Raw genomic sequence first — 55,338 nt, forward strand, 5'->3', positions numbered from 1 at the left:
TCCTGCGCGACCGCTTCAATTGCCAATATTGCGGCTCGCCCGAAGACCTGACGTTCGATCACATCGTCCCGCGTAGCAAGGGCGGCCAGACCACTTGGGAGAACGTCGTCGCGGCCTGCTCGCCCTGCAATCTGCGCAAGGGCAATCTGTCGCCGCAGCAGGCAAAGATGTTCCCGCGGCAGACGCCGTTCGCGCCCACGGTGCATCAGCTCCACCGCAACGGCCGCCTGTTCCCGCCGAACTATCTGCACGATAGCTGGCTCGACTATCTCTACTGGGATACGGAGCTGGATCCGTAGGGCCATCGATCCACGAGATCGCACGACCTTCGCCGAAAGACGCAGGAGCGCGGCGCGGATTTCTGCGTCTACGGACACGGACCATGGTTGGGCGGACACTTGCGAAGCGCGAGATCTCGATATCGGGATGGCGTCATTCCCCGCCGCTTCAAGAAGTTCCTGTTGAAGTTGGACAGATTGTCATACCCCACCTCGTAACAGATCGCTGAAACCGGCTGTTGCGTTTCGGCGAGAAGCCGGCAGGCGCGACCGATGCGCAACTCCGCCAAATAGTCCGTGAAGCTTCGACCCGAGTTCTTCTGAAAGAACCGGCTGAAGGTGCTTTCGGTCATGCCAGCCACTTTGGCTACATCGGGAAGCGACAAATCGGAAGCCATGTGGTCGCAAATGTAGCTGGTGCAACGCTGCATGATGTTGAGGGCCGACGAGTTCAGATCGGGGAAAAAGCCAGGAGACGAAAGAACCCGGTAGCTGTCGGATGCCGCCATTAATTCGAGCAGATGAAGGAACTGGTTCAATCGATCGAGCCCTCTCGCCTCCCCCATCGCCTCAAGCGCATTTGCGCCGATTCGGGCCGTGTCTCCGAAAAACAGGATTCCTCGCAGCGCGAGCTCGAGAAAGTTCTCCAGCGCGCCAATCTCGGGCAGGTAGGCGCCTGCCTTCCGCAGCTTCTCGGGATCGAACTGTACGACGAGGTCCCGGGCGTTGATGGTCTCCCCGGCGCTGACGTGAGAAACCCAATTGTGGGGAAGGTTGCTTCCGACGATCGTCAGATGACCCGGCGCGAATTCGCCAATGTAGTCCCCGATGAATACCGTGCCGGTTGACTTGCGGATAAGGTGGATCTCGAACTCCGGGTGGAAGTTCCACACAGCTCGTTCCCAGGGGTAATCGTCGATCCGCCAGAGGAACGTCTCGTTCTCCGCCGTCAGCACCTGCTCAAACCGGGGCCGAGCCTCTCTCGCCCTACGCTCAATCGTGGCTCTATCGTCGGTTCTAGCCATCGCCGCGAAGCTTTCCAGCTTTAGGCAGTCGGTTCACGCGAGGATGCGTTCAGGATGGGCGTCTAAAGACAGGGTATCCTTCGAGATCGTCGCTTGTCGAGAGAACACACCCTCTTCAGCTCATCCACTGCCCGCCATCGACATTGTAGGTTTGCGACACGACATAGTCGCTTTCCGAGCTCGCCAGGAAGATGGCGCAACCAACCAGATCCTCCGGCTTCGCCATTCGACCGAAGGGCACGCCCTCGCCAACACGACGCTTCTTCTCGCCTCTTGGGAGGCCTTCATATTGCGAAAAAAGAGCATCGACGTGGTCCCAATGCTCACCATCGACGACACCTGGAGCAATGGCATTCACATTGATCCCGTGCTTGATGAGGTTCAGGCCCGCCGATTGCGTGAGACTTATGACGGCCGCCTTGGTAGCGCAGTACACTGCAACCAACGCCTCACCGCGCCGACCCGCCTGGCTCGCCAGATTGATGATCTTGCCGCCCTTGCCGGCCGCGATCATGTGCCGGGCGACAGCCTGCATGGTGAAGAGCACACCGCGCACATTGACGCTGAAGAGCCTGTCGTAGCTTTCCGGCGTGATGTCCACGATCGGGGCAAGATCGAACAGGGCGGCGTTGTTGATCAAGATATCGATCCTGCCGGTCTTGTCGACGACCCGATCGACGCAAGCCTGGATCGAGCCGACATCGGCCACGTTCATGTACATCGCTGAGCAAGCCGGCCCAATGTCCGCAGCGGCGCGTTCGGCGGCGCTCAGGTCGATATCCCCGATGACGACAGAGGCACCTTCCCGGACATAGGCTGCCGCGAATGCCCGCCCGATGCCACGCGCCCCGCCCGTGATGAGTGCAACCTTATCCTTCAGTCTCATTTGCTAGACTCTTCTTATTTGCCGCAAGCGCGGATTTCAGTTTGCTCCTAGAGGAGGCTGCCCGGCGCGCCGGACAGCCCAAGTTTGTGAACGCCGGAGCGTCCGGGGAGACTCAAATCACTTGATGTATCCGGCCTTGGTCATGTCGCGCGTCGCGATGGTCTGGGCAGACGCGAGCGCGTCGTCGACAGAGCTGCTGCCGGCGAGAGCGCCCGAGAACTGCTGCCCGACTGCGGTCCCTATGGCCTGGAATTCCGGGATGGCGACGAACTGGATGCCGACATAGGGGACAGGCTTCACGGTGGGATGAGCCGGGTCGGCCGAGTTGATCGAGTCCAGGGTCAGCTTGGCGAACGGCGCGGCCTTCTGGTATTCGGGATTGGCGTAGAGCGACTTGCGCGTGCCCGGAGGCACATTGGCCCAGCCTTCCTTGGCAGCCACGAGTTCGAGGTAATGCTTGCTCGTCGCCCAGGCGACGAACTTCTTCGCCGCCGCGACCTTCTGCGAGCCGCCCGGCACGGCGAGCGACCAGGCCCAGAGCCAGTTGGCGTTCTTGCCGAGCCCTGTGTTCGGGGCCAGGGCGAAGCCGACCTTGTCAGCGACCTTCGAATCCTTGGGATTGGTGACGAAGGAGGCCGCGACGGTCGCGTCGATCCACATGCCGCACTTGCCGGCGTTGAAGAGCGCGAGATTTTCGTTGAATCCGTTCGACGAGGCGCCCGGAGGACCGGCATCCCGCATGAGCTTGATGTAGAAGCTCAACGCGTTCTTCCACTCCGGCTGATCGAATTGAGGCCTCCACTTCTCATCGAACCATCGTGCGCCAAAGGAGTTTGCCGTCGCCGAAAGAAAGGCCATGTTCTCGCCCCAGCCTGCCTTGCCGCGCAGGCAGATGCCGTAGGTCTCGGAAGACGTGATCTTGCGCGCAGCGTCGGCGACGAAGTCCCATGTCGGGCTCTCCGGCATCTTGATGCCGGCTTTGTCGAACAGGTCCTTGCGATACATGATCATCGAGGATTCGCCGTAGAACGGCGCGGCGTAGAGCTTGCCATCCAGGGACAGGCCGGTGCGGATCGCGGGCAGGAGATCGTCGATGTCGTAGCCGGCGCCGAGATCGTCGAGCGGCACCAGCCAGCCCTTCTTGGCCCAGATCGGAACCTCATAGGTGCCGATCGTCAGCACGTCGTACTGGCCGGATTTGGTGGCGATGTCGGTCGTCACCTTCTGGCGCAGCACATTCTCTTCGAGCGTGACCCAGTTCAGCACGATGTCCGGGTTCGCCTTGGTGAAATCATCCGTCAGCTTCTGCATGCGGATCATGTCGCCGTTGTTGACCGTCGCGATCGTCAGTCTGGTCTCGGCCAAAGCGCCTGACATCATGGCGCCGGACATCAAAGCGACGGCTGCGAATGCGCCGAGCGAGCTTGTTGCGAGCAACTTCATGCATTTCCTCCGAAGGTCTTTTGAATTTTTAAAGACAATGGGGAGACGTATTCCGACGAGCTATGATCGTCAGGATATGCCGAGCCCAGCCTCAGGTTCGGACCGGGCAGCCAGCGCGGCTAGAGCGCTGTGTGCAAAAGCTGATACTTTTATGCAGGCGCTCGCTGAAGCAGGCTGAGCGCCGCCCCTCATCCGCCGTACAGATAGTTGGGCAGCCACAGCGTCAGGCCGGGCCAGATGTACATGAACACCATGCAGACGATCACGATCAGCATGTAGGGCATCATGCCCGAAAATATCTGGTTCAGCGTGACGTGCTTTGGCGCGACGCCCTTCAGGTAGAAGGCCGACATCGCCACCGGCGGCGACAGGAACGCGGCCTGCAGGTTCACGAACACCAGCACGCCCCACAGCACCGGATCGATGTTGAAGTGTTTCAGCATCGGCAAAAAGATCGGCACGAAGATCACAATGATCTCGGTCCATTCCAGCGGCCATCCCAAGAGGAAGATGATCGCCTGCGACAGGATCATGAACTGCACCGGCGTCATGTTGAGCGACAGCACCCAGCTCTCGAGCAGTGCCTGGCCGCCAAGGATGGCGAACACCGCCGAGAACAGCGCCGAGCCCACGAACAGCCAGCACACCATCGAGGTGGTCTTGGCGGTCAGGAACACCGCTTCCTTGGTACGCTTCCAGTCCAGCGTGCGGGCCTGGAACGCCAGCAGGAAGGCGCCGGCGGCGCCGACCGCGGCGGATTCCGTCGCGGTCGTGATGCCGAACAGGATCACGGCGAGCACCACCACCGTGAGGATGCCGAGCGGCATCACCGAGATGACGAGCAGCCGCAGCACCTCGAACTGCTCGGCCTCCATGGTCCAGTAGTAATAGAGGAGCAGCAGCGCGCAGAAGGCGGCGACGAACGCAAAGTAAGTGTAGAACTCCGGCGGCGGCCCGGAATCGACGGGGGCCGCCGCAGCCTTGCCGCGCAGCTCGGCGCTGCCCATCTGCTGCAGGGCTTCCGGCTCACTCTTCGCGGGCTTGTCCGATCGGCTGGCCGCGCCGCCAAGTTCTTCGAGCTTCTCTTCCTGTTCGACCGGTTGCGCGCCGGCGCCGAGCGGCTGCAGCGTCTCCTCAGCGCGTTGCTGCTGCTGTGTTGCGGCTGCGACCGGTGAGGGAAGATCCGGCTGCTGGTGGATCACCACGTACCACCAGGTGGCCCACAGCGTCGCCAGCGTCAGCACCATCGGCACCAGCGCGTAGCCGAGGTTTTGCATCAGCGTCAGATAGCCGATGCGGATGCCATCGACGCTCAGGTTCATGGCTCTGGCGGGCGCAAGCACGGCCGCAAGGAGCGCCGGCAGCATTTTTCGCGAATAGGCGCGCTGAAGATCGGAGATCCACGGCCGCACCGGGACCTTGATTTCGCTTTCGGAAAGTTTTGGCGCGATTTTCGGGTTCAGCAGCGCCCAGCCGACGATGTAAACGAGATAGAGGAAGGCCAGGAAGAAGCCGGGAAACATCGCGGCTGCGTAGAGCTTCACCACAGATTGGCCGGCCACCGCCGCGTAGACGATGATCATTACCGAGGGCGGGATCAAGATGCCGAGCGTGCCGCCGGCGGTGATCACACCCGAGGCGAGCTTGACGTCGTAGCCGGCTTTCAGCATCGGATTGAAGGCGATGACGCCCATCAGCACCACGACCGCGCCGACGAGGCCGGAGGCGATGCCCCAGAAGGTGCAGACGATCAGCGTCGCCACCGCGAGCGAGGCGGGCACGCGGCGGAACGCAAGCTGGATCGAATAGAACATCTTGTCGACCAGGGCGCCGCGCTCCATCACGTAGCCCATCAGCACAAACAGCGGTATCGAGATCAGGACGTCGTTCGTCATCGCGCCATAGGTGCGCTGGACCATCAGGTCGAAGATGTGATTGTCGCCCCAGGCTTCGCCGCCCCGGTGATAGGCGAAGAAGCCGAAGAACATGCCGAGACCCATCAGGGTGAAGGCGGTGGGGAAGCCCATCATGATGACGACCACGATGAGGCCCAGCATCAAAAGCCCGAGTGCCGGATCGCTCATCGCTGCACATCTCCGCCCATGCCGCGCTGCCGTGCGGCCTCCTCGATATCCTGCGCACGCGCGATCGCGGCCTTGCGCGCGTCCTCGTCGACATGTTCGCTGTGCGCGAGCTGCTCCTCGATGACGTCGATCTCGGAGACGTCGGCAAGCCGGCTCGGCCAGACGCCGGTCTTCAGACAAATGACGCAGCGCGCGATCTCGGCCGCGCCCTGCAGCAGCACCAGCACGCCCGCGAGCGGGATCATGAACTTGAACTGGTAGACCGGCGGGCCCTCGGCGGTCACGTTGGAATGCTCGTTGATGCGCCAGGAGTCCATCGCATAGTCCCAGCCGGCATAGACCAGCGCAGCGATGCCGGGCAGGAAGAACAGGAAGTACAGCCCGAGATCCAGCGTGGCCTGGGTACGGGGCTTCATCGACGAGTAGAGGAAGTCGCCGCGGACATGGGCGTTCTGCGCCAGCGTGTAGGCGCCGGCAATCATGAACAGCGTGCCGTAGAGCATGTTCGAGGCGTCGAAGATCCACGCCGTCGGCATGTTGAGGATATAGCGCTTGAACACCTCGGCGCAGACGAGGCCCATCAGGCCCACGACCAGCCAGGCCGCCGTCTTGCCGGTCCAGGTGCTGACGGCGTCAATGGTATAAAGAAAACGCTGCGCGTTCATAGGGCCCGCGATTCCGCAAGATCATCAAACATCGAAACAAGACAAGCGTCACCCGGGATTGTCGTCCCGGATGACGCTTCCAACAACCCTAAAAACCGGTCAGGTCTTCTTCTTCGCGTTCGGCCCGAAATAGTGATTATAGGCCATGCGCCGGTTCACCACCGTGTCCTGCTCCCACTGCGTCGCACGCTTGGCGAAAGCCAGTTGCGACTCCACGATCTCCTTGAACAGGGGATTTTCGCCCGCCTTCTTCTCCGCCACCTGGTCGAACACGTCGAGCTGCTTCTGCAGGATCGAGTCCGGCGTCTTGTAGAACTTGACCTTGTCCTTGGTCTGGAGCTCCTCATAGTCCTTCGAGTAGCGGTCGATCGCCTTCCAGGCCATGTCCTGGCTCGCCGCTTCGACGGCGTTGGCGATGATGGCCTTCATCTTGTCCGGCAGTGCGTCGAACTTGCCCTTGTTGAACAGGATCTCGAGCTGCTCGGCATTCTGGTGATAGCTCTGCAGCATGCAGACCTTGGAGACGTCCGCGAAGCCGAGCACGCGATCGGAGGTCGCATTGTTGAACTCGGCCGCATCCAGCAGGCCCCGATCCATCGCCGAGACGATTTCACCGCCCGGCAGCGCGTTGACCGCGGCGCCGAGACCGGTGAACACGTCGATGGAGATGCCGACGGTGCGGAATTTCAATCCCTGAAAGTCCTCCGCCTTGGTCATCGGCTTCTTGTACCAGCCGAGCGGCTGGGTCGGCATCGGCCCGTAGGGGAACGAGACCACGTTGGCGCCGATCGAGGCGTAGAGCTTTTCCAAGAGCTCCTTGCCGCCGCCGTATTTGTGCCAGGCGAGCAGCATGTTTGCGTCCATGGCGTAGCCCGGCCCCGAGCCCCAGAGCGCGAGCGCGTTCTGCTTGCCATAGTGATAGGCAAGCACGCCGTGGCCACCGTCGAGTGTGCCCTTGGAGACGGCATCGAGCAGGCCGAAGGCCGGCACCACGGCGCCGGCGGGCAGCACCTCGATCTTGAGATCGCCGCCGGTCATGTCGTTGACCTTCTTGGCGAAGTCGAGCGCGTATTCGTGGAAAATGTCCTTGGCCGGCCAGGTGCTCTGCCAGCGCATGCTGGTCACGCCCTGCGCACTGACGATGGCCGGGGCGGCGACCGTCGCGGCGGCCCCGGCCGCGGCAGTCTTGAGGAAACGGCGACGTGTGGACGCGCCGTGCTTGTTTGTCTTGGTCATGATGTCCTCCCGTTTTTCAGAGCGATCCGTCGCGGATCAGCTCCATTTTTGTGTGGAGAAGACAAAGACTTGCGCCGGGCTTTGGCAAGGAGGTTCCAGCCGATGCGACGCTTGGACGCGGATCGCGTGCAGAGGGATGAAAACTCGCCTTTCGATTTATTCCCCCACCTCCAAGACAAATCGAACCGGCGGAGGGGAAACCCGAACGGCCGGCACGGGGGTACCGGCCCAGGTGCAACCTTTCAGCCTCTGGAACGTTGTCAGGCAATGACAAATGAAACCTTGGCACATTCCCCCCGTCTGCTCACCCCCGACCAACGCAAGGCCCGTGACCAGGCGCGCCGCGCCGACGCAGAGCAGGCCATGCGCGAGCATGAGGCCGCCCAGAAGGCGTTCTATGCCAACAAGGAGCGGCTAAAGGCCGAGCGGCTGGCGCGCGAGGCGCAGGCCCGGGGCCGTCAGCGCGCCTAAATCCTTAATGTTCGTTACCGTCCCTTAAGCCCTGCGCGGGCAATCTCGGCGCTGACGGGCGGTCCAGCTTTCGGCCGCGCCCCCTTTGGCCCGAGGTCGTCCACCCATGCTCGCCGAAACGCTGGAGCAGCTTCAATTCGCGCCGCACAAGCGCACGCTCTATGTGCGCTTCGTGCTCGCGGCGCTGGGCGCGGTCGTCCTCGTCAAAACCTTCTGGTTCGCGCGCTGGGGCGCCTGGCAGGGTCGTGAGCTCGCCGACTTCGACGCCTTTCACATCATCGCACAGCGGGTCTGGCTCGGCGATCTCGACCAGGTCTACCGCTTCGAGACCTTCGTGAAGATGCAGGCGGAGGCCGCCGGCGGCACGACCAGCTTCATGCCCTGGACCTATCCGCCGCAGTTCGACCTTCTGTTGGCGCCTCTCGCGTTCCTGCCGGTGGGTGTGGCTTACCTTGTATTCACCGCGGTGACGCTTGCGCTTTATCTGGCGACACTGCGCCGGATCGCGGGCGATAATTTTGCCCAGGCCCTCGTCATCGTCTTTCCGGCGCTCGCCATCACCATCGGCTGCGGCCAGAACGGTTTTCTCACGGGTGCGCTGATTGGGCTGGTCTGCCTCAACATCGAACGGCGCCAGGTGCTGGCGGGCCTTGCGCTCGGCGCCATGGTGATCAAGCCGCACCTCGCGATCGCGGCCGGCCTCTATTTGCTGATCACGCGCCGCTGGATTGCGATCGCGACCGCGGCCATGATGGTGCTGGCGAGCTCGCTTCTCTGCACATTGCTGTTCGGGCTGCAGATCTGGAGCGCACTGCTGGGCTCGATCAGGGAATCCGCTGGCTATCTCGAGCAGGGCTTTTATCCGCTGTTTCGCATGATCTCGAGCTATGCCGCGCTGTACATGGCGGGCGTGCCGGCCGCCGGCGCGTTCTGGGGCCAGGCGATCGTTGCGGCGCTGGCGCTTTGCGCCGTCGCGCTTGGTGTTGCGCGCGCGGTCTCGCCCGCCTTCGCGCTCGGCGTCACCGCAACGGTGTCGGTCATGATCAGCCCCTACGCCTATGACTACGACCTGCCGATGGTGGGGATCGGTCTTGCCCTGATGTTTCCCGATCTCGCAAAAGTAGCGAGCGCGCGTGAGCGCAGCGTCATCTATGGACTGGTCCTGCTCGCCGGCGCCTACGGGCTGCTGCAATCCGCGCGCCTTGCGGCGCAGTACGGCCAGAAGGTGGATCTGGACCAGCATTTTGCGCCGGCGATTGCCGGCCTTGCGCTGATGGTCCTGCTGGCGATGCTGCTGCGCATGCTCTGCCGCAAGACTCGGTCTGCGGACGCGATGTCGCCCGCACTCCCGTAAGGCCGCACACGTCCTCGGCCAGGCACCGCTTTTGGACGCGGCGCAAAAAAAACGATAAGCTCGCTCCGGGTCGGCAAGATTGCCCGATGGGGGACGATGACATGACGGCCGTGTGGCGCATTGCGCTCGCAATCAGCCTTCTCCTCTCCGCAGCTTCGGCCAGTGCTCAAGGGCTGATCGAGGCCGCCACCCAGGCCAAAGATCTCACATTTCCCGCAGCCCCATCCACGGGTCCCGTGGATGGTTCGCGAATGGTCCTGCTGAAACCCGATGGACCGGGGCCGTTTCCGGCCATCGTCCTGCAGCACCAATGCGGCGGCCTCCGCTCGAAACGTGGCCCGAACCGCTCCATGGGTACCTGGGCAAAAACCGCAGTCGAGCACGGATTTGTCGTCCTGCTCATCGATTCTCTCGGCCCACGCGACGTTGATCAGGTCTGCCTGGGCCCAAAGAACGGGGTCAATTTTCCGCGCGGCGTGCGCGATGCCTTGCAGGCCGCCGACCACCTACGGACGCTATCCTTTGTCGATAAGCGCCGGATTGCTCATGTGGGTTTTTCCTGGGGCGCAATGGTCGTGCTGCTTGCCGGCAATGCCAGCTGGCGTTTGGTCCTGCCCGGCGGCGAGGGATTTGGTGCGGCCGTCGCCATCTATCCCGGCTGCTTCGAGATCAGGCCAAAATCAGGTTCGCCCTATGAGATCGTTGACGGCCGGATCGACCGTCCCGTCCTGGTGCTGATGGGCGAGAAGGATACCGAAACGCCGCCGAATGAATGCGTGCCAAAGCTTCAGGCAGCAAAGGACAGGGGCGCCCCGCTTGAGTGGTACATCTTTCGAAACGCGACGCATTGCTGGGATTGCCAGCAGCTGGATGGATTTTCCAAGACGGATTTTCGCGGCACCAGCGTAACCTATCGTTACGATTCCACCGCAACGTCGGACGCAAGACGCCGGATCTTCGACTTCCTCGATAGGACCTGGACGACCGGGCGGAAGGTGGGCGGCGAGTAGAGAGGCAACATCATCGATGGTGCGCCCCAGCTTCACGCCTTCTGAAGCGCCAGCGTGACGCCGCCGAGCGTCAGCACCATGGCCGCGATCTCGCGCAAGCCCAAGGGTTCGCCAAGGATGATCGCTGCCGAGACCACGCCGATCACGGGGACCAGCAGCATGCCGGTCGAGGCCGATGTCGGCGGCAGGCGGCGCAGCGTCTCGAACCAGGTGACGTAGCAGACGCCCATCGGGATCAGCGTCATGTAGACGAAGCAGGCGATGCCGAGCGGCGTGATCGCGCCATAATTCGGCTGCTCGAACAGCACGCCGAGGATCAGCATCGCCAGGCAACCGAGCCCGACCTGCCAAGCGACGACGACGAGCGGCGGCATCGGCAGTTGCTTGCGGTTGAGCACGTTGCCGAGCGCGAACAGGATGGCGCAGGACAGCGCCAGCGCGATGCCGAGGAGTTTTCCGGTGCCGAACGCAAACCCGTTACCGCTGAGCAGCAGCGCCACGCCGGCGACACCGAGCACCAGCGCGACAATGTCCCGGACCGTCGGCCGGACATGCAGCACCGGCCAGGCGAACAGCATGGCCCAGATCGGCATGGTGTAGGCGATCAGCGCGCCCTCCCCCACCGTGACGAACTTCATCGCCATGGTGCCAAACCCCATCCAGGCGAACACATTGGTGAAGGTGGCAAACAGCAGCCTCGGCACCGCTTCGCGGGGAACGGCGAGCGATTCGCCCCGGCTCCGTGCCAGCGCGACAAGGATGAGCGCGGCGCAGACGCCGGCAAGGCCCCGGGCAAATAGTGGCGGCCATTGCTGCAGCAACAGCTTCATCAGCGGCCAGTTCAGCGCCCAGCCGAGTGCCGTCACGCCCAAGCAGATGAAGCCGATCGATCTGTCGCGCCCGGTCGCGTCCATGGGGAGCGCTTAGCAGGCCAGGGGCGCTCGCTCCACCTTTCGCGATGCATGCGGCTCAAGCAAATGCGCCGCGAGGAACCCGAAGGGCGTGACGTTCGTTCAGACCGCAGGCGTGCGCAGTGGACTTGAGCTCCGGAGCGGAGCGATAATCCGGCCCGCGCTACTCACCTGCAACGGAGGTCCGCCATGCCTGCGCCGTCCGAGAAGGATCACGTCTACAAGATCCTCGAACTCGTCGGGTCGTCAGAGAAATCGATCGAGGATGCGATCCAGAACGCGGTCAGCCGCGCCGCAAAAACCATTCGCGAGATGAAATGGTTCGAGGTCGTCCAGACGCGCGGCCATATCGAGAATGGCACCGTCCGCCACTATCAGGTCGCGCTGCGCGTCGGCTTCACGCTGGAAGGGTGATTCCAGGAGGTCGACGCAAAGGCTCCATACCAAGGCTTGCAGACGCGAACGGCACGTGACCGCCGCCGACGCAATACTCTTGTCCGCAATCAGAGACGGCGGCGGTCATCCGTGTCAGCGCCGCCGTGGTTAACAACGTGCTTCAAGAGCCGCTCGAACTATCCACAAGCCTCTCCGGCTAAAGACCTCCCCACAATCAGTGCGGAAATTGCAACATGCCGTTAAGTCGGAAGTGAGAGGTTTGCCCCATATCGGAGCAAATCCAGATGGTCATGAGCCGGAGCGAACTCGGCAAGACCCGCCTTCCCCTGTGGGCGGCGGGATTCGTGGCGTTGACCTGCGTGGCCATCCTGGCGTTGAGCGCCTGGCGCGAGTGGGAGACGCGGGCGGCCGAGTTGAGGAACGCCGAGGTGGACGTGACCAATCTCGCGCGGTCGCTGACGCAGCACGCGGACGACACGTTCGAAATCGCCGATACCATTCTCACCGGGCTGGTCCATCGGCTGGAGCATGGAACGGGCCCCGATACAATCACCAAGCTCCAGGTCTATCTGCCGACGCGCAGATCATCGGACCGCATCCGCGGCATTTTCATCTATGACGAAACCGGCCGGTGGCTCGCCACGACCGAACAGATCGACTTCGCCAAGCTCAACAACAGCGACCGCGAATATTTCCAGCATCATCGCGCCTCGACAGACCGCGCGACCCTGATCGGGAGACCGGTCAGGAGTCGCTCAGGCGGCCAGTGGATCATCACGGCGTCGCGTCGCATCAATCATCCCGACGGCAGTTTCGCCGGAGTCGCCCTGATCACGATCGACGTCGCCTATTTCGTCAAATTCTACGAGCGGTTCGACCTCGGGCCGAATGGCTCGGCGTCGCTGGTCAACAACAATGGCATCATGCTGGCGCGCAGCCGCGACGACAGCGGGACCTATGTCGGCCTTGATTTGTCCAATAGGCCATTGTTCAGGGAGTGGAACAGCCGCCCCGCCGCTGCAGTCTACTATTTCACCTCGCCGCTCGATGGCGTGCGCCGATTGAGCTACTACCAGCGAAGCAGCCGATATCCCCTGATGGTGCTGGCGACCATGGCGCAGGATGACGTCCTTGCGCCCTGGCGCAGAGAGGCCCTCACCCGCATGACGTTCGTCGTCGGCCTGACCTTGCTGATAGCGGTGATCGGCCTCTATTTGGTGCGGCAATTGCTGCAGCGACAGCACATGGCGGCGGCCATGGTCGCCAACGAAGCCCAGTTTCGCCTTCTGGCCGAGCAGTCCAGCGATATGGTGACGCGCATCGGGCTCGATGACCGGCTTCTCTACGTTTCTCCGTCCTGCGCCCGTATCATCGGCTGGAATTCGGACGAACTCTTGGGCACGTCAGCCGTGGCTGGCGTCCATGCCGAGGACCGGGAGCGGGTCGAGCAAGCCATGGCTGCACTGAAGAATGACGAGGCCGAAGAGGCCCGGCTCATCTACCGCCAACGCCATCGCGAGAAGGGCGAGATCTGGGTCGAGTCGGCGCTGCACGTCACACGCGCCTCCGAGACCGGGCAGATCGACGGAATCGTGGCCATCATGCGCGACATGACCGAGCAGAAGGATTTGCAGGACAAGCTCGCGTCGCTCGCCACCACCGACGGGCTGACGGGGCTCGCCAACCGGCGACACTTTGATGATTGCCTTGCAGAAGAATGGTCGCGCGCAAAGCGCGATGAAACATCGCTTTCACTCCTTCTGATCGATGTCGATCACTTCAAGGCATACAACGACCACTACGGTCACCAGGCGGGCGACGGCTGCCTGCGCGCACTGGGTCGGATACTCGTCACGCAGATCAAGCGCCCTGCCGATCTGGCGGCGCGATACGGCGGCGAGGAATTCGCCCTGCTGTTGCCGAACACCGATGCAGCAGGTTGCGCGCAGGTCGGAGAGCGGGTTCGCGAGGCGCTGCATGAACTCGCGATCCTGCATGCCCAGAACCCGCCGTCCCGGGTCGTGACGGTGAGCGCGGGCGGTGCCACGATTGCTCCATCCCAGACCATGACCGAAAGCAGCGCATTGCTGACGGCCGCCGATCGGGCGCTCTATGCCGCCAAGGACGGCGGACGCGATCGACTGGTGATGTCGGGACAGGTCGTCCCCTGGCCCGCAAAGAGTGCGTGACCCGCTGCACACTTTTTCGGATCGCGCTCTAGCGGCGCGCCATCACACCAGATGACAGGCCACGAAGTGGCCGCCCGCGTGCTCCTTCAGCTCCGGCGCGCTTTCGGAGCAGCGGGGCTGCGCGATCGGGCAGCGGGTGTGGAAATGACACCCCTTCGGCGGCTTCATCGGGCTCGGCACGTCGCCCTTCAGGCGGATGCGCTCGCGCTTGAATTTCGGATCTGGCACCGGCACCGCCGACAGCAACGCCTTGGTGTAGGGATGCTGCGGATTGCGGTAGAGGTCGCTCGCCTTGGCGAGCTCGACGATACGGCCGAGATACATCACCGCGACACGGTCGGAGATGTGCTCGACCACCGAGAGGTCGTGGGCGACGAACAGATAGGTCAGGTTCAGCTCGGCCTGCAGGTCCTCCAAGAGGTTGATGACCTGCGCCTGGATCGAGACGTCGAGCGCGGAGACCGGCTCGTCGCAGACGATCAGTTTCGGCTCGACCGCGAGCGCGCGGGCGATCACGATGCGCTGGCGCTGGCCGCCGGAGAATTCGTGCGGATAGCGACGCATATGCTCCGCCTTCAGCCCGACCTTGACGAGGAGGCTCGCCACCCGCCCCTCGCGCTCGGCGGCCGACTGCGCGAGCTTGTGGATGGTGAAGGCCTCGCCGAGGATCGCGCCGACCGTCATGCGCGGATTGAGGGAGGCGAACGGATCCTGAAACACGATCTGCATCTGGCGCCGCAGCGCGCGCAGATCGTTGCCGCCGAGGCTCCGTACATCCTGCCCGTCGAAGACCACCTCGCCTTCGGTCGGCTCGATCAGGCGCAGCACGCAGCGGCCCGTGGTGGACTTGCCGCAGCCGGATTCGCCGACCAGCCCGAGCGTCTCGCCGCGATTGACCGAGAACGACACGCCGTCCACGGCATAGACGCTGCCGACCTGGCGCGACAGGAGGCCGCCGAGCACGGGAAAATGCTTCTTCAGGCCGGAGACGCGCAGCAGGGGTTCGCTCATGACGCAACTCCTGTCGTCGCAACGTCTCCGAGATGGCAGGCCATGCGGTGGCCCGGCTTGACCTCGCGCAGCAGCGGCTCCTTTTCGGTGCAGACGCTCATGGCGAACTTGCAGCGCGGCGCAAACCGGCAGCCGACCGGCGGATTGATCAGGATCGGCACCGAGCCGCCGATCGCCTCGAGCCGCGTCTTGTGCTTGCTGTCGAGGTCGATGCGCGGGATCGAGCGGATCAGCCCTTGCGTGTAGGGATGGCGGGGATCGCCGAAGAGATCGTCGACGGCCGCCTCCTCCACCACCTTGCCGGCATACATCACCACGACGCGCTGTGCAGTCTCGGCGACGACGCCCATGGCATGGGTGATCAGCATCACCGCCATGCCGAAGCGATCCTTCATGTCCTGGAGCAGATCGAGGATCTGCGCCTGGATGGTGACGTCGAGCGCGGTGGTCGGCTCGTCGGCGATGATGAGCTTCGGCTTGCACGCAAGTGCCATTGCGATCATGACGCGCTGGCGCATGCCGCCGGAGAACTGATGCGGATAATTGTGCACGCGGCCTTCCGCGTTGGGAATCTGCACCAGTTTCAGCATGTCGATCGTCCGGGCGATCGCGTCCTTCTGCGACAGGCCCTCATGGCGGCGCAGGCTCTCGGCGATCTGCTCGCCGACCGTCAGCACCGGATTGAGCGAGGTCATCGGCTCCTGGAAGATGAAGCCGATTTCCTTGGCCCTGACATCGTCGAGCTGGTTGCTCGAGAGCGGCACGAGGTCGCGGCCCTCGAACTTGATCTCGCCCGCCACGATGCGGCCGGGCGGCATCGCGATCAGCTTCAGGATCGACATCGCAGTGACGGTCTTGCCGCAGCCGGATTCGCCGACGACGCAGAGCGTCTCGCCCTTGTTGATGGAGATATCGACGCCGTCGACGGCCTGGAGGATGCCGTCGTCGGTGGTGAAGTGGGTCTTGAGGCCCTTGATCTCGAGCAGCGGGGCCATCAGATCACCCGTCGCGCATCGAGCGCATCGCGCAGGCCGTCGCCGATGAAGTTGATGGCGACCACAGCGATGAAGATCGCACCGCCCGGAAACAGCGCCCAGTGCGGACCGATGTCGAGAAAATCCTTGGCGTCGAACAAGAGCCGCCCCCAGGTCGGGGTATCCGGCGGGAAGCCGAGGCCGAGGAAGGATAGCGTCGATTCCGCGATGATCGCGGCCGCAACGTCGATGGTGCCGGCGATGATCACCGGTCCGACCGCATTGGGCAGGATGTGCCGCACCACCTGGCGCAGCGGACTGGCGCCGAGCGCGCGCGCGGCTTCGACAAACTCCTTTTCGCGCAGCGACAGGAATTGTGCGCGCACGAGACGGGCGACCGGCATCCAGCGCAAGCCCCCGATGACAAGCACGATCAGGATGAAGATGCCGCCCTCGGGGCCGAACGTCGCCTTCAGGCCGTCGCGGAAGAGATAGATTAGCAACAGCAGCAGCGGCAATTGCGGCAGCGACAGGAACAGGTCCGTCATCCACATCAGGCCGTGGCCGAGCGCGCCGCGCGACATGCCGGCGAGCGCGCCGATCAGCACGCCGACGAACACGGAAACCAGCATCGCGGCAAGGCCCACCGCCAGCGAGATGCGCCCGCCATAGATCATGCGTGCCAGAATATCCTGGCCGAGATCGTCGGTGCCGAAGGGATGGGCAAGCGACGGCCCCTGCAGGCCGGCGACGATGTCGATGTCGTTGATCTTGACGCGCCAGACGAAGGGACCGACGACCACCGCCAGGATCAGCACCAGCAACAGGAACGCACTGACGACGGCGAGCTTGTGGCGGCGATAGCGCCGCCACATCTCGCGCCAGGGCGAGTAGACGCCCCGCTCAGCGGAGCGAGATGCGAGGGTCAAGCCAGCCATACAGGACGTCCGCGATGAGGTTGAAGAGCACCACCAGACACGCGAAGACGAAGGTGACGGCCATCACCACCGGCGTGTCGTTGGAAAGGATGGAGGAGATCAGCAGCGAGCCGATCCCGGGGATGCGAAAGATCTGCTCGGTGACGATAGCGCCGCCGAACACCGCCGGCATCTGCAATGCGATCAGCGTGACCACCGGGATCATGGCGTTGCGCATCACGTGCTTGACGATCACCTTGGCCTGGCCGAGGCCCTTGGCCCGCGCTGTCGTGACGTAGTCGAGCCTAATGACGTCGAGCATGGCCGAGCGCACGAAGCGCGTCATGGACGCAGCCTGGAACAGGCCGAGCACCATCACCGGCATGATCGCCTGCCGGATCATCTCGAGCACCCAGCGAAAGCCTGACGCCTTGATGTCGGTCGAGTAGACGAAGGGCAACCAGTCCAGCGTGACCGAGAAGATCAGGATGAACAGGATACCGGTGAAGAAGGTCGGCAGCGAGAAGCCGATGAACGCGAGCGCGTTGGCGATCTGGTCGAACACCGAGTACGGCCGCGTGGCTGCATAGACGCCGACGGGAATCGCGACGCACAGCGCCAGAATCTGCGCGGAGCCGATCACGTAGAGCGTGGTCGGCAGCCGCTGCAGGATGAGGGTGTCGACGTTCATCCGGCTGACGAAGGAAAAACCCCAGTCGCCATGCAGCATGGCGTTGAGCCAGCTCAGGTAGCGAAGATAGATGGGATCGTCGAGGCCGAACTTCGCCCGAAGTGCTGCCTGCACTTCGGGCGGGACGTTCGGATTGGTCGCCAGTTCCGAGAACGGATCGCCTGGCGCCAGCGCCAGCACGACGAACAGCACCAGCGAAATGCCGAGCAGGCTCGGCACGGCGATCAGGAGACGACGCAGGATGTACTGACTCATGAGGGGACCTTACGCCGGTTCCTCAAGCCTCGCGGTACCAGTCCTGGATGTTGTCGGTTTCGTTGGCCCAGCCGCTGATCGCAGGCCGCAGCGTGTTCGAAGCGGCCTCCACCTTGAGGCGGTGCATCACCGGAATGAACACGGTGTCCTGCCACAGCAAATCGTTACACTTGATGTAGAGGGCCGCGCGCTTGACCGGATCGGTTTCGGTTTCCGCCGCCGCAATCAACGCGTCGTAGTCCTTGTTGACGTAGCGCGGGAAGTTCTGACCCTGCCACTTGTTCTCCTTGGTGGCTACCTGACCCGAGATGTAGCGCTTCATATGCAAGGCGGGATCGGGCTGGGTCATCGGGATCTGGAATTCCTCGATGTCGGCGTAGAACTTGGAATAGGTGTCGGGGTTGGCGACGTCGGAGGAGAAGAACACCGAGGCCACGACCGATTTCAGCTCCACGTCGATGCCGGCCTTCTGACAGGCCTGCTTGACGATGGCCTGGGTCTTCTGGCGCGGACCGTTGGTCGAGGTCTGATAAAGCAGCTTGAACTTCTTGCCGTCCTTCTCCCGGATACCATCGGCACCGACCTTCCAGCCGGCATCGTCCAGCATCTTCGAGGCCTTCTCGACGTTGAACTCCCAGCTCGTATTCTTCGAGGCGAACTGCTCCGGCCCGTTGAGATAGTTGGCCGTCGTCCGCCCGGCGCGACCGTAGATCGCCTTCTTGACCGACTCGCGGTCGACGAGCAGCGCAAGCGCCTTGCGCACGGCCGGATCCGAGAGGATGGGATGCTTGGTTTTCAACGACGACCGCTCGCCGTCGACCTCGGTGTTGGGATCGGTGAAGTTGAGCGCGATGAACTCGATGTCGCCGCCCACGGCGTAAATGGTCTTGCCCTTGCCGCCCTTCTCGAGGCGCAGCAGCACGTCGTCTTCCACCTGGATGTTCCAGCCGAAATCATACTCGCCGGTCTGGATCACCGCGCGTGCCGCCGAGACGGCATCGCCGCCGCCCTTCATCTCGATCGTGTCGAAATACGGACGGTTCGGCATGTGATAGTCGGAGTTGAGCTCACCACGGACTACGTCGCCCGGCTTGAACTCGACGAACTTGTAGGCACCGGTACCGATGGGCGCCAGATTGTTCGGCGCCTCGCGGGATTTTCCGCCCTTGTAGTCCGCAAACAAATGTTTCGGGATGATGCAGCCATAGGCGCCGACGAAGGCGTTGGCCCAGAACGGCGTGGGGTTCTTGAACAGGATTCGGATGGTGAGGTCGTCAACCTTTTCCACGGTCATGTCGGCGTAGGTGTTGACGGACACGGCCGCCGTGGCGGGGTCGCTGGCATATGCCCAAGTGAACACGAGATCGTCGGCGGTCAGCGGCTTGCCGTCGTGCCATTTGACGCCGGGCTTGATCTTCCAAGTCACCGACTTGGCATCGGCGGCCAGGCCGCCGTTCTGGATCGACGGGATTTCGGCGGCGAGAATCGGATTGAGGTTGCCGTTGGCGTCCCAGCTTGCGAGCGGCTCGTAGAACAGGCGTGAGCCGTCCTGGTCCTTGGTGCCGGTGGCAAAATGCGGATTGAGCAGCGTCGGCCCCTGCCACCACAACAGCTTCAGCGGACCGCCGCCGCCGCGCTTGGTCGGAGGGTAAGCCGCGGGGCTCTGGGCCATGGCAACGCCGCCGATGGCAAGGATCTGGTTCGCCATCGGCGCGGTGAGGCCGATAGCCGCCAGACGCTGGATGAAGGCGCGGCGATCCATCCGCCCGTCCTTCACCTTTCCGATCATCGAACGCAGTTCTTTGTCCAGCATGGTTGTCCCCCGTCTGGTTCCTGTATGGATGCGGGCGGCCGATTGGGCGGCCGCCGAGTTTGTCTGGCAGTAGATGGCACACCGAATGGGCCGCGCGTCAACTGCGACCGTGTGTATGCAAACGGTCTTCTGGCTGTCCGTTGAGCAAAATTCTGATCCGGCGCCTACCGGTTCGGCAATACGCCGGGAAAAATCGCCTCCCGCCGCGCTGCACTGCGAAAAATTTGTTCGCCTGATCAGACGAAGTATCGAGAAACTCGCTCCCCGATATCAGGTCAGGGACATGTCCAGCGGCGGTGCAACATTGTCCGGCATCGGGCAGACGTAAGGCGTCTTGGCCGTGCGCTTCTTCAGATCCGCCTTGGCGGCCGCGATCAGTTCCGGCTCGGTCAGTGCCTTGATGCCGATCCCCGCCATGGCCTTGGCGGCCTGCACCATGGCCTTGTGGGCGTGCGGGCTCTTGCCCTGCGCCACCACCTGCCAGGTGTGGAACGGCGTGCCGATTGCAACCGTCGGTGCGTGGACCTGCACGGTGGGGACGACCCAGCTCACGTCGCCCACATCGGTCGAGCCGACCAGCGGATTGCGCTTGGCATCCAGCGGCACCAGGAAGTCGGCGAGCGGCCGCTCGGTCGGCTCCATGCCGATCGCGTAATAGACCGACGAGATATCCTTATCGGTCAGGGTCGCACGGATGTCGGAGGCGAAGGCCTTGTCCGCCTCGTCGAAATGCGGCGGCCCGAGTTCTTCCATCACCTTGTGCAACGCGTGCTCCAGCGGGGCGTTGGGCAGGATGTTTGAGACCGCGGAGATGATCTTCATCTCGACCTTGGTCTCGGTCATCAGGGCCGCGCCCTGCGCGATCTTCTGCACCCGCCCGACCAGTTCGGTCATGCCGGGCAGATCGCGGGCGCGGATCGAATAGCGCACGCGGGCATGGGCCTGCACCACGTTGGGCGCGATCCCGCCGGTATCGAGCAGCGCATAGTGCACGCGCGCATCGCTCGGCATGTGCTCGCGCATGTAGTTGACGCCGACATTCATCAGCTCCACCGCGTCGAGCGCGGAGCGGCCGAGATGCGGCGAGGCCGCGGCATGCGAGGTGCGGCCGGTAAAGATGAAGTCGGCGCGCGTGTTGGCCAGCGACGGCGTCACCGCGACTTCCCAGAAACTGTGTGGATGCCAGGTGATGGCAATGTCGGCATCCTCGAAGCCGCCGCTGCGCACGATGAAGGCCTTGGCCGCGCCGCCTTCTTCGGCGGGACAGCCATAGTAACGGACGCGGCCGGGCACCTTGTTCTCCGCGAGCCAGTCCTTCACAGCGGTCGCCGCAAGCAGCGCCGCCGAACCCAGCAGATTGTGGCCGCAGCCATGGCCGTGACCGCCGGCCTCGACCGGCCGGTGTTCCGCAACACCCGCTTCCTGGCTCAACCCCGGCAGCGCGTCATACTCGCCGAGGAAGGCGATGACCGGTCCGCCCTCACCCCACTCACCCATCAGCGCGGTGGGAATGCCGGCGACATTCTCGGTGATGCGAAAACCCTGATGGCGCAGCTCGGCGAGATGCTCGGCAGCGGAGCGCGCTTCGGTGTAGCACACCTCCGGCATTCCCCAGACCTTGTCGCTCAAATCGATGAAGCGCGCCTTGATCGTGTCAACGCCACGCCAGATGTCACTGCGGTTGTCCATGCTTCGGTCCGTGATCCCAGTCAAAACGAAGCGACGATGGGTAGCAGCTTCGTTTGACGCCGCCTAGCACCCGGCGTAGCAACAGCCATGCAGCCGGGGCGGCACGACAGGAAATGTGACGCTCATCAATTGGCGTGGTCAACGGTTCCGGCGGTCTTTCAAGACGGCCGGTCGCGGCTTAGATTACCCACGGTTCGCGCGTCGCTTCTCTCGTCACATGACAGCGACGTCAACAGGCCAGGAGAACTCCATGCCCGCCATGACCGAATGGAGAGTGCCGCCGGCACATCAGCCCCGCGCGAGCGACTATGGTTTTGATCTCGACCGCGTGCTGTCCTCCGTCGTCGGCCTGCATTCCATCATCCCGCCGGACGCCTTCAGCGCCGAGACGCTCGGCACCGAGCGCGCCGGCAATGGCGTCGTGATCGACGACGGGCTGGTGCTCACCATCGGCTACCTCATCACCGAGGCGGAGGCGGTGTGGCTGCATCTTGGCGATGGACGCGTCGTGCAAGGCCACGTGCTCGGCTTCGACTCCGTCACCGGCTTCGGCCTGGTGCAGGCGCTGGGCCGTCTCGACCTCGAGCCGATCCCGCTCGGCTCTTCCGCAGCAACGCGGATCGGCGACCGCGTCGTGGTCGGTGGTGCGGGCGGACGCACGCGCTCGGTCGCGAGCCAGATCGTGGCGAAGCAGGAGTTTGCCGGCTATTGGGAATATCTATTGGACGAGGCGGCCTTCACCTACCCCGCGCATCCGAACTGGGGCGGCACCGGGCTGATCAACGAGCGCGGCGAACTGATCGGCATCGGCTCGCTCCAGCTCGAGCGGGAGCGCGACGGCAAGGCCGAGCATGTCAACATGATCGTGCCGATCGACCTGTTGAAGCCGATCCTCGACGATTTGCGCAAGTTTGGCCGCGTCAACAAGCCGGCGCGCCCCTGGCTCGGCCTGTTCTCGACCGAGATCGACAACCGCGTCGTGGTGATCGGCATCTCCTCCAACGGACCTGCTGAGCGCGCCGAGCTCAAGACCGGCGACGTCATTCTGGCCGTCGACGGCGAGAAGGTGACGAGCCAGACGGACTTCTATCGCAAGATGTGGTCGCTCGGCGCCGCCGGCGTCGACGTGCCGCTCACGGTGCATCATGAAGGCGTCACCTTCGACGTCACCGTGACCTCGACGGACCGCTTCAAACTCCTGAAGCAGCCCAAGCTGCACTGAATCACCACACCGCCAGTTGACAGCCCAAGCCACGGAGGAGCGACAATGAGCGAGGCCGTGGTGGACGACATCGTGGCCGTGCTGCCGCCATTACTCAACGCATTGGAGGGGCTCGGCTTCGTCGCGCGCCATCTGCATCCGCCGGCCTTCGAATCCGTCATGCAGGCGATCGATACGCCGGACGATGCTCTGCGAGTAGCGCGTTCGCGCCTCGGCGAATGGCCGCAGGCGTTTGCGGAGATGCGCGGCCTGATCGAGCGGGCCTGCGATGAAACGCTCGCGGCCTTCGCCGGCCTGCGCACGGTTCAGCGCGGCCAGGGCGATTTCGTCGCGGTGTTTCGCGCCTTGCGCCATGTGCCCCGCGCGCAGGAAGCGCTCTATCCGCTCGCCGCAAAATTCCCGCCGGTCAGCAGCTTCTTCCTTAGCGCCACAACGCGCGAGGATGAGGACCTGCTGACGCGACTAACCGAGGCGACCGGTGAGCACACCGGCATTGTCCACGATCACAACGAGCCCGGCAACCGCGGCGGCTTCTCGCTTTACGTGCCGGAATACTACACACCTGACCGCGCCTGGCCGCTGGTAATGGCGCTGCATGGCGGCAGCGGCAACGGCCGCGGCTTCCTGTGGAGCTGGCTGCGCGACGCGCGAAGTTTTGGCGCGATCCTGGTCGCCCCGACCGCCACGGGGCCGACCAGGGCGCTGATGGGCGACGACAGCGACACGCCCAATCTGATGCGCATCCTCGAGAGCATCCGCAGCCGCTTCAACGTCGATCCCCAGAGGATGCTGATGACCGGTATGAGCGACGGCGGCACCTTCTGCTATGTCAGCGGCCTGGAGGCCGCCTCGCCCTTCACGCATCTCGCGCCAGTCTCGGCGACCTTCCATCCGCTGATGGCGGAAATGGCTGATGCCGCGCGGCTGCAGGGACTGCCGGTCTTCATCACCCACGGCAAGCTCGATTGGATGTTCCCTGTGCAGGTTGCACGCCAGACGCAAGGCGCGCTGTCAGCCGCCGGCGCAGACGTCACCTATCGCGAGATCGATGACCTCAGCCATTGCTATCCGCGCGAGATCAACGCGGAGCTGCTGCAATGGCTGAATGGCGGATGAACGAGTCGTCCTTACGCTCGCCTCAAGGTCATGGGAACCATCTCCCCGCACCGGCGTTGTCGCCGGACACCGGAGGTTCTCTATGAAGGTTTTGTTCGGAATGATCCTGGGCGCGCTGCTGCTTGGCGTCGGCGTCTATATCCATGACTCGATGCAGACGTCGGCCGGCAGCGACGTTGCTGCAACCAATCGCACCATCGTCAACTGGGATGTCGCCAAGGCCGATTGGGATGCGCTGCGGGATCGCGCGCATAAGGACTGGGTGAGAATTTCGTCGAAGTAGTCAGCCGCATTCCGCGACAATGATAAGGCGCCGTCGTCAGCAACGACGGCGCCTTTGTCATGCTTGACTGGGCTCAATTAGTCTTGGCTCGGTTACCCCTGGCTCAGTTACCCTTGGCTCAGTTGCTCTTGGCTCAGTTGCTCTTGCTCGCCTTCGCCTTGCGCGCGTCGGCGATCACCTGCTCGAACTCCGCCATGGTCAGCACACCCGGCACGCGGAATTTCCCGACGATGAAGGACGGCGTGCCGCGGAAACCGAAAGCCTCGGCCTGATCGTTGTTGCGCTTCAGGATCGCGTCGATGTCCTTGGCGCGACCCGTGAGGTCGCGCTTGAGACGGTCCATGTCGACGCCAGCAGCCGCCAGAATCTCGTTGATGCGCGGCTCGGTCAGTCGCGAGCTGACGCCAATCATGGCATCATGCGCCTGGTGGTACTTGTCCTGGAATTTCGCAGCGAGCGCGATCCGCGCCGCCGTCACCGACACCGGGCCGAGGATCGGCCAGTCCTTCATCACCAGCCGCACCTTGCCGTCGTCCTGGATGACCTGGCGAAGCTCGGGCTCGAGCTTCCGGCAATAGGGACAATTGTAGTCCGACCATTCGACGATGCTGATGTCGCCGTCGAGATTGCCGGCAACCGGCACATCCGGATCGCGAAGCACCTTGGCTTCGGTCAGCACCTCGTCATCGTCGCTCGTCGCCGCAATCGCCGAGCGGGTCGCGAGGCCGCCGGCAAGCAGCGCGCTCGCGCCGATCAGCGTCAGTGCTCCGCGCCGCGTCGTCGCCAGGCCGCGTTCGTCCCTGAATTTGGTCATATCTCGTCCCGTTTCGGCCCCATCCCCGCATTTACGGTTCCGGCCTGCGAATTGTTACGCCTCATATAGAGGGTCGTTGGGACGATGTCATCGCGCCAAGGATGGCATCAAAACTGCCGAGCCCCGCAGCCCTACGCCGCGATCGCGCCCGGATTCCGCGGCAGCAGCGCCATCAGCGTGCCGGTCATGGTCGCGATCAGCGTCGTTGTGCCGTCACGTTCGGCGAAGGCCTTGGCCTCGCAGAAGGTGAGCGTCCGGCCGGGCTTGACCACCTCGGCCTTGAAGATGAAGCGGCTGCCCCGTGCCGGCGCGAGCAAATTGGTCTTGAACTCGACGGTGAGGATGTCGGCCTCGCGCGGCATCAGCGTGAAGGCGGCAACGCCGCAGGCATTGTCCAGCGCCGCCGTGACGATACCGGCATGGACAAAACCGTTCTGCTGGGTGAAGGCGGGCGAATGATCCATGGCAAGTTCGGCCTCGCCCGGCGCAAGCCGCGTGAGCGAGATGCCGAGCGTGTGCATCGCCGGCTGTCCCGCGAACAGCGCAGTCGCCGCGGCGTCGTAGTCCGGGTTCTTCGGCTCGAACGCAGCCATCGCTTATGCCATGACCGGTTCGGCAAGCTGTCGCAGCGCGGTCTCGCTGATGAAAGCTTCAAACGGCGCCGATTTGCGCGCCGCGCGGTCCATATGTACGGCGGTGATCTCGCAGGTCGCGGCGGTCTCGCTGGTTTCGACATTGGTCATGTCATGCCGGAAGCGGATCAGCTTGTCGCGCACTTCGAGAAGCACGCTGCGGATCTCCACGATGTCGCCGGCGAGCAGTTCGCGCGTGTAGCTGATGTTCTGCTGCACCGCGGCCATGCCGCGGCCGGACGTGCGCAGATAGCTCGGCGTCAGTCCGAGGCGGGCGAACAGATTCCAGTTGGCCTCGTCGAATTTGCCGACATACCACATGATGTTCATGTGGCCGACGTGATCGCACTGCCACGGATAGACCGTGCCGCGATAGGTCGCCTCCTCCCGCATTGCAATTCCCGCCCTTATCATTTTTGATACGGTAGCGTATCAGACGTCTGGCGCGTTAGCAATACGGCACCGTATCAAGAATCGATGAGGCTCCAGGAACGGGTGAGGCTCCAAGGATCGGAGAGGCTCTATGAGCGACGGCAAGGGCGATGTCTGGGTCGAGGCGGGGTTCAAGGAACTCGCGGCGTCGGGCGTCGAGGGGGTGCGGGTCGAGGTGCTGGCCAAGAATCTCGGCGTCACCAAAGGCGGCTTCTACCGCCGCTTCGCCGATCGCGCCGCGCTGCTCGGCGCGATGCTGGAGCGCTGGCGGGAAGGGCGGACCGCGGCGATCGCGCAGCAGACGAGCCTCGAGGGTCAAAACGCCCGCGACCGGCTGAAGGCGCTGATCCAGCTCTACTCCGAGCGCATGAATCCGGAGGGCATGGCGATTGAGCTGGCGATACGGCAATGGGCTCGTTCGGACGACAGCGCCGCGGCGGCTGTGGCGAGCGTGGACGCCGCACGGCTGAAGAACGTTGCCGAACTCTACCGCGCCATGGGCCTTGCGCCCGAGGAAGCCGACGCGCAGGCGTTCCTGTTCTATTGCTTCATCTTCGGCCAGAGCCTGCTGTTCGAGCGCAGCCCGCGCAAGCGCGCGCAGCTCGTGGCGAGGTCGGCCGAGAAGTTATTGGATTAAGCGAAAAGGCCGGAGCATTGCTCCGGCCTTCGCGTAATTTCGAAGCTCAGGCGCCCTTCAGCTTCTTGTTGCATTCCGAGTAGTAGCCGCCGCCCTTCTCGATCCATTTCATGCCGCCATTGCCGTTGGTGGCCTTGTTGGCATTGTACTGATCGACGCAAGTGTGCAGGCGGGCCTTGCCGGCGGTTTCCTTGGCATATTTCGGATCGACCGCGTTCGGATAGATCGCGGGACCGGCAGGCAGGGTCGGCGCGGCAGCGGGAGCCGCCTCCTTCTTCGCCTGCTTCGGCTCGGCGGGCGCGGCGGGAGCGGCCGCAGTCGGCGCAGCAGCAGGCGTCGCGTCCGCACCGCACTGGGCCTTGCGGAAGTCATTCCACTTCATGGTGCCGAGCGAGCCGTCCTTCTTGGCCGCCTGGTACTTCGCACTGCATTCCTGCGTGGTCAGCGCCTGCGCCGGGGCGGAGGCGACGAGCGCCGCAAAACCCGACACCGCAACCGCGCACAACAATCTTGCTTGAATGGTCATCCCTTGGTCTCCTCCTAGGCTTCCTCCGGGGGAAGCAAATTGGGACCACTATCCTAGCGTGTCGGCGGCTTCCGACAAGGAAGCGATGGTTTTCGCGGCCAAAATTTAGTGATCGCGTCGTCTCGATTATTCATGTCGCGTTCAGCATCGCGGGCCGAGCCTCTCGCGCCTCTGTCAATTCCGAAGGACAAAGAGTTCAACGCCATGACCCTCACCTCGCGCCTCGCCGCCGTCGCCCTCGCCTCGCTGCTCGCCACCGGCACCGCCTTCGCGCAGACCGCTGCGCCGGCGGCCAAGACCGATGCGAAGAGCACCACGGCGGCCACCACCGAGAAGAAGCCGCCGAAGGAGCGCTCGGCCGAGTCGCTCGAATGCTCCAAGCAGGCGGACGCCAAGGGCCTGCATGGCAAGGAGCGCAAGAAATTCCGCTCCGAATGCATCAAGACCGCGAAGGCCGGCACTGCCGCCCCTGCCGACAAGACGAAGTAATCCCGTCACAATCTCCCTGCCCTCGTGCGGCGGGGAGCGGCGCGCATTTGCGGCATGAGCTGGCCGCAATTGTGCGCGCGGGTGCGATTTGCCATAAGGCGGCGTGAAGCAAATCGCTGCCTCCCTGCCCTTTGACCTGCCCTCCCGCGCCGCGATCCGCAGCGCGGTGGAGACGCTCGTGATCGGTGCCGCCGGCGGGCTCGTTTTCCTGGTCGCCAACCTGCCCGGCGGGCTGATCTCCGGCGCCATGATCGCGGTCGGAATTGCGGCGATTGCCGGCCGCCAGCTCGCGATGCCCGCAATCCTGACCCAGACCGTGCTGGTGCTGCTCGGCATCTCCATCGGCTCGGTGGTGTCAACGCACCTGATCCAGCAGGTCAGCGCCTATCCCTTCACCATCGCCCTGCTCGCCGCCGCCACGTTCTGCGCGACCTTCGGCTCGAGCTATTACCTGCAGCGCGTGCATGGCTGGGACCGCACCTCGGCCTTCCTCGCCGGCAGCCCCGGCGCGCTGTCACAGATCACGATTCTGGCGGTCGAGCGCGGCGCGGATCTGCCGGGGATCGCGGTGGTGCAGACCATGCGCGTCATCATCCTCACCGCAGCGCTGCCGATGGTGCTGGCGCTGGCCGGCGTTGCGCCTTCGGCCGCACCGTCGATGACGACGACGATCGCCTCGCCGCTCGAGCTGTTCGTGCTCGTGATCGCATCGCTCGCGCTCTCGCTGGTGTTGCGGCTGATCAAATTTCCGGCGAGCTGGATGTTCGGCGCGATGATCGCCTCCAGCGTGTTGCATGGCGGCGGCTGGATCGAAGGCGGCCTGCCGAACTGGGTGCGCGGCGCGGCACTGATCGGCATCGGCGCACTGATCGGCAGCCGCTTTGCGCGGATGAAGGTAAAAACGCTCGCCGGCCACATCAACGCCGCGCTCGGCTCATTTTCCGTTGCGATCCTGGTCTCGGCAATCTTCGTCGGCATCGTGGTGCTGACCACGCATGTGAAATTTTCCGACGTCGTCGTCGCCTTCGCACCGGGCGCGATGGACGCCATGCTGGCGCTGGCGCTGATCCTGCACATCGACCCGATCTTCGTCGGCGCGCATCACCTCTCGCGCTTCGTGTTCGTGACCATCGCCACCCCCGGCATCGTCCACCTGTTCGGGCGCCCGCAGGACGACGTGGACGATTAAGCGCGATCAAGAATCGCGCTTAATCGCTTTCTTTAAGCATGATCTTATCGGAAAACCGCTTCGCACTTTTCCGGATCATGCACTAGCGCTTCGCCGTCGCCGCAAATCCCCAGGCCGCGATGGCGGCCATCAAGAGCGAGATCAGCACGTTGTAGCCGGCGAGCGAGAGGCCGAGGAAGCGCCACTGCACCTCGTCGCAGCGGACGACCTTCACCGTATCCAGCCGCGACAGGAGATCCTTGGCGCTGCCGAGATTGACCACCGGCCCCGAGCAATCGGTCGGGCCCTTCCAAAATCCCCATTCGACGCCCGAGTGGTAGGCGCCGAGACCCGCATTGGCGAGCGTCGCAAACGCGAGGATGGCGAGCCCGGCCAGCAGCAACGGCCGCGGCGCGCCGCTTCGTGCGGCAATCACCGTGAGCGCGCCGACCGGCATCGCGAGGTAGTAGGCGTAGCGCTGCTCCAGGCAGAGCGGACAGGGCAGGATCTCCAGCACGAGCTGGAAGAACCAGGCGCCTGCGATCGTCACGGCCGCGATCAGGGTGACCGCCAGCGACGCCATCAGCGCGGGACTGGCGGGCTTCAGCGCTGGTATCGCGGCACTAGCGGCGGTCACGACAGCCTCTTCGAACGGGATGGTGACAAGCCTCTAGCCCCGGCCCGCGTCCCTGTCGAGAACGCACCGGATCACTTTGGCGCGGGTTGACCCCGCCCTTTCCATGGCTATAGTCCGCCGGCTTCGCGACGACCGGTATCCGGCCCGTCTCGAGGGCCCCTGTGGCGGAACTGGTAGACGCGCTCGACTCAAAATCGAGTTCCGCAAGGAGTGCTGGTTCGATTCCGGCCAGGGGCACCAGCCTTCGCTGCTTCGCAGCTACGGCTCGGCAGGCCAGTCTCCACCCTCTCGTGGCGAAGCAGCGAAGGCTGTCGCGCCGAAGCCTTGGCGGAGGCGGACCGGTTCGGCATACCCACCCTGCACAGCCCCTCGCTAGCCGCCGTCACACTCCCACTGTATAAACCGGTAGCTTCTTCTCTCATCTGAAGGAGCTCACATGAACGACCTGCACGTCTGGCTTTCGCAGCAGCACCACGGTCTGCGGACCTACAAAACCTTCCAGCAAAAACTCGATGCCTTGAGCGTGCATGATCCCGAGCAGCGGGGTCTGTGCCGTCTCCTGAGCAGCCTCGTCGGCCGCTACATCGAGGCCTATGACGAGGCGCCGCTGCCGGTCGCCGTGGCCGATGCTGCCTTTCACCGCCTGCTCACACTCCTTGCCAGCCTCGATCTCGGCGGCAATGCCGATCGCCGGCTCGCCGATATCAATCGGGTGGCGACGAGCGACCTCTGGCATTGACCGCGTCGTCGCAGTCCGGAGCGACATCGCTGATTTGCGTTCGGACACCGGCGCGCTACGCTAGGCCCGGCCCACGCTCCGAGCTGCCCCATGGCGAAACGACGCGCGACTGAGACGCCGGACGACCTGCCCCGCTACTTCGTGTGGGTGCGCGGGCTCGACGGCCCTGAGCCGCAGAAATGGGCGGCGCTGGACTTTGGCGTCGACGGTTGGAAGCGGTCGCAGGTGCTGGCCTATCTGGAGCTTGCCGAGGAAGAGCGGCGACTGTCACTGTCGATGCTGGCGCGACGTTATCCGCCGCCGCGGGTGGAGAACAGCGGGTAGATCCCCTCGCGGGTTGCCTGGCCGGTTACTTGGCGAATTACCTGGCTTTCTTCGCGGACCAATTGTCCATGATGAAAGTCTGGCCCGTCGTCAGGCCAGTGCCGGTGATTGCCTTGCCGACCAGTTTTTCGAGCTCCGTGTCGCGGAATGCGTTGCCGCCGCTGCGGCGAAGCACATATTCCTTGCCATCGTCGGCATGAAGCACGACGCCGACATGATCGCTTTTGGAGCCCGGAGCAATCCGGGCTCGCGCGACGGTACCGTTCAGCTCTGTCTTCTTCATGTCACCTGCGAACGTATTGGGCGACGCGTACCAGGCGATTGTCCTGGGCATGCGCCACCATCACCTGGATTTCCGGTATCCCCTTCGGGCGTTTGCCTGAGGGACGCTTGTGGTTTGTTACCACGATCACGCTCTGCTTGACACTATGCGCTTTCATTTGGCGCGCATAGTCGTCGCCGCCGACGATATCGAACGCCTCCAGATCATCCGCGCCGGCACGCATGCCGCGTTGATTGGCGAGCTTGCGTACCAGCGCTTGCAGGTTCGTCCCAGGCCGTACCTTTTTGCCGGGGAACCCCGAACTGTCATGGGCAGCCTTCCCGGCCGCGGTCAGGGCGACGCGGCGCGTCTTGCGCGCCGCGGCATCGTCGATATCCGATTCCGACATGGCGCCAGCCTTGGACTTGGATTTGGATTTGGACTTGGACTTTGACTTGCCTTTGCCCTTGCTCTTGACCTTGCCGTTGGATGCCTCGCTCAGGCAGGGCGTCACGGAGGGATCGCCGAGCAGGAGGAACTGGGCCAGCGTCTTCAGATTGACGGGATCTTCCATCTTCTGCCCGGAGACGAAATCCTGCCGCGACTGAAGACAGGCCCTTCCGAGCGAAGCTCCCTTGTTGAGTGCGTAAATCATCCAGTATTGCGTGATCAGGTCGGCGCCGCTGTTGCCTTCCTCGGGGCCGTAGGCCGTGGTCGTGCTTCCGAGAAAGCCGATCGCACCGGCCTGGAGATAGGCGTTGGAGATCGGCCATTTGTTCTGGGCCCATTTCGGGTCGAACAATTGCGCGCCGAAACAGCATTCGGCCGCGATGATCGCGTTGGCCTTGGCGCCCTTCGCCACATCGGCGCTCGTCATGGCGACCGGATATCGGCTGCCGCTCTGGCCATAAAATTGCGGATCGACCTCGCCGCCGTGACAATTGAAGAAATGGCTCAACGGCTTCAGGAGCCGTGCGACGCCCGGCGTTCCCGTGCTGGGACAGGACTTGATCGCCTTGCTCTCGAAGATCTTGTCCACGCTCTCCTGGGTCGACTTCGACCAGACCTTCGCCGATATCGCGAAGTAGGGCAGATAGGCCTTCCTCGGGCGGCTCTTGAACGCGGCCGACGCGCGGATCAGCTTGATGAGATGATCGGGCGCCTCCGCGCCCGTGATGCCGGGAATACGGCCGACGACGCGCGTGACCGCCGTGTACTTCGCGGCATCGCGCGACGTGAATGGCGCATCGCTCGCATAGGGTAGATCGCTGGGGACGTTGGGGTCCTTGTCCTTCGGCACGGGATTGTCGAGCGTCAGATGCGGTATCACGTCCGGCGCATCGATCAGCACCAAATAGTCGGGCATCGCCGCGGCGTAGACCGCATCGACGGCGTCCTTGGCCTGACGCTCGCTCGTCGCAGTCGTGACCGCTTTTCCTTTGTACTTCTTCATCGTGGCGGCGTTCGAAATATCGATGAGCTCGGTCGCGAGTCCCGTCGCCTTGTTGGCCTTCGCGAGGTCGCGCAATGCGGCAAGGACCGCAGCTCCTCCCTTCGCGCCGTACTTCTTGTTCATTGCCTGGACGTTTACGATCAGTGCCTTGTCAACCATCTTCCGTCTCCAAAATGCTGTTGATTCGAAAAGACCTGGCTTCGCCCAAGAAGGGCGTCGCGACTTGCAATGCCGCGGCCGGTCGCCGCGCGAGTACGCCAATCACTACGATTTAAGATTGCATCCTACGCGATCATCGGCCGACGAGAAACGTCTTTTTTGGCTCGCCGATGCGGCCAGTTCAGCCGGGAGACCTCCGTGTCGAGAGACTAACCGCCCCCATGATTATGGGTGTTGCAACGCGCGCGCGGCGGCTAAGCTTGGCACCGGCGCCGCGGGGGACGCGTGGCCGGGGTTTTTGCGATGACGGACCAAGGCGAGACGGCCGACACCATCACCATCCTGCTGGTCGAGGACGATGCGCCGACCTGCTGGCGGCTGCAGGATGCGCTGGTGAAGGCGGGCTACGAGGTGCGGACCGCCGGTACGCTCGGTCAGGCCCGCAACACCCTCGATGACGCGGCACCGCGCGTGCTGTTGACCGATCTGCGCCTTCCCGACGGGCACGGGATCGAACTGATCCGCGAGACCAGGCGGCGCTTTCCCGACACCGAGATCATGGTGATATCAGCGCTGGGCGACGAGGAGAGCGTGATCTCCGCCATTACCGTCGGCGCCACCGGCTATCTGCTGAAGGACGCCTTCCCGACCGACATCGCCACCACCGTGCGCGACCTCGTGGCCGGGCATTCGCCGATCTCGGCCTCGATCGCACGCTTCATCGTGCGGCGAACCCAGACGTCCGCCGAGCCCCCGCCCGGCCCCGCGCTCAACACGGCCAAATTGACCCCGCGCGAGATCGACATCCTCTGGGGCATCGCCAAAGGCTTCAGTTACGCCGAGATCGCAAGCCATCTCGGCCTGTCGCGCCAGACCGTGCCCGGGCACATCAAGAACATCTACCGCAAGCTCGAGGTCCATACCCGCAGCGAAGCGGTGTTCGAGGCCGTGCAGCAGGGCCTGATCAAGCTGTGAGCGATGTCGCGGCGAAGCCGGTCGTCTCGGCATGGACGCGACGGCGGTTGCGGCTTTCGCGCCTCGTCCCCTATCTGCTGCTGCAGGCGCTGATCGTGATCGCCTGTGTCCTGATGCTGCGGCTGGTGCCGCCTGATGATCCCGACGATTATGCCGTCTCGGAATTCTCGCTGGTCGAGGACGGTGCGACGCGCTCCGTGACGCTGCCGCATTTCACCTCGTCACGCTACTCTCTTGCAGATCCGCCGATCTATGCCGGCACGTTCACGCGAGCGCCCGGCGATGCGAAGACGGCATGGTCGGTGTTCCTGCCGCGGTTCAGCAATGCGGTCGAGGTCGCGGTCAACGGCGTCGTGGTGCTCGACAGCAGGCGCGACGACACCGCCAACCGGCCCGACCGCAACACGCCGCAGATCGTGGTGATCCCCTCTTCACTGCTGCGCGACGGCAGCAATCAGATCACGCTGCGGCTGTTCGTGTGGGGACCGCTAAAAGGCTTTCTCGATACCGTCTATGTCGGGCCGGACGACAAATTGCGGGATGCCTACGACACACGGGCGCTGCTGTTCGTCACGGTGCCGGTGGTGCTGTCGGCGTGGCAATCGCTGCTCGCCGTGATCCTCGCCATCATGTGGCTGATGCGGCGGCGCGAGCCGGTCTACGGCGTGCTCGCGCTCGGAATGCTGGTCGGCGCGGTGCAAGCCTTCGTGCCGCCGCCAGTGCCGCCCGCACCCTATCCGCGGATCGCCGCCATCCTGCTCGCCTCGGCGCCGATCGAGAGTGCGCTCGTCGTCGTGTTCGCGGTGCTGTTCTTCGGCTGGCGCTGGCCGCGCCTTGGGCTGCTGATCTTCGCACCGGGCCTGACCATCTTCATGGTCGGGCTGTTCGCCAGCCAGCCCTTGCCGCGCATCGTGTTTCTGTTTCTGGGCGTGCCGACGGTGGGCGTGTGCCTGATGCTGCTCGCAATCATCGTCACCAGGGCCGTGATCAAGCGGCAGGATGCGGCGAGTTTCGTTTTCGGCTGCGCCGTCACCATCGTGCTGACCTGCTGGTTCCACGACATGCTGCAGGTGTTCGAGATCATCCAGGACGAGCGCACCTTCGTCACGCGGCTGTCCTATTCGGCGATGCTGGTCGCGATCGGCGCTGGTCTCACCTGGCGCTTTGCGCGCGCGCTGAACCAGGTCGACAGCTTTGCCGGCCAGCTCGTCACGCGCGTGCGCGAGGCCGAGGAGCGGCTGAAGGCGAGCTTCGTCCGCGAAGAGGAGCGCGCGCGCGCCGCCGCGCTTGCCAACGAACGCACCCGGCTGATGCGCGACCTGCATGACGGCCTCGGCGGCCAGCTCATCAGCATCGTCGCGCTGTCCGAGCGCGGCAACACGGGCGCGACCATCACGGATGCGGCGCGGGCCGCATTGAAGGATCTGCGGCTCGTCATCGATTCCATGGACGACATCGGCGGCGATCTGATGCTCGCGCTCGGCTCCTGGCGCGAGCGCGCGGCAGCCCAGCTCAGGCCGCACGACATCGCGCTCGATTGGCGCGTGACCTCGCCGCAAGGCCTCCCCCTGCACCCGGAGCTGCGGCCCTGGCACGTCATCCAGATCGTGCGCATCCTGGACGAGGCCGTGACCAACGCAGTCAAGCATGCCTCCGCCCGACATATCAAAGTGACGATCGAAACGCTGGACGGCGGGCCGGACGGCCCGTACGGCGTCATCAGCATCGAGGACGACGGCAAGGGCTTTGCACTTGCCGTCAATGGTGCGGACAATGGCGAAGCGCTCGCGGCCGGCCTGGCCGCGCGCGGCCTGCGCAACATGAAGAGCCGCGCGGCACGCTGCGGCGCCGCGCTCGACATCGGCTCCGGACCCACGGGCACAAGCGTGCGGCTGCAATTGCCGCAGCGCTTTCCCGACAATGATGCGGCGTCGCGCTGAAGCGCGATGATCATCACCGCGCTTCATCTCCTTTGAGCGCGATCTTTTCGGAAAACCGCTGCACACTTTTCCGGATCGCGCTAACGAAGAAGGCCCCCTCCCCGCCGTGTGGGGCGCGCGGAGAGAGGGTCGGGACGGGATCTTGTCCTACGATGGACGGGGGGTTCGTACGCAGGCGATCCCTTCGCCCGAATGGATCGACAGCGCTTAGCGCACGCCGACGCGGTTGACCGGGCCGCCGCGGTTCATGGGCGTGCCGGCACGAACGCCGACGCCGGGCGCGCCGACACCGGGGGTGACGACGGCTGCCGCGGCAACCGGCGCGGCCGGCGCAACCACGACTGCCGCAGTCGGCCGCACCACGCAGCCCTTGGGTACGCCGACCGTCTTGCAGTACACCACCGCCTGCGCCGGCGCGCTCGCGAAGGTCACCAGCGCCACAACCGTCAGCCCAGCGCACAGCACGAATGCTTGTCTCAACATCTCTCCGCTCCTCATTGTCGTGCGGCTTGCGATGCGAACCACCGCTTCTCGCAGCCGACGTGCAGGCTAAATGGCAAAAGACGGCGCGCCGATACATGCCATGAAGATGGGGTACGACGCGTGCGCTGCTCGAGAAGGGCCTTTCCCGATGCCATGAACATGGCATGGCCCTGAGCGGACCTGCGCGACAAGTTCGCGCCGCTTGATTTCAAGCCGGACAACGAACCCCAATGAGGCCCCTCATGAAGATTTCAGTCATTGCTGCGCTGCTGCTTGCATCGACCATCCTGCCTGCGTCAGCCCAATCCGGACCCACGCCGCAAGAGCAGATGGCCTGCCGCGGCGATGCCAGCAAATTCTGTGCGGAGCATATCGGCAAGCCGCCGCAGATGAACGCCTGCCTGCGCGAGAACAAGGCAAAGCTGTCGGACTCCTGCCGCAAGGTCGTCGAGTCGCACGGCGGTTAGGCGCACGCTATTCCGGAGCGCGCTGAATGCGCGCCCGGACCAGCCCGCGTTAAGCGTCAGTCGTCGTCATCGGAGCCGAACAGCCTGATCTGCGGCAAGGCGGGACGGCGGCTTGCGATGAATTCGCGGGACTCGGAATCCTCGCGCACGCTGCGCGCGACGTCGTTCCAGTCGGTGCGGTCACGCGGCTCGCGCATCTCCTGACGGCGCCGCTCCGCCCAATGCTGCCGCCGCTCGGCCCGGCGCTGCTCGCGAGCTGCGCGCTTCACGTCGGACTCGCTCGCTTTGGCGTACGCATTTTCAGGCGCGGCAGGCGTCTCGCGCGCGGCCTGCTGCTCGGCGGGCTTTGCCGCTGGAGCTGCCGGCGCAGCAGCAGTGTTCGCCGTCTTCGCGTCATTGGCCGCGGGTGCCGGCACCGACGGTTCGGTACTCGCCGTTTTGGTCTGAGGCTCGGCTTGCGCGGGCGGCAGGATCGCCGCGCCGAATGCCTGCGAGCCCCTCAGATACTGCACGCGTTCGGATGGCGCACGTGCTGCAACGGCAGCCACCGGCTCCGTGCGCGCCTCATACTTGGCGGTGTCGGGACCCTGCTTGGACGTCACGGGATGCATGATGTTGCCGGCGATAAGGCCGCCGCCAAGACCAATGGCGATGGCCGCGACGATCGTTCCGGCGCCGACGAAATAGGCTGTCGAAGCGCGCATTGATCCACTCCCTCTTTGGAGCGGGCAACGCGTGGCGCAAATCGATGTTCCGGGAACGCGATGGACGGTCGGGAAAAAGCGGCAGTTCCGCCCGCGAAATGCGAGCGGAAGAGCCTGCGGGCGCGTCAGATCTGCTGTGCGACCTTCTCAAGCCCGATGATGCGGGCGAGCTTGCGGACCTCTTCCTTCTGGTCCTCGCGTAGCTGGAACAGCAGCGGCATCGCGGCCGACTTCAACTGCTGGACCTCCTGGCTGTCTGGATCGAGCTGCACGCCCTGCACTTGCGGATTGCTGAGCTTGTTCGCCTGAATCTTTCGCGCGACGTTGCGCAGCGCAGTCTCGACGGAGGGCCAGTAATATTCCTGCGACGAGGACAGCTTCAGCCGGTCCTTGATGCCGGCAATCTGCACGTCCGATAGCAGCGAGTAAGCTTTCTGCGGCTGCGGCTTTGCAACCACCTTCGGCTTGGCCGGCGCTTCGGAAGCCTGGGCCGGCGCCTCGGATGCGCTCGCCTTCGGCATCGGGAAATCGGACGGCGTGGCGGCGGCAAAGGCCTGGCGCAGCGGTTCGGTCAGAGCCGGCACCTGGACGGGCTCGATCGCGGCGGAGGCGAGCGCCAGGGTCGGAATGTTGAGCCGGTCGGCCTTGGCGGCGCGGTTGGTGACGAGCGGCTTCGGCGCGGGCTGGGCGGCGACCATCTCGGCGGTGACGGCAGGGACGCTGTCGCGGCCCAGAATGGCGGTGGCGACGGCGCCGAGGACGAGGATACAGGTCAGAACGACGATGGTGATGGCTTTCGACAAACGTCTCTCCGCGACCTGCTCTTCACGTTCACGTCAAAACTGCCCGGAAACTGGGCGGGAATTAAGGCGCAAGCTGTTGCGCGAGGCGACATCCGGCTGGATTGCGGCGACAAAGGCCGGAAAATTCAATGAAATCAGGCGGCTGCGGCGAGATCGTAGGCATCCTGGATGTCGGCGACGATCTCGGAGGCCTCCCACACCGCGCGCGGCTCGACCGATTGCAGGGTGACGGTCCAGTTACCGCCCCGGCGGGTGCGGGGCACGCTGACGATGTCGAAGCGCACCTTGCGGCAGAGCGGATGCCGCGCGAGCGCATGCGCCACGCGAACCCGGATTTCGTCGAGCGTTGCCCGCGTCTTGGTGGTGCTGAGAAAGTCGTAGTCCATCGCCTACCCCCTTTGGTCCTGACCGGCGGCCTTAAGGGGGATTCTGGGATCGCCATGGTTAATGTGCCGTTAAATGGCCTCCTTCGACGGCCTCGAACGCGCGGCATGGGGCGTGCGACCAAGCCGCATGTCAGTCACCAACGCGCGCGCGGCATCGGTCCGCATCCCGCTTCTGGCCTGTCTCGCGACCTCGGGGCTGGCGCTCGCGCTGGCCGCGTTCGAGCTGCCGATGTCGGACTTTCCCTCGGGCCTCGTGCTCGCGCTACTGCCGCTGCTGGTGGTGGCGTTTCCCCTCTGCGGATTGTGGTCGCTGTTTCTGCTGACGCGCATCCGCGCGCGCGGTGCAAAATTCGCCCTGCCCTTCGCCGTCTGCGTCGCGACGCTGGCCGCGCTCGCCTATGTCCCGTTCACGCAAATCTGGCTGCAGACGAACTTCTGGTGGCACCGCACGTCGCGCGAACGGATCGTCGCGCGGGTCGAAGCCGGCGAGCTCGTTCCGAACGTCGCGCACAACGCCCGGCTGATCGCGTTGCCGCGCGAGGCACGCAACGTATCGGCCGGCGGCGAGATCGTCGTCGATCAAGGCGGCGACGGCACCTACGTCCTGTTCCTCACCTTGCGCGGCTTCCGCCACACCTTCTCCGGTTTCCTGCACGTGCCGAAGGGCGGCGATGCCGCAAAATTCTTCGAGTTCGAGGACGAGCCGCCGCGGCAGGCCGTACGCTATGGCGAGCAATGGTACTTTGTCGCGAACTAGGCCCCGCCGGCCCCGCGATACTCCGACAGTGTGCGCGCGACGAGATCGTCGACGGCCGGGACATCCATCACGCCCGAGGTCGAATGACCGCCGCTCCAGATGTCGCGCCAGCGTTTTGGGCGGTTCTCGCGCGCGGTGATGTCGATATCCTTGCCGATGTCGATCGCGCCGCGCGCGGGCAGATCGTCGGGATCAAGACCGGCGGCGACGATCGATGGCTTCAGCATGTTGGTCTGAAGACCCGTGAACGCCGTGGTCAGCAGGATGTCGTCGGCACTCGCCTCCACAAGCATCTGCTTGTAGCGCTCGTCCGCCAGGCTCTCGCGCGTGGCGATGAATTTTGTCCCCATATAGGCGAGGTCGCAGCCGAGCACCTCGGCCGCATGCAGCGCATGGCCGTCGCTGATGCCGCCCGCGAGCACGATGACGCCGTCATAGAACGACCGCACCGCGCGCACGAAGGCGAACGGGTTGAGCCATCCGGTCTGACCGCCCGCACCGGCCGTGAGCAGCACGAGCCCATCGGCACCCGCTTCCGCCGCGCGCTCGGCGTGGCGGATCGAGGCGACGTCGGCGAACACCAGCGCGCCGGCATCATGCAGCGGCTTCAACACCGGCGCAGGCGAGCCGACGGAGGTGATGACGATCTCGGGCTTGTGACGCAGCAGCAGCTTCACATCCTGCTCCAGCCGGGCATTGGAACGGTGCACGATCAGATTCGGACAGACCGGCGCCGCCTTGCGGCCGCTTGTGTCGGCGTGCTGCTGCAGGCGCGTCTCGATCTCCGTGAGCCATTCGCCGAGTTGTTCCGTGCTGCGGCAATTCACGGTCGGAAAGCTGCCGATCACGCCGTTGCGGCACGCAGCCACGACGAGCTCGAGGCCTGACACGAGAAACATCGGCGCGGCGATCAGGGGAAGGGTCAATCGCTCGCGGAATCGATCGAGACGTTTCGATTTCAAGCGTTCCTCCGCGCTTCCAAGCCGCAGTCATTGTGCTAGCGTTGCCGACAACATTGGCACGGCAAGCGGCCGATGACAAAAACAACGAGGAAACAGATGTCCGATCCGCTCCACGCATCTCAACCGACTTGTGCGCAGACGCTACGCGCGCTGTCGCGCTACCCCGGCCGCACAGCGTTCAGTTGGCCCGGCGGTTCGATGACCTACCAGGGCGCCATCGACCTGATCGGACGGATCCAGGGCGTGTTCATGCGGCTTGGACTTCAGCCCGGCGCGCGCGTCGCGTTCCTCACCGCCAATCGCGCCGACACCTGGTGCGCCGGCAATGCCGCGCAATTGGCGCGCCTCTGCATCACCTGGCTGCATCCGCTGGGATCGCTGGAAGACCAGCTCTTCCAGCTCGAGGATTCCGAGGCCGAAGTGCTGGTGGTCGATGCGAGCGCCTTCCGCGATCGCGGCGGCGAGCTCGCTGCGAAGGCGGGCCGGCTGAAAGCGGTGTTCACCATGGGGCCAGCCGGCTACGGCGTCGATCTGCTGGCGGCGATCGAGAACGCGGGACACGCCAGCGCGCAGTGCCTCGCTGGCCTCGACGATCTCTCCACGCTGAACTACACCGGCGGCACCACCGGCAAATCCAAGGGCGCGTTGCGCTATCACCGCGAAAATGCTGGAGCCGCCGCCGCGATCCTCGCCGATTTCGAGATTCCCGACGCCGCGCGCTATCTCACGGTCGCGCCGATCAGCCATGTCGCGGGCACGAAGGTGCTGCCGACCCTGATGCGCGGCGGCACCGTGCACATGCTGAAAGGTTTTGATCCCGAGGCGGTGCTTGCGACGATCGCGCGCGAGCGCATCAACTTCACCCTGTTCGTACCGACCATGATCTATGTGCTGCTCGATCAGCCCTCGCTCGGCAAGACCGACCTGTCCTCGCTCGAGCTCGTGCTCTATGGCGCATCCGCGATGTCGCCAAGCCGGCTGGTCGAGGGCATCGAGCGCATCGGCCCGGTGTTCTCGCAGCTCTACGGCCAGACCGAATGCTATCCGGTCTCGGTGCTGCGCAAGTCGGATCACGATCCCAAGACGCCGGAGCTGTTCTTGTCGTGCGGCTTCCCGATCGCGGCGTGCGAGGTGAAAATCCTCGACGACGACGACCAGGAGGTGAAGACGGGCGATGCCGGCGAAATCTGCGTGCGCGCCCCGCATGTGATGGCCGAGTACTGGAAGCGTCCGGACATCACCGCGGAGACGCTGAAAAACGGCTGGGTGCACACCGGCGACATCGCGCGCAAGGACGAGCGCGGCTACATGTTCATCCTCGACCGCAAGAAGGACATGATCGTCTCGGGCGGCTTCAACATCTTTCCGCGCGAGGTCGAGGACGTGCTGTCGCAGCACGCCGACGTCGCGATGGTTGCGGTCGTCGGCATACCCGACGACAAGTGGGGCGAAGCGGTCACCGCGATCGTCGTGCCGCGTGACGGCGCGAACCCCAATGCGGACGAGCTGATCAACCTCGTGAAGTCGAAGAAGGGATCGGCGCATGCGCCGAAGCAGATCCAGTTCGTCAAGCAGTTGCCGATGACCGGCGTCGGCAAGGTCGACAAGAAGGTGCTGCGCGCGAGCTTCTGGAGCGGGCGAGACCGGATGGTGGGGTAAAACTATAGCGTTCTAGTTTCGAGGTTTGCAACCATTCGTACCCAGCACCGGATGACCAACCCGGGGTTTTACGGTCTCGCTGTGACCCGCAAACAACAGCGAGCAAGGGACTTTTCGGACACCACACCCGCGCAATTGCAGGGGATTCGGCGAATCACCTAGACCGCCAATGGGGCTGGGGAAGCGGAGTGTAAGCATGAGAGTCGCTTCCCTGGAAAGTGCGGTGGCCGCGATCACGTTGATCACGGCTATCATAGTCCTGCTGTGGGAGATCAAGATCTTTTACGGCATGTGAAGGCAGGACGTCGGCGTCGAACAAGAGGCCTCCGATCAAGAAGAGGTTCGCGACAGGCATCCCTTCCGCGGCGGCGGAAGCCTGCCCTTCAAGTCACTCCCCGAGCACGCGCCGATCGGCGATGTACGCGAAGCTGCGGGACAAGCCCGGCTATCACCGCTTCTCAATCACCAGACTCTGCACTGCCCGACCGAAATAGCCTTGCCTGTCGGCAAGCCGCGACATCGCGAGTCCCGCGCCATCAGGGCCGATCCAGGAGTCGCCATCGAGCAAAATCCATTCGCCGACCGGCTGCCGCGCAAAGCTCACCGTGAGGTCGGCATTGATGTAGGTCCAAGCGCGAAAATCCAGCGTCGACGCGGTGCCGTTGGAAAAATCCGCCGCGACCACGGCGCGCATCGCCTGCGAGACCGCCGATCCCTCGATCAGCGGATGATCGACGCGGAACCAGATCGCGCCGGCGCCAGCCTGGCCGAAGCGGCCGCGGGCGGCGCGCATCGACACCGAGCGCACGAACGGGCTGGTGGCGGCGTGGCCATCCTCGACCAGCGACTCTTCCGGCGACGGCAGGGTCACCGGCAGCTCCTTGACGTCGTCGGGGAGCATGAGCGCCTGCCGCTTGATCTTCAGCACCGTGGCCCCGACCACCACGACACCGTCGGCCAAAAGCTTGATGCCGCAAAGCTGGATTTTTCGGCCCTCGCGCAGCACCTCGGTCGCAATCGTGAGCGGCGCCACGGGCACCGGACGCATCAAATCAATGGTGACGCGCGCGATGTCCATCGCGACCTGCGTCGGAATCCGCTCGGCCGCCCACACCACGAGCGAAGCCGGCGCCGAACCGTGCTGCATCCGCGGATCCCAGGGACCCGCGGCGTCGGGGCTGGTGACGACGCTGTTGCCGTCGACACGGAAGATGGGGGGCATCGTGCGTTCTCTATTGGCTGGACGCTCGGAGTTCAGAAGTACGTGTCGTCCTGGCGAAAGCCAGGACCCATAACCCCAGGGAGTGGTTGTGGCGCGAGACTGGTAACCACGAGTCTTCGCCAAACTTCTCCCTGTGGCTATGGGTCCCGGATCGGCGCGCGCTTAAGGCGCGCTTGTCCGGGACGACGGCGATTACAACGGCGGATCGACGGCTTCGTCATATTCCTTCTTGAAGCGCGCGATCAGCTCGGCAGCCGGCATGACCTTCTCGACGCTGCCGATGCCCTGGCCCGAGCCCCAGATCTCCTTCCAGGCCTTTGGCTTGGCGCGCTCGCCGGACGCATCGGTGCCGAAATTCATCTTGGAGGGATCGGAGGTCGGCAGGTTTTCGGGATCCATGCCTGCGGCGAGGATCGACGGCTTCAGATAATTGCCGTGCACGCCGGTGAAGAGGTTGGAGTAGACGATGTCGTCGGCCGTCGAGGAGGCGATCATCTCCTTGTACTTCTCGACCGCGTTGGCTTCCTTGGTGGCAATGAAGGCCGAGCCGATATAGGCGAAGTCGGCGCCGAGGATACGCGCGGCGCGGATCGCCTTGCCGTTGCCGATCGCGCCCGACAGCGCGATTGGGCCGTCGAACCACTTTCGCGTCTCGGCCACGAAGGCGAGCGGCGAGATCACGCCGGCATGGCCGCCGGCACCGGCCGCAACCAGGATCAGGCCGTCGGCACCCTTCTCGATCGCCTTGTGCGCGAATTTCTGGTTGATCACGTCGTGGAAGACGATGCCGCCCCAGCCGTGAACGGCCTGGTTGAGCTCCTCGCGCGCACCCAGCGAGGAGATGATCATCGGCACCTTGTATTTGGCGCAAAGCTGCATGTCGTGATCGAGCCGGTTGTTCGACTTGTGCACGATCTGGTTGACGGCGAACGGCGCCGACGGCCGCTCCGGATGCGCGCGGTCATAGGCCGCGAGCTCCTCGGTGATCCGCGCCAGCCATTCGTCGAGCAGTTCCGGCGGACGCGCGTTCAGCGCCGGGAACGAGCCGACCACACCCGCCTTGCACTGCGCGATCACGAGATCAGGCACGGAGATGATGAAGAGCGGCGAGCCGATGACGGGGATCGACAGGCGTCCCTTGAACAGGGCAGGCATGGACATTGCGAAATGGTCCTCTCTAGGCGGTCTAAATTGCGGGTTGGCGTCCATACCAACAAGGCAATCTTTCCACTGTCAAGTATTGCGTTTGCACGCCGCGTGGCGGGTGCCGTCGCCGCAATTTCGACCAGCGGAATTCACCGAATTGGGCGCCGCGCCACTCTCACGCAATCAGATCGGGATTGATCAGCCGCTCGAAGGAGAACATCTCGTCCCACTTCTCCTGCGTCAGCAATTTGCGCTCGACCACCACGATCTGGTGCAGCGACTTGCCGCTCTTGTAGCCCTCGCGCGCGATCTCGGCGCATTGCTTGTAGCCGAGCAGCGGCTTCAGCACGGTGACGATGCCGAGCGAGTTGAGCACCATGTTGCGGGTGTGCTCCTCGTTGGCGGTGATGCCGACCACGCAGTTCTCGCGCAGGCTGTTGACCGCGCGCTCCATGGTGCGGATCGAGAAGAACAGCGCAAACGAGATCACCGGCTCCATCACATTGAGCTGAAGCTGGCCGGCGGAGGCCGCCAACGTCACCGTGGTGTCGAGCCCGATGACGAGAAAGCTCGTCTGGTTGACGACCTCGGGGATGACGGGGTTGACCTTGCCGGGCATGATGGACGAGCCCGGCTGCAATTGCGGAAGGTTGATCTCGTTGAAGCCGGCGCGCGGACCCGAGGCAAGCAGGCGGATGTCGTTGCAGATTTTCGTCAGCTTGCTCGCGGTGCGCTTGAGCACGCCGGAGAGCTGCACATAGGCGCCGGTGTCGGAGGTTGCTTCCACGAGGTCGCCGGCGAGCACGAAGTCGACGCCGGTCAGCGCGCTCAAATGCCGGACCGCGAGTTTTGGATAGCCGACCGCAGCCGTGACTGATGTGCCGATCGCGGTGGCGCCGAGATTGATCTCACGCAGCAGCGCACGCGCTTCCGAGATGCGGTCGACCTCCTCGCCGATGGTGGTGCCCCAGCCGCGGAATTCCGCACCTAACGACATCGGCACGGCATCCTGGAGATGGGTGCGGCCCATCTTCAGCACGCGGTCGAACTCGCGGCCCTTGGCGAAGAACGCCTCCTGCAATTGCCGTAGCGCAGTCATGTAGCTCTCGAGCCGCAGGATCAGCGCGAGGCGGAAGGCGGTCGGATAGGTGTCGTTGGTGGACTGGCCGTAATTGACGTGGTCGTTCGGGCTGACCTGCTGGTAGTCGCCCTTCGCAAAGCCAAGCGATTCCAGCGCGAGATTGGCGATGACCTCGTTGGCGTTCATGTTGGTCGAGGTGCCGGCGCCGCCCTGGATGAAGTCGGTGACGAACTGATCCATCATGTCGCCGGCGATGACGCGGTCGCAGCCGAGGATAATGGCATCGGCGACTTTTGCGTCGACCGCGCCGAGATCGCGGTTGGCCATCGCGGCGGCCTTCTTCACGTAGCCGAGCGCCTTCACGAAGTAAGGCTCCTGGCTCATCGGAATGCCGGTGATGTGGAAGTTCTCCTTCCCGCGGATGGTCTGGACGCCGTAGTAGATGTCGTCGGCGATCTCACGCTGTCCGAGGAAGTCCTGCTCTGTGCGGCTCATGAGATGCTCCTTGTCCGATGCTTCGAGCTTTGCGCGCCGATATCCATCACCTATTGGCACAGCGCGCGCGTGACGTAGGTGTCGGTGCGGCAGTCGTCCGGCTTGCGCTGCCGGCCGGGGATCAGGACCTTGGCCGAGCACTTTTCCGCGGAGTCGGCGTTGAGGCTCTTGCCTTCCTGGTAGCCTTTGCTCTGGCAGAGCTGGTCGGCGGCCGCCTTGCAGTCGGGCGCGCCGTTGGGCGAGGCCGGGCAGGACACGCGGCCCGAGATCATGACCGAGGGTTTTGCCAGGCGCGACAGCGCATCCCCGGCGTCCTTGGCGGTCTCGCCGGGACTTTTGATCGGTGGCAGGATGGAGGGCAACTTGTCGAACAGCTTGCCCATTTCGTTGATCAGGCCGGGATTTTCCTCGCGCGCAGGCGGCGCCGACGGTGCTGATGTCACCGGCTGCGGCGGTGCCTGGGGCCCGGCCTCCTGGAGCCCGAGCGCCGGCGGCGCGGAAGGCGAAGGAGCCGTCGCCTGCGGCCACCCGCGTCCGGCGGTGCCGAGCAACACGGACAACAACGTACAAAGAGCCATCGCTGGTCGTGCCACCGGATTGCCGGATCGAACCATCATGGATGCAACCGTAACCGAAGCCAGCGCGGCGGCAAAGCGCCGGTGCAACGCCAAATGACTCGATCTAGATCAGCTTAACCGCGACGACGAAGCCGAGCACCAGCACGACGGCGCCGATCGTCACCCACAGTCCGAGGTGCTCCTCGAGCTTGTGCCGGATCCAGTCGCCGTAGCGGTTGAGCAGGATCGCCGCGACGAAGAAGCGGCCGCCGCGCGCAACGATCGAGCACAGGATGAACAGGCCGATATTGTAGCCGGCGAAGCCCGAGGTGATCGTCACGAGCTTGTAGGGGATCGGCGTCAGGCCCTTGAGCAGGATGATCACGGCGCCCCACTCGGCGTAGGAGGCGCGGAAAGCATCGACCTTGTCGCCGAGGCCGTAGACCTGGATCAGCCAATGGCCGATCGAGTCAAAGAGCAGCGCACCGATGGCGTAGCCGAGGATGCCGCCGAGCACCGAGGTTGCGGTGCAGACGGTGGCATAGAGCCAGGCGCGCTGCGGGCGCGCCAGCGACATCGGAATCAGCATCACATCCGGGGGGACCGGGAAGAAGGAGCTTTCGGCGAAAGACACGGCTCCCATGATCCAGAGCGCGTAAGGCTTATGGGCGGCGTCGATGCACCAGTCGTAGATACGTTTCAGCATGGCGCCGCGATGAAGCACCATGGGACCGATTTGTCCATGGCGAGATAGGGACCGCTTTGTGGTGTTTCTCTGGGCCTAGTGCCGCTTGCGGGCGCTTCGGCCTTCCAGCGCGACAATTGGCCGCCGCGCGGCAACGCGAGGTGACGCGACTTTGGGCAGTTTCACCGGGGATTTCGGCAGCTTCTCGGCGATGCCGAGCATGTCCTCGCGCCGCGCCATTTCGCGCCAGACGTCCTCGGGACGGACGCCCGCGGAAGCCCAGAGCACGGTGAGGTTGTAGAGCAGGTCGGCGCTTTCCCGGATCACGGCATCGCTGTCGCCATGGACCGCATCGATCACGACCTCGATGGCCTCCTCGGCCAGTTTTTTCGCCATTTTGGCAGGGCCGCGCTGAAACAGCCGCGCGGTGCGCGATGTTGCCGGATCAAGGTCCCTGGCCGCGAGCACAGCCAGATATAGCCGCTCAAGCGAATCACTCATGGTACTCAAAACTACTCGAAACAAATGGCGAGCGTGTTAACGTCCAGCAATTAAAGCAAAAAACAGGCCGGCACCGCAAGCGCGCCGGCCTGTCTTGGTCAACGTCTGGTTGATCGATGGCTATGGCCGATCGGTTAGTAGCAAGCGTAGCCGGACCAGCCGTGGGAACAGACCTTGGTGTAGCCGCCATATTGCTCTGGCGGCGGGCCGTAATAATAGGGGCTGGGGGCGTAATACGCCGGGGCCTCGCTGTAGTAGTAACCGGGACCCGGACCATAGGCGTAGGCATCGCGGGTGGCTGCGATCGCAAGGCCGGTCGCGGCAAGGCCGAAGACCGCGGCGGCCGCGGCGCCGCCGCCACCACCGTGCCAGTGACGGCCGCCCGCGTAAGAGGCGGTGGGCGCAGCGGCGGTCAAAGCGACCACTGCCGCGGTGGCAAGAACGGCCTTGCGGCCGACAAGTCCAGAAAATCGATCGAACATCTCAAAGACCTCCGTGGCGCCTGCGGACAGGCTCATCCCTCTCAAACCCCCAGATCCCATCTTGGGTTCCCCAACCCCAACGCAAGATGAACGCGACAAAAACTCGCTGAAAGATTGCGAAATCGTGACGCATTCCGCTCATCAGCCGTTCAGGTTTGATCGGACATACTGACAGCCGCCGGCGCTTTGCAGCGTCACCAAGAACACTCAACGAAAGTCCGGCATGACCTGATGCGCGTGTGTCCGAGATCCGTCTTCCGCAGTCTGCTGACGCTCTGGATCGGCCTTGCGGCCCTGCTCTGTCCGTCTGCGCGCGACGCGCAGGCTGCGGACGCCGTCCAAAACATTGCGATCCAATTTTCGTTCGACCGTGCACTGGATTCCAGCATGGCGCCGTTCTTCGTCGCGCAGCGCAGTGGCCTGTTCAGCGCCGAGCATCTCGGCGTCTCGTTCAACCACGCGGCCGGCTCGCCCGAGGCGCTCGCGCGCGTCGGCAAGGGCGACAGCGACCTCGCGCTCGTCGACATCAACGAGTTGATCCGCTTTCGCGACAAGCCCGACGCACCGGCGGTCAAGGCGGTGTTCGTGCTGTTCAATCGCGCGCCCTACGCGATCGTTGCCCGCAAGAGCCGCGGCATCCACGCCCTGTCGGATCTCGAAGGCAAGATCGTGGGCGTGGCCGACAGCGACCTGTCGTTCCGACTCTGGCCCGCGCTCGTGCAGCGAAACGGCATCAACGCCGCGCATGTGAAATTCTACAAGATGAGCGCCGCCGTGCGCGAACCGATCCTGTCCGCCGGACAGGTCGATGCAGTCGCGGGCTTCTCCTATCTGTCGGCCGTCAATTTGCGCGACCGCGGCGTGCCCTCCGGCGACCTCGTGGTGCTGCGCTATGCTGATCACGGTTGCGAGGCCTATGGCTTCGCGGTGGTGGTCAACCCGGCCTTTGCGGCAGCGAAGCCCGACGCCGTGAGAGGGTTCGTGCGGGCCCTGATCGCGGGCGTCAATGCGACCGTGAAGGAGCCGGAGCGCGCGGTCGACGACGTCGTCAGTCGCATGGAGAGTGGCGTGCGCGACCTGGAGCTCGAGCGTCTGCGCACCGTGCTCGCCGACAACATCCTCACCGAGGACGTCCGGCGTAACGGCCTCGGCGACATCGACCCGGCGCGGCTGGAGCGCGCGATCGACCAGATCGGACAGGACTTCAAATTCCGCAAGCGGCCGGTCGCGAGCGACATCTTCGACGGATCGTTTCTGCCGCCGGTAGGCGGGCGGCTGATCAATTGAGTAAAACTGACGGCTTCCGCCGTATCCCGCTATCTCTGCCGGGCCATCCCTGATTAGAATGTCGGTCCGTCCGAGCCAGGCCCGAGTTCCCGCACCGCATGTCCATCCTCCGCCTCTACACCCGCGTCCTTGAGCTGCTCGGCAAAGAGGCACGGCTGGGCTGGCTGCTGGCGGTCGCCAATTTGCTGCTCGCGGCGTCGCAATTCGCCGAGCCCGTGCTGTTCGGCCGCATCATCGACGTGCTCTCGGGCAAGACGGTCGCGGGCTCCAACTCGGCTTGGCCGTTCCTGTTGGCCTGGGTGGCGTTCGGGCTGTTCACCATCGCATGCAGCGCGCTGGTGGCGCTGCACGCCGACCGGCTCGCCCACCGCCAGCGCCAGGCGGTGCTGACCAGTTATTTCGAGCACATCCTGCAACTGCCGCTAACGTTCCACTCCGGCACCCATTCGGGGCGGCTGATGAAGGTGATGCTCAACGGCACCGACGCCTTGTGGCGGCTGTGGCTCGGCTTCTTCCGCGAGCACTTTGCCGCCATCCTGTCGGTGGTCGTGCTGTTGCCGCTGTCGCTCTATCTGAACTGGCGGCTCGCGATCCTGCTGTTCGTGCTCTGCATCGTGTTCACGGTGCTGACGACCTTCGTGGTGCGCAAGACGTTTGGCATGCAGATGGCGGTCGAGGAGCACTACAGCGAACTCTCCGCGCGCGCCTCCGATGCGCTCGGCAACGTCGCACTGGTGCAGAGCTTCGTGCGCGTCGAATCCGAGGTGAAAGGACTGCGCTCCGTCGCCGACGAACTACTGGCCGCGCAGATGCCGGTGCTGTCGTGGTGGGCGCTGGTCACCGTCATCACCCGAGCCTCCACCACCATCACGGTGCTGGCGATCTTCACGCTCGGCATCGCGCTGCACGACCAGGGCCTGACCTCCGTCGGAGACATCGTGATGTTCGTGAGCTTTGCAACGCTGCTGATCCAGAAGCTCGAACAGGTCGTCAGCTTCATCAACAACGTCTTCATGGAAGCGCCGCGCCTGCGCGAATTCTTCAACGTGCTGGACGCGGTGCCGGCGGTGCACGACCGGCCCGATGCGATTGACGCAGGGAGGCTTTCGGGCCTCGTCGAGTTCAACGACGTCACCTTCTCCTATGACGGCAAGCGGCCGGCGGTCGAAGACCTCTCCTTCACCGCGCTTCCCGGACAGACCATCGCACTGGTCGGTTCGACCGGTGCCGGAAAATCCACCGCGATCGCGCTGCTGCATCGCGCCTTCGATCCGCAGTCCGGCTTCATCAAGATCGACGGCATGGACGTGCGTGGGCTCACGCTGACGTCGCTGCGGCGGAACATCGGCGTGGTGTTCCAGGAGGCGCTGCTGTTCAACCGCTCGATCGCCGAGAACCTGCGCGTCGGCAAGCCGGACGCGACGGACGCCGAGATGCGGATTGCCGCGGAACGCGCGCAGGCGCTCGAATTCATCGAGCGCAGCGGCGGCTTCGAGACCAATGCCGGCGAGCGCGGCCGCATGCTGTCCGGCGGCGAGCGGCAGCGGCTGTCGATTGCCCGCGCGCTCCTCAAGGACCCGCCGATCCTGATCCTGGACGAAGCCACCAGCGCGCTCGACGCGGTCACCGAGACCAAGGTCAATGCGGCTCTCGACGAAGTGATGCGGGGCCGCACGACATTCGTGATCGCCCACCGCCTCTCCACCATCCGCCACGCCACCAAAATCCTGGTGTTCGAGAATGGGCGCGTGATCGAAAACGGAACTTTCGATGAACTCGTCGCCAAAGGCGGCCATTTTGCCGAGCTCGCCAAGGCCCAGTTCATGGTGCAGGAGAATGCACGGGCGAGCATGAGTGCGGCCGAGGCCGCCGCGTCTGCGGTGAAGTCACGGTAAGGACTGCCGAAATTCGGCCTATTTCATCGCTGAATACCACGCCAAGGCCCCTATTCTCGACGCACGAGCCGGTATAGGTTTGCACCGCCGCAAGCGGCGGCGCCGAATACGCTTTCAAGCCCGAAACTCAGATCATGAGGACCGCCGTATCAGGCCGTTCTCCAAGGACCGGAATCGGATAGTGCACTTCTTTCGCCCGCTGCTTCGCGCATCTGTCGTCAACCTGTTCCTTGCGGCCGCAACGCTGGCCGTCGTCGCGCCGCGCGCGGCGAACGCCGAAGCGCTGCTGCTGATCGAAGCCGACAGCGGCAAGGTCCTGCAGGCCGAGAACGCGACCATTCCCTGGTATCCGGCTTCCGTCACCAAGATCATGACGGCCTATGTGACGCTGAAGGCGGTGAAAGACGGCAAGCTCACCCTCGACACGCTGCTGACGGTGTCGCCGGTTGCGGCCTCGCAGTCGCCGTCGAAGATGGGTTTCCGTCCGGGAACACAGGTCACCGTCGACAACGCGCTGAAGATGATGATGGTCAAGTCGGCGAACGACATGGCCGTGGTGCTCGCCGAGGGCGTCGGCGGTTCAGTCGACGGATTCTCGGCGATGATGAACCAGACCGCGCAAAAGCTGGGCATGACGCAGACGAGCTACGTCAACCCGAACGGCCTGCCCGCCGACGGCCAGATCACCTCGGCGCGCGATCTCGGAATTCTGTCGCGCGCGGTGCTGCGCGACCTGCCGGAATACGAATATTTCATGCACATCCCCGCGATCCGCTTCGGCAAGCGCGTCACGGGCAATTTCAACAAGCTGATCGGCCGCTATCCCGGCGCCGACGGTTTCAAGACCGGCTTCATCTGCGCCTCCGGCTACAACCTCGTCGCCTCGGCAACGCGCAACGGACGCCGGCTGATCGCGGTGGTGTTAGGGGCCAATTCCGGCACCGCGCGCGCGGTGAAGGCGGCGCAGCTCTTGGAGCGCGGCTTCTCGCAGGATGGGTTGTCCTGGCTGCGGCCTGCGCTCGGCACGGTCGACAATCTCGTGCCGGTCGACGCCTCGCCGCCGAACCTGCGTGAGGACATGTGCGGCGGCAAACGCAAGCGCCCGGCAAGCGACGATGACGACGCGCTGATCGCGACCAATGGCGGCTCCGCTGGCTCGGGTGCTTTGACCGGCGGCGCGGCGCAGGTCACGTTCTTCACCGCCGGCCTGCAACCGCCGCTGATGAAGGCCTCCGATCTGCTCGCCTCTGCGGCTGCGCCTGTCGAGCCCGTCCCGGTCTATACCGGCCCGACCCGCACCGGCGCAGCCCTGATCGCGGCGGTCGCCGCCGACGCCGACCAGCAGGCGACGCCGCGTCGCGGCAAGAAGTCGCGCGTCGCGGCGCACAAGCCCGACGCCGGCGAAAAGCCCAAAGAAGCCAAATCAGACGCCAAGCAAAACGCCAAGCCGGATGCCAACAAGCCGGATGCCAAAACGGCGGCCAAGCCGGCCTCGATCAAGCATGCCAACGCCAAGCCCGCGTCCGCCGTCAAACCCGCGGAAAAACCGGCGACCAGCGGCGATGCGAAGCCCGCCGCCAAGCCGAAGGCCGCCACCAAGCCCCCGGCCAAACCCAAGACCAACGGCTAGCGTCACCAGCCAACAGCACAACCGGCAGGCACGTGGTTAACCGCCGCGGCCGGCCGGTCTTTGCGACGATTCCAGTAGCCACCCCCACCCCATTGCCCTAAGCCTCAACGGCTTGCCTTGGGGTTCGGCAGGCACAATACTGCCGACAATGAGGCAAGCCCGAAACGACACAACGGGCCCGAAGTCCAAGGAGGGGAGTACCAATGGAGCGTATCTGGCTCAAACAATATCCGCCCGGCGTGCCCGCTGATATCGAGCCGACGCAATATGCATCGCTCGTCGATCTCCTGGAGGAGAGCTTTGCGAAATTTTCCGATCGCAAGGCCTTCATCTGCATGGACAAGGCGATCACCTATCGCGACCTCGACCAGCTCTCGATGGCGCTTGCCGCCTATCTGCAAAGCAAAGGGCTGCAACGCGGCGCGCGCGTCGCGATCATGATGCCGAACGTGCTGCAATATCCGGTGGCCACCGCGGCCGTGCTGCGCGCGGGTTTCGCGGTCGTCAACGTCAATCCACTCTACACCCCGCGCGAGCTCGAGCATCAGCTCAAGGATTCCGGCGCCGAAGCCATCATCGTGCTGGAGAACTTTGCCCACACCGTCCAGCAGGTGATCAGCAAGACCGCTGTGAAGCACGTCATCATGGCCAGCATGGGCGACCTGCTCGGCTTCAAGGGCATGATCGTCAACCTGGTCGTGCGCAAAGTGAAGAAGATGGTGCCGGCGTATTCGATTCCCGGCGCGGTGCCCTTCAACGAGGCGCTGTCGATCGGCCGCTCCGCGACCTTCAACAAGCCGAAACTCTCCCCCGGCGACGTCGCGTTCCTGCAATATACCGGCGGCACCACCGGCGTCTCCAAGGGCGCCACCCTGCTCCATCGCAACATCGTCGCCAACGTCTTGCAGAACGACGCGTGGCTGCAGCCGGCGCTGAAGAAGCCGCCGATCGTCGACAACATGATCATCGTCTGTGCGCTGCCGCTCTATCACATCTTCGCACTGACGGCGTGCTACCTGCTGGGCGTGCGCTCCGGCGGCACCAATCTGCTGATCCCGAATCCGCGCGATATGGCCGGCTTCGTCAAGGAGCTGCAGAAATATCAGGTCAGCTTCTTCCCGGCCGTCAACACGCTCTATAACGGCCTCCTCAACACGCCCGGCTTCGACAAGCTCGATTTCTCGAAGCTGAAAATCTCCAACGGCGGCGGCATGGCGACGCAGAAGGCGGTCGCCGAGAAATGGCTGAAGACCACCGGCTGCACCCTGTCGGAAGGCTACGGTCTGTCGGAGACCTCGCCGACGCTGACCTGCAACCGGGCCGACATCGAGCAGTTCTCGGGCACGATCGGCCTCCCGGTGCCGTCCACCTATCTTTCGATCCGCGACGATGACGGCAACGAAGTGCCGCTCGGCGAGTCCGGCGAGATCTGCGCCAAGGGCCCGCAGGTGATGGCCGGCTACTGGAACCGTCCGGACGAGACGGCAAAGGTGATGACCGCGGACGGCTATTTCCGCACCGGCGACATCGGCGTGATGGACGAGAAGGGCTACACCAGGATCGTCGATCGCAAGAAGGACATGATCCTGGTCTCCGGCTTCAACGTCTATCCGAACGAGATCGAGGAAGTGATCGCGGGTCATCCGGGCGTGCTCGAATGCGCCGTGATCGGCATTCCGGATTCGAAGTCGGGCGAAGCAGTGAAGGCCTTCGTGGTCAAGAAGGACCCGAACCTCACGGCCGAGAGCGTGATCAAGTTCTGCCAGGAGCAGCTCACCGGCTACAAGGTGCCCAAGCACATCGAGTTCAGGACCGAGCTGCCGAAGACCAATGTCGGCAAGATCCTGCGTCGCGAGCTGCGCGACGAGAAGAAGGCCCAGGCGGCGTAAGCCGACACGCGGACCGTGCCTGGGATTCCTGACCCGACACCTGCCGGCGTCCTCGCCTTCTGGCGAGAGGCCGGCAGCGAGCGCTGGTACAAGCGCGACGACGCCTTCGACACCGAAATCCGCGACCGCTACCTGGATGTGTGGCGCAAGGCGGCCGCAGGCGAGCTGTCCTGCTGGGAAGACAGCGATGACGGCACGCTCGCGCTCGTCATCGTGCTCGACCAGTTTCCCCGCAACATGTTCCGCGGCGATCCACGCACCTTCTCAACCGATGCGCTGGCGCGCGAGGTGGCGCGCCGTGCGCTCGGCCGCGGCGTCGACACGCGGATCGATCCGACCTTGCGCGAATTCCTCTATCTGCCCCTCATGCATTCGGAGCATCTGGGAGACCAGCTTCACTGCGTCGCGCTGTTCCGGGCGATCGGCGATGCCGAGAACCTGAAATATGCCGAGGAGCACGCCGACATCATCAGCCGCTTCGGCCGTTTCCCTCACCGCAACCCCGTGCTGGGCCGAACCATGACGGCTGAGGAACAGGATTTCCTCGACAAGGGCGGCTTTAGGGGCTGATGACATCACGTTGAGCGGGCCGCTATGCGCGCCAGCAATATTGTGCAGGCCCGCCGCCCGGTCTACAAAGCGGAACCGAATTTTTGGGAGACAGTACGATGGCGATCCAAGTTGGCGACAAGCTGCCCGATGCGAAGTTTCGCGTGATGACGGCTGATGGCGTGCAGGTCAAATCGACCGACGACATCTTTGGGGGCAAGAAGGTGGCGCTGTTCGCGGTGCCCGGCGCCTACACCGGCACCTGCCACAAGATGCATCTGCCGAGCATCTTCCTCAACGCCTATGCCATGAAGGACAAGGGCGTGAACACCATCGCCATCGTCTCGGTCAACGACGCCTTCGTGATGAACGCCTGGAAGCGCGACACCGACCAGCGCGACGAAGCGATCTTCCTCGCCGACGGCAATGCCGACTTCGCCAAGGCGATCGGCATGGAATTAGATGCCTCCGGCAACGGCCTCGGCATCCGCTCCAAGCGCTACTCGATGCTGGTCGAGAACGGCGTGGTGAAGAAGCTGAACCTCGAGGCGATGCCCGGCAAGGTCGAGGTGTCGGGCGGGGATACGCTGCT

The 55,338-nt window shown here is 64.3% G+C and carries 57 protein-coding genes and 1 tRNA gene (2 of these 58 cut by a window edge); 26 read left to right on the forward strand and 32 right to left on the reverse strand.

All coding sequences use genetic code 11. The features are described 5' to 3' along the window. A protein-coding gene (locus KUF59_RS40760) for an HNH endonuclease (RefSeq protein WP_140980529.1) crosses the window boundary here: on the forward strand, positions 1 to 299 show its 3' portion. Its footprint begins 259 nt before the window's first position; 299 of the gene's 558 nt are visible here — the last part of the coding sequence; its start codon lies off the left edge, out of view; its stop codon occupies positions 297 to 299. A 68-nt stretch (positions 300 to 367) separates the two neighbouring features. On the opposite strand, the gene KUF59_RS40765 is transcribed toward KUF59_RS40760, so the two are convergent. The 6 genes from KUF59_RS40765 to KUF59_RS40790 all read right to left on the reverse strand — a co-directional run bounded on the left by KUF59_RS40765 (position 368) and on the right by KUF59_RS40790 (position 7,617). Beyond that, positions 368 to 1,234: an AraC family transcriptional regulator gene (locus tag KUF59_RS40765; protein WP_258768010.1), complete on the reverse strand. Its 867-nt coding sequence runs from the start codon at positions 1,232 to 1,234 to the stop codon at positions 368 to 370. A 184-nt stretch (positions 1,235 to 1,418) separates the two neighbouring features. Further along, a complete protein-coding gene (locus tag KUF59_RS40770; RefSeq protein ID WP_212462220.1) occupies positions 1,419 to 2,189 on the reverse strand; it encodes an L-iditol 2-dehydrogenase in 771 nt (256 codons plus the stop codon). A gap of 117 nt (positions 2,190 to 2,306) precedes the next feature. Beyond that, positions 2,307 to 3,632, reverse strand: a complete 1,326-nt coding sequence (locus tag KUF59_RS40775) for an ABC transporter substrate-binding protein (RefSeq protein WP_212462219.1) — start codon at positions 3,630 to 3,632, stop codon at positions 2,307 to 2,309. A gap of 188 nt (positions 3,633 to 3,820) precedes the next feature. Then, positions 3,821 to 5,716 carry a TRAP transporter large permease gene (locus tag KUF59_RS40780; protein ID WP_212462218.1) on the reverse strand — a complete coding sequence of 632 codons (1,896 nt, stop codon included), beginning with the start codon at positions 5,714 to 5,716 and terminating at the stop codon, positions 3,821 to 3,823. Further along, a complete protein-coding gene (locus KUF59_RS40785) occupies positions 5,713 to 6,381 on the reverse strand; it encodes a TRAP transporter small permease subunit (protein WP_212462217.1) in 669 nt (222 codons plus the stop codon). The genes KUF59_RS40780 and KUF59_RS40785 overlap by 4 nt, the downstream gene beginning before the upstream one ends. A 99-nt stretch (positions 6,382 to 6,480) precedes the next feature. After that, entirely contained in the window at positions 6,481 to 7,617 is a 1,137-nt protein-coding gene (locus KUF59_RS40790) for a TRAP transporter substrate-binding protein (RefSeq protein WP_212462216.1), read from the reverse strand. A gap of 267 nt (positions 7,618 to 7,884) precedes the next feature. Between KUF59_RS40790 and KUF59_RS40795 the strand changes: the two genes are divergently transcribed. From KUF59_RS40795 to KUF59_RS40805, 3 genes are all read left to right on the forward strand, one after another. Next, positions 7,885 to 8,088, forward strand: coding sequence for a hypothetical protein (locus KUF59_RS40795; RefSeq protein ID WP_212462215.1), 204 nt, complete (start codon positions 7,885 to 7,887; stop codon positions 8,086 to 8,088). Between the two features lie 106 nt (positions 8,089 to 8,194). Beyond that, the gene (locus tag KUF59_RS40800) at positions 8,195 to 9,442 is read left to right on the forward strand and encodes a glycosyltransferase family 87 protein (RefSeq protein ID WP_212462214.1); all 1,248 of its coding nucleotides are present in this window, start codon (positions 8,195 to 8,197) and stop codon (positions 9,440 to 9,442) included. Positions 9,443 to 9,543: 101 nt separating this feature from the next. Beyond that, complete coding sequence (locus tag KUF59_RS40805; protein ID WP_212462213.1) at positions 9,544 to 10,452, forward strand: dienelactone hydrolase family protein; 909 nt, start codon at positions 9,544 to 9,546, stop codon at positions 10,450 to 10,452. Between the two features lie 32 nt (positions 10,453 to 10,484). Here KUF59_RS40805 and KUF59_RS40810 read toward each other — a convergent pair whose 3' ends face one another. Then, positions 10,485 to 11,366 (reverse strand): DMT family transporter, encoded by an 882-nt coding sequence (locus KUF59_RS40810; protein WP_212462212.1) that lies wholly within the window; start codon positions 11,364 to 11,366, stop codon positions 10,485 to 10,487. Between the two features lie 186 nt (positions 11,367 to 11,552). On the opposite strand from KUF59_RS40810, the gene KUF59_RS40815 reads away from it, so the two are divergent. Both KUF59_RS40815 and KUF59_RS40820 read left to right on the forward strand, forming a co-directional pair. Further along, positions 11,553 to 11,777 carry a dodecin gene (locus tag KUF59_RS40815; protein ID WP_212462211.1) on the forward strand — a complete coding sequence of 75 codons (225 nt, stop codon included), beginning with the start codon at positions 11,553 to 11,555 and terminating at the stop codon, positions 11,775 to 11,777. A gap of 266 nt (positions 11,778 to 12,043) precedes the next feature. Next, complete coding sequence (locus KUF59_RS40820) at positions 12,044 to 13,948, forward strand: diguanylate cyclase (protein ID WP_258768011.1); 1,905 nt, start codon at positions 12,044 to 12,046, stop codon at positions 13,946 to 13,948. Positions 13,949 to 13,990: 42 nt separating this feature from the next. Here KUF59_RS40820 and KUF59_RS40825 read toward each other — a convergent pair whose 3' ends face one another. From KUF59_RS40825 to KUF59_RS40850, 6 genes are all read right to left on the reverse strand, one after another. Beyond that, a complete protein-coding gene (locus KUF59_RS40825) occupies positions 13,991 to 14,959 on the reverse strand; it encodes an ABC transporter ATP-binding protein (RefSeq protein WP_212462209.1) in 969 nt (322 codons plus the stop codon). Beyond that, complete coding sequence (locus tag KUF59_RS40830) at positions 14,956 to 15,954, reverse strand: ABC transporter ATP-binding protein (protein WP_212462208.1); 999 nt, start codon at positions 15,952 to 15,954, stop codon at positions 14,956 to 14,958. The genes KUF59_RS40825 and KUF59_RS40830 overlap by 4 nt, the downstream gene beginning before the upstream one ends. Beyond that, entirely contained in the window at positions 15,954 to 16,871 is a 918-nt protein-coding gene (locus KUF59_RS40835) for an ABC transporter permease (RefSeq protein WP_212462207.1), read from the reverse strand. The genes KUF59_RS40830 and KUF59_RS40835 overlap by 1 nt, the downstream gene beginning before the upstream one ends. Beyond that, positions 16,837 to 17,796: an ABC transporter permease gene (locus tag KUF59_RS40840; RefSeq protein WP_212462206.1), complete on the reverse strand. Its 960-nt coding sequence runs from the start codon at positions 17,794 to 17,796 to the stop codon at positions 16,837 to 16,839. The genes KUF59_RS40835 and KUF59_RS40840 overlap by 35 nt, the downstream gene beginning before the upstream one ends. Before the next feature lie 22 nt (positions 17,797 to 17,818). Then, positions 17,819 to 19,609 carry a peptide ABC transporter substrate-binding protein gene (locus tag KUF59_RS40845; protein ID WP_212462205.1) on the reverse strand — a complete coding sequence of 597 codons (1,791 nt, stop codon included), beginning with the start codon at positions 19,607 to 19,609 and terminating at the stop codon, positions 17,819 to 17,821. A gap of 270 nt (positions 19,610 to 19,879) precedes the next feature. After that, positions 19,880 to 21,298 carry a M20 family metallopeptidase gene (locus KUF59_RS40850; RefSeq protein WP_212462204.1) on the reverse strand — a complete coding sequence of 473 codons (1,419 nt, stop codon included), beginning with the start codon at positions 21,296 to 21,298 and terminating at the stop codon, positions 19,880 to 19,882. A 250-nt stretch (positions 21,299 to 21,548) separates the two neighbouring features. Here KUF59_RS40850 and KUF59_RS40855 point away from each other — a divergent pair, with 250 nt between their 5' ends. The 3 genes from KUF59_RS40855 (at position 21,549) to KUF59_RS40865 (ending at position 23,919) form a co-directional block, all read left to right on the forward strand. After that, positions 21,549 to 22,520, forward strand: a complete 972-nt coding sequence (locus KUF59_RS40855) for a S1C family serine protease (RefSeq protein WP_212462203.1) — start codon at positions 21,549 to 21,551, stop codon at positions 22,518 to 22,520. Between the two features lie 45 nt (positions 22,521 to 22,565). Beyond that, on the forward strand, positions 22,566 to 23,636 hold the full coding sequence (locus KUF59_RS40860; protein WP_212462202.1) for a carboxylesterase family protein: 1,071 nt from the start codon (positions 22,566 to 22,568) through the stop codon (positions 23,634 to 23,636). An 82-nt stretch (positions 23,637 to 23,718) separates the two neighbouring features. Next, positions 23,719 to 23,919 carry a hypothetical protein gene (locus KUF59_RS40865; RefSeq protein ID WP_212462201.1) on the forward strand — a complete coding sequence of 67 codons (201 nt, stop codon included), beginning with the start codon at positions 23,719 to 23,721 and terminating at the stop codon, positions 23,917 to 23,919. Positions 23,920 to 24,052: 133 nt separating this feature from the next. Here KUF59_RS40865 and KUF59_RS40870 read toward each other — a convergent pair whose 3' ends face one another. The 3 genes from KUF59_RS40870 to KUF59_RS40880 all read right to left on the reverse strand — a co-directional run bounded on the left by KUF59_RS40870 (position 24,053) and on the right by KUF59_RS40880 (position 25,758). Beyond that, the gene (locus tag KUF59_RS40870; protein ID WP_212462200.1) at positions 24,053 to 24,733 is read right to left on the reverse strand and encodes a DsbA family protein; all 681 of its coding nucleotides are present in this window, start codon (positions 24,731 to 24,733) and stop codon (positions 24,053 to 24,055) included. A gap of 131 nt (positions 24,734 to 24,864) precedes the next feature. Next, complete coding sequence (locus tag KUF59_RS40875; protein ID WP_212462199.1) at positions 24,865 to 25,326, reverse strand: PaaI family thioesterase; 462 nt, start codon at positions 25,324 to 25,326, stop codon at positions 24,865 to 24,867. Positions 25,327 to 25,329: 3 nt separating this feature from the next. Beyond that, entirely contained in the window at positions 25,330 to 25,758 is a 429-nt protein-coding gene (locus tag KUF59_RS40880) for an acyl-CoA thioesterase (RefSeq protein WP_212462198.1), read from the reverse strand. Between the two features lie 130 nt (positions 25,759 to 25,888). Between KUF59_RS40880 and KUF59_RS40885 the strand changes: the two genes are divergently transcribed. After that, positions 25,889 to 26,434 carry a TetR/AcrR family transcriptional regulator gene (locus KUF59_RS40885; protein ID WP_212462197.1) on the forward strand — a complete coding sequence of 182 codons (546 nt, stop codon included), beginning with the start codon at positions 25,889 to 25,891 and terminating at the stop codon, positions 26,432 to 26,434. Positions 26,435 to 26,480: 46 nt separating this feature from the next. Here KUF59_RS40885 and KUF59_RS40890 read toward each other — a convergent pair whose 3' ends face one another. Beyond that, positions 26,481 to 26,960 (reverse strand): hypothetical protein, encoded by a 480-nt coding sequence (locus KUF59_RS40890; protein ID WP_212462196.1) that lies wholly within the window; start codon positions 26,958 to 26,960, stop codon positions 26,481 to 26,483. A 204-nt stretch (positions 26,961 to 27,164) separates the two neighbouring features. Here KUF59_RS40890 and KUF59_RS40895 point away from each other — a divergent pair, with 204 nt between their 5' ends. After that, complete coding sequence (locus KUF59_RS40895; protein WP_212462195.1) at positions 27,165 to 27,449, forward strand: PsiF family protein; 285 nt, start codon at positions 27,165 to 27,167, stop codon at positions 27,447 to 27,449. Between the two features lie 103 nt (positions 27,450 to 27,552). Further along, positions 27,553 to 28,638, forward strand: coding sequence for an AbrB family transcriptional regulator (locus KUF59_RS40900; protein WP_212462194.1), 1,086 nt, complete (start codon positions 27,553 to 27,555; stop codon positions 28,636 to 28,638). A gap of 82 nt (positions 28,639 to 28,720) precedes the next feature. Here the strand turns inward: KUF59_RS40900 and KUF59_RS40905 are convergent, their stop codons facing one another. After that, the gene (locus KUF59_RS40905) at positions 28,721 to 29,254 is read right to left on the reverse strand and encodes a disulfide bond formation protein B (protein ID WP_212462193.1); all 534 of its coding nucleotides are present in this window, start codon (positions 29,252 to 29,254) and stop codon (positions 28,721 to 28,723) included. A gap of 155 nt (positions 29,255 to 29,409) precedes the next feature. Here KUF59_RS40905 and KUF59_RS40910 point away from each other — a divergent pair. The 3 genes from KUF59_RS40910 to KUF59_RS40920 all read left to right on the forward strand — a co-directional run bounded on the left by KUF59_RS40910 (position 29,410) and on the right by KUF59_RS40920 (position 30,317). Continuing rightward, positions 29,410 to 29,494, forward strand: a tRNA-Leu gene (locus tag KUF59_RS40910). Between the two features lie 196 nt (positions 29,495 to 29,690). Further along, positions 29,691 to 29,993: a hypothetical protein gene (locus tag KUF59_RS40915; RefSeq protein ID WP_212462192.1), complete on the forward strand. Its 303-nt coding sequence runs from the start codon at positions 29,691 to 29,693 to the stop codon at positions 29,991 to 29,993. 90 nt (positions 29,994 to 30,083) lie between these two features. Further along, positions 30,084 to 30,317 (forward strand): hypothetical protein, encoded by a 234-nt coding sequence (locus KUF59_RS40920; RefSeq protein WP_212462191.1) that lies wholly within the window; start codon positions 30,084 to 30,086, stop codon positions 30,315 to 30,317. A gap of 37 nt (positions 30,318 to 30,354) precedes the next feature. Here the strand turns inward: KUF59_RS40920 and KUF59_RS40925 are convergent, their stop codons facing one another. Then, positions 30,355 to 30,600: a hypothetical protein gene (locus KUF59_RS40925; RefSeq protein WP_212462190.1), complete on the reverse strand. Its 246-nt coding sequence runs from the start codon at positions 30,598 to 30,600 to the stop codon at positions 30,355 to 30,357. A 1-nt stretch (position 30,601) separates the two neighbouring features. After that, positions 30,602 to 32,191: a C25 family cysteine peptidase gene (locus tag KUF59_RS40930; RefSeq protein ID WP_212462189.1), complete on the reverse strand. Its 1,590-nt coding sequence runs from the start codon at positions 32,189 to 32,191 to the stop codon at positions 30,602 to 30,604. 303 nt (positions 32,192 to 32,494) lie between these two features. On the opposite strand from KUF59_RS40930, the gene KUF59_RS40935 reads away from it, so the two are divergent. Continuing rightward, a complete protein-coding gene (locus KUF59_RS40935) occupies positions 32,495 to 33,166 on the forward strand; it encodes a response regulator transcription factor (RefSeq protein WP_212462188.1) in 672 nt (223 codons plus the stop codon). Then, the gene (locus KUF59_RS40940; protein ID WP_212462187.1) at positions 33,163 to 35,106 is read left to right on the forward strand and encodes a sensor histidine kinase; all 1,944 of its coding nucleotides are present in this window, start codon (positions 33,163 to 33,165) and stop codon (positions 35,104 to 35,106) included. The genes KUF59_RS40935 and KUF59_RS40940 overlap by 4 nt, the downstream gene beginning before the upstream one ends. 207 nt (positions 35,107 to 35,313) lie before the next feature. Here KUF59_RS40940 and KUF59_RS40945 read toward each other — a convergent pair whose 3' ends face one another. After that, positions 35,314 to 35,589: a hypothetical protein gene (locus tag KUF59_RS40945; RefSeq protein WP_212462186.1), complete on the reverse strand. Its 276-nt coding sequence runs from the start codon at positions 35,587 to 35,589 to the stop codon at positions 35,314 to 35,316. 242 nt (positions 35,590 to 35,831) lie between these two features. Between KUF59_RS40945 and KUF59_RS40950 the strand changes: the two genes are divergently transcribed. After that, positions 35,832 to 36,056, forward strand: coding sequence for a cysteine rich repeat-containing protein (locus tag KUF59_RS40950; protein WP_212406783.1), 225 nt, complete (start codon positions 35,832 to 35,834; stop codon positions 36,054 to 36,056). A gap of 56 nt (positions 36,057 to 36,112) precedes the next feature. On the opposite strand, the gene KUF59_RS40955 is transcribed toward KUF59_RS40950, so the two are convergent. From KUF59_RS40955 to KUF59_RS40965, 3 genes are all read right to left on the reverse strand, one after another. Continuing rightward, positions 36,113 to 36,760 carry a hypothetical protein gene (locus KUF59_RS40955; protein WP_212462185.1) on the reverse strand — a complete coding sequence of 216 codons (648 nt, stop codon included), beginning with the start codon at positions 36,758 to 36,760 and terminating at the stop codon, positions 36,113 to 36,115. Positions 36,761 to 36,885: 125 nt separating this feature from the next. Next, the gene (locus KUF59_RS40960) at positions 36,886 to 37,563 is read right to left on the reverse strand and encodes a hypothetical protein (protein WP_212462184.1); all 678 of its coding nucleotides are present in this window, start codon (positions 37,561 to 37,563) and stop codon (positions 36,886 to 36,888) included. A 134-nt stretch (positions 37,564 to 37,697) separates the two neighbouring features. Further along, positions 37,698 to 37,949, reverse strand: coding sequence for a hypothetical protein (locus KUF59_RS40965; RefSeq protein ID WP_212462183.1), 252 nt, complete (start codon positions 37,947 to 37,949; stop codon positions 37,698 to 37,700). 127 nt (positions 37,950 to 38,076) lie between these two features. Between KUF59_RS40965 and KUF59_RS40970 the strand changes: the two genes are divergently transcribed. Beyond that, a complete protein-coding gene (locus KUF59_RS40970; protein WP_212462182.1) occupies positions 38,077 to 38,706 on the forward strand; it encodes a hypothetical protein in 630 nt (209 codons plus the stop codon). Here the strand turns inward: KUF59_RS40970 and KUF59_RS40975 are convergent. Continuing rightward, positions 38,703 to 39,668: an NAD(P)H-dependent flavin oxidoreductase gene (locus tag KUF59_RS40975; RefSeq protein WP_212462181.1), complete on the reverse strand. Its 966-nt coding sequence runs from the start codon at positions 39,666 to 39,668 to the stop codon at positions 38,703 to 38,705. The genes KUF59_RS40970 and KUF59_RS40975 overlap by 4 nt on opposite strands. Before the next feature lie 96 nt (positions 39,669 to 39,764). Here KUF59_RS40975 and KUF59_RS40980 point away from each other — a divergent pair, with 96 nt between their 5' ends. Then, complete coding sequence (locus KUF59_RS40980) at positions 39,765 to 41,327, forward strand: AMP-binding protein (protein WP_212462180.1); 1,563 nt, start codon at positions 39,765 to 39,767, stop codon at positions 41,325 to 41,327. Between the two features lie 448 nt (positions 41,328 to 41,775). Here the strand turns inward: KUF59_RS40980 and KUF59_RS40985 are convergent, their stop codons facing one another. From KUF59_RS40985 to KUF59_RS41015, 7 genes are all read right to left on the reverse strand, one after another. Continuing rightward, positions 41,776 to 42,549, reverse strand: coding sequence for a thioesterase family protein (locus KUF59_RS40985; RefSeq protein ID WP_212462179.1), 774 nt, complete (start codon positions 42,547 to 42,549; stop codon positions 41,776 to 41,778). Between the two features lie 192 nt (positions 42,550 to 42,741). Further along, complete coding sequence (locus tag KUF59_RS40990) at positions 42,742 to 43,710, reverse strand: NAD(P)H-dependent flavin oxidoreductase (RefSeq protein ID WP_212462178.1); 969 nt, start codon at positions 43,708 to 43,710, stop codon at positions 42,742 to 42,744. 160 nt (positions 43,711 to 43,870) lie between these two features. Then, positions 43,871 to 45,271 (reverse strand): aspartate ammonia-lyase, encoded by a 1,401-nt coding sequence (locus KUF59_RS40995; RefSeq protein ID WP_212462177.1) that lies wholly within the window; start codon positions 45,269 to 45,271, stop codon positions 43,871 to 43,873. A gap of 50 nt (positions 45,272 to 45,321) precedes the next feature. Continuing rightward, positions 45,322 to 45,888, reverse strand: a complete 567-nt coding sequence (locus KUF59_RS41000; protein WP_212462176.1) for a hypothetical protein — start codon at positions 45,886 to 45,888, stop codon at positions 45,322 to 45,324. 64 nt (positions 45,889 to 45,952) lie between these two features. Next, positions 45,953 to 46,555, reverse strand: a complete 603-nt coding sequence (locus KUF59_RS41005; RefSeq protein WP_212462175.1) for a YqaA family protein — start codon at positions 46,553 to 46,555, stop codon at positions 45,953 to 45,955. A 54-nt stretch (positions 46,556 to 46,609) separates the two neighbouring features. Beyond that, positions 46,610 to 47,014 carry a phosphoribosyl-ATP diphosphatase gene (gene hisE / locus KUF59_RS41010; protein WP_212462174.1) on the reverse strand — a complete coding sequence of 135 codons (405 nt, stop codon included), beginning with the start codon at positions 47,012 to 47,014 and terminating at the stop codon, positions 46,610 to 46,612. 134 nt (positions 47,015 to 47,148) lie between these two features. Continuing rightward, on the reverse strand, positions 47,149 to 47,496 hold the full coding sequence (locus KUF59_RS41015; RefSeq protein WP_212462173.1) for a hypothetical protein: 348 nt from the start codon (positions 47,494 to 47,496) through the stop codon (positions 47,149 to 47,151). 231 nt (positions 47,497 to 47,727) lie between these two features. Here KUF59_RS41015 and KUF59_RS41020 point away from each other — a divergent pair, with 231 nt between their 5' ends. From KUF59_RS41020 to KUF59_RS41045, 6 genes are all read left to right on the forward strand, one after another. Further along, positions 47,728 to 48,783, forward strand: a complete 1,056-nt coding sequence (locus KUF59_RS41020) for an ABC transporter substrate-binding protein (RefSeq protein WP_212462172.1) — start codon at positions 47,728 to 47,730, stop codon at positions 48,781 to 48,783. 98 nt (positions 48,784 to 48,881) lie between these two features. Next, entirely contained in the window at positions 48,882 to 50,678 is a 1,797-nt protein-coding gene (locus tag KUF59_RS41025; RefSeq protein ID WP_258768012.1) for a glucan ABC transporter ATP-binding protein/ permease, read from the forward strand. Between the two features lie 181 nt (positions 50,679 to 50,859). Next, positions 50,860 to 52,308 (forward strand): D-alanyl-D-alanine carboxypeptidase family protein, encoded by a 1,449-nt coding sequence (locus tag KUF59_RS41030; RefSeq protein ID WP_212462170.1) that lies wholly within the window; start codon positions 50,860 to 50,862, stop codon positions 52,306 to 52,308. A 203-nt stretch (positions 52,309 to 52,511) separates the two neighbouring features. Next, on the forward strand, positions 52,512 to 54,197 hold the full coding sequence (locus KUF59_RS41035; protein ID WP_212462169.1) for a long-chain fatty acid--CoA ligase: 1,686 nt from the start codon (positions 52,512 to 52,514) through the stop codon (positions 54,195 to 54,197). A gap of 15 nt (positions 54,198 to 54,212) precedes the next feature. After that, on the forward strand, positions 54,213 to 54,767 hold the full coding sequence (locus KUF59_RS41040) for a DUF924 family protein (protein WP_212462168.1): 555 nt from the start codon (positions 54,213 to 54,215) through the stop codon (positions 54,765 to 54,767). A gap of 98 nt (positions 54,768 to 54,865) precedes the next feature. Further along, positions 54,866 to 55,338: the 5' portion of a peroxiredoxin gene (locus KUF59_RS41045; protein ID WP_212462167.1), read on the forward strand. It continues 13 nt past the right edge of the window; the window shows 473 of its 486 coding nt (coding positions 1-473); it begins with the start codon at positions 54,866 to 54,868; the stop codon falls past the right edge of the window.

Source organism: Bradyrhizobium arachidis (assembly GCF_024758505.1).
GTDB classification, from domain to species: domain Bacteria; phylum Pseudomonadota; class Alphaproteobacteria; order Rhizobiales; family Xanthobacteraceae; genus Bradyrhizobium; species Bradyrhizobium manausense_C.

Bases quoted from the DNA above. Each gene is read 5' to 3' on its own strand.
- KUF59_RS40770 (WP_212462220.1), bottom strand. From the start codon at position 2,189: ATGAGACTGAAGGATAAGGTTGCACTCATCACGGGCGGGGCGCGTGGC.
- KUF59_RS40775 (WP_212462219.1), bottom strand. From the start codon at position 3,632: ATGAAGTTGCTCGCAACAAGCTCGCTCGGCGCATTCGCAGCCGTCGCT.
- KUF59_RS40780 (WP_212462218.1), bottom strand. From the start codon at position 5,716: ATGAGCGATCCGGCACTCGGGCTTTTGATGCTGGGCCTCATCGTGGTC.
- KUF59_RS40785 (WP_212462217.1), bottom strand. From the start codon at position 6,381: ATGAACGCGCAGCGTTTTCTTTATACCATTGACGCCGTCAGCACCTGG.
- KUF59_RS40790 (WP_212462216.1), bottom strand. From the start codon at position 7,617: ATGACCAAGACAAACAAGCACGGCGCGTCCACACGTCGCCGTTTCCTC.
- KUF59_RS40795 (WP_212462215.1), top strand. From the start codon at position 7,885: ATGACAAATGAAACCTTGGCACATTCCCCCCGTCTGCTCACCCCCGAC.
- KUF59_RS40800 (WP_212462214.1), top strand. From the start codon at position 8,195: ATGCTCGCCGAAACGCTGGAGCAGCTTCAATTCGCGCCGCACAAGCGC.
- KUF59_RS40805 (WP_212462213.1), top strand. From the start codon at position 9,544: ATGACGGCCGTGTGGCGCATTGCGCTCGCAATCAGCCTTCTCCTCTCC.
- KUF59_RS40810 (WP_212462212.1), bottom strand. From the start codon at position 11,366: ATGGACGCGACCGGGCGCGACAGATCGATCGGCTTCATCTGCTTGGGC.
- KUF59_RS40815 (WP_212462211.1), top strand. From the start codon at position 11,553: ATGCCTGCGCCGTCCGAGAAGGATCACGTCTACAAGATCCTCGAACTC.
- KUF59_RS40820 (WP_258768011.1), top strand. From the start codon at position 12,044: ATGGTCATGAGCCGGAGCGAACTCGGCAAGACCCGCCTTCCCCTGTGG.
- KUF59_RS40825 (WP_212462209.1), bottom strand. From the start codon at position 14,959: ATGAGCGAACCCCTGCTGCGCGTCTCCGGCCTGAAGAAGCATTTTCCC.
- KUF59_RS40830 (WP_212462208.1), bottom strand. From the start codon at position 15,954: ATGGCCCCGCTGCTCGAGATCAAGGGCCTCAAGACCCACTTCACCACC.
- KUF59_RS40835 (WP_212462207.1), bottom strand. From the start codon at position 16,871: ATGGCTGGCTTGACCCTCGCATCTCGCTCCGCTGAGCGGGGCGTCTAC.
- KUF59_RS40840 (WP_212462206.1), bottom strand. From the start codon at position 17,796: ATGAGTCAGTACATCCTGCGTCGTCTCCTGATCGCCGTGCCGAGCCTG.
- KUF59_RS40845 (WP_212462205.1), bottom strand. From the start codon at position 19,609: ATGCTGGACAAAGAACTGCGTTCGATGATCGGAAAGGTGAAGGACGGG.
- KUF59_RS40850 (WP_212462204.1), bottom strand. From the start codon at position 21,298: ATGGACAACCGCAGTGACATCTGGCGTGGCGTTGACACGATCAAGGCG.
- KUF59_RS40855 (WP_212462203.1), top strand. From the start codon at position 21,549: ATGCCCGCCATGACCGAATGGAGAGTGCCGCCGGCACATCAGCCCCGC.
- KUF59_RS40860 (WP_212462202.1), top strand. From the start codon at position 22,566: ATGAGCGAGGCCGTGGTGGACGACATCGTGGCCGTGCTGCCGCCATTA.
- KUF59_RS40865 (WP_212462201.1), top strand. From the start codon at position 23,719: ATGAAGGTTTTGTTCGGAATGATCCTGGGCGCGCTGCTGCTTGGCGTC.
- KUF59_RS40870 (WP_212462200.1), bottom strand. From the start codon at position 24,733: ATGACCAAATTCAGGGACGAACGCGGCCTGGCGACGACGCGGCGCGGA.
- KUF59_RS40875 (WP_212462199.1), bottom strand. From the start codon at position 25,326: ATGGCTGCGTTCGAGCCGAAGAACCCGGACTACGACGCCGCGGCGACT.
- KUF59_RS40880 (WP_212462198.1), bottom strand. From the start codon at position 25,758: ATGCGGGAGGAGGCGACCTATCGCGGCACGGTCTATCCGTGGCAGTGC.
- KUF59_RS40885 (WP_212462197.1), top strand. From the start codon at position 25,889: ATGAGCGACGGCAAGGGCGATGTCTGGGTCGAGGCGGGGTTCAAGGAA.
- KUF59_RS40890 (WP_212462196.1), bottom strand. From the start codon at position 26,960: ATGACCATTCAAGCAAGATTGTTGTGCGCGGTTGCGGTGTCGGGTTTT.
- KUF59_RS40895 (WP_212462195.1), top strand. From the start codon at position 27,165: ATGACCCTCACCTCGCGCCTCGCCGCCGTCGCCCTCGCCTCGCTGCTC.
- KUF59_RS40915 (WP_212462192.1), top strand. From the start codon at position 29,691: ATGAACGACCTGCACGTCTGGCTTTCGCAGCAGCACCACGGTCTGCGG.
- KUF59_RS40920 (WP_212462191.1), top strand. From the start codon at position 30,084: ATGGCGAAACGACGCGCGACTGAGACGCCGGACGACCTGCCCCGCTAC.
- KUF59_RS40925 (WP_212462190.1), bottom strand. From the start codon at position 30,600: ATGAAGAAGACAGAGCTGAACGGTACCGTCGCGCGAGCCCGGATTGCT.
- KUF59_RS40930 (WP_212462189.1), bottom strand. From the start codon at position 32,191: ATGGTTGACAAGGCACTGATCGTAAACGTCCAGGCAATGAACAAGAAG.
- KUF59_RS40935 (WP_212462188.1), top strand. From the start codon at position 32,495: ATGACGGACCAAGGCGAGACGGCCGACACCATCACCATCCTGCTGGTC.
- KUF59_RS40945 (WP_212462186.1), bottom strand. From the start codon at position 35,589: ATGTTGAGACAAGCATTCGTGCTGTGCGCTGGGCTGACGGTTGTGGCG.
- KUF59_RS40950 (WP_212406783.1), top strand. From the start codon at position 35,832: ATGAAGATTTCAGTCATTGCTGCGCTGCTGCTTGCATCGACCATCCTG.
- KUF59_RS40955 (WP_212462185.1), bottom strand. From the start codon at position 36,760: ATGCGCGCTTCGACAGCCTATTTCGTCGGCGCCGGAACGATCGTCGCG.
- KUF59_RS40965 (WP_212462183.1), bottom strand. From the start codon at position 37,949: ATGGACTACGACTTTCTCAGCACCACCAAGACGCGGGCAACGCTCGAC.
- KUF59_RS40970 (WP_212462182.1), top strand. From the start codon at position 38,077: ATGTCAGTCACCAACGCGCGCGCGGCATCGGTCCGCATCCCGCTTCTG.
- KUF59_RS40980 (WP_212462180.1), top strand. From the start codon at position 39,765: ATGTCCGATCCGCTCCACGCATCTCAACCGACTTGTGCGCAGACGCTA.
- KUF59_RS40985 (WP_212462179.1), bottom strand. From the start codon at position 42,549: ATGCCCCCCATCTTCCGTGTCGACGGCAACAGCGTCGTCACCAGCCCC.
- KUF59_RS40990 (WP_212462178.1), bottom strand. From the start codon at position 43,710: ATGTCCATGCCTGCCCTGTTCAAGGGACGCCTGTCGATCCCCGTCATC.
- KUF59_RS40995 (WP_212462177.1), bottom strand. From the start codon at position 45,271: ATGAGCCGCACAGAGCAGGACTTCCTCGGACAGCGTGAGATCGCCGAC.
- KUF59_RS41000 (WP_212462176.1), bottom strand. From the start codon at position 45,888: ATGATGGTTCGATCCGGCAATCCGGTGGCACGACCAGCGATGGCTCTT.
- KUF59_RS41005 (WP_212462175.1), bottom strand. From the start codon at position 46,555: ATGGTGCTTCATCGCGGCGCCATGCTGAAACGTATCTACGACTGGTGC.
- hisE (WP_212462174.1), bottom strand. From the start codon at position 47,014: ATGAGTGATTCGCTTGAGCGGCTATATCTGGCTGTGCTCGCGGCCAGG.
- KUF59_RS41015 (WP_212462173.1), bottom strand. From the start codon at position 47,496: ATGTTCGATCGATTTTCTGGACTTGTCGGCCGCAAGGCCGTTCTTGCC.
- KUF59_RS41020 (WP_212462172.1), top strand. From the start codon at position 47,728: ATGCGCGTGTGTCCGAGATCCGTCTTCCGCAGTCTGCTGACGCTCTGG.
- KUF59_RS41025 (WP_258768012.1), top strand. From the start codon at position 48,882: ATGTCCATCCTCCGCCTCTACACCCGCGTCCTTGAGCTGCTCGGCAAA.
- KUF59_RS41035 (WP_212462169.1), top strand. From the start codon at position 52,512: ATGGAGCGTATCTGGCTCAAACAATATCCGCCCGGCGTGCCCGCTGAT.